Below are 57,311 nucleotides of genomic sequence, written 5' to 3' on the forward strand. Positions count from 1 at the left end.
CAGACCCATTCATAAACAAACAGTTAATAAAAGAATAGAAGCTGCAAAAATGTATGATGTACGGGTAGATAATAATGAGCTCTTATAAGCAAAAAAAGACTTCCGCCGTGGAAGTCTTTTTTGTAGATTGCCGATAAACTATTCCACCTTGTATATCCATACATGATATGATCTCGCATATTTTTAAATTCTTATATGAACAGAAGAAAAACAAACAGGAGTGACTCCAGCAGAACAGCCATAGAAGAAGCTAAAGAGGCGTTCTTTTCCTCTTTAGCTGAGGCATGGCCTGCGGAAAGCACTCCTGTAAGGGTTTTGTATAAAAATACCTATTTTTTGTCTTTCTCAACACTCTAAAAAAGAGACTTCCATAGAGGAAGTCTCTTTTTGCATTAAATTAGCTGTTATCTACAGGGTATACACCATTTTCATCGTGTACTTCACGTCCGGTAAGCGGAGGATTAAACACGCATACCATTCTCATATCAGAAGTTGCACGAAGCAGATGTTCATCGTTTTTATCTAGAACATATAGCGTATCTGCTTTGATAGGGTGAACTTTACCGTCAGCGATAGTTTCTACTTCGCCTTCGCCTTCGATGCAGTATACAGATTCGAGGTGATTCTGGTACCAGATGTGTGTCTCAGTGCCGGCACGAATAATCGTGTCGTTGATGGAATAGCCCATGTTATCATTTTTAAAAATGAGTCTGCGGCTGACCCAGTTGCCATCATCTACTTCTTGATCTGTTCCAAGAACGTCTTCTAGTTTTACTACTTTCATGTTTAGTGCCTCCATTAATATTGGTATTAGTTATGATGAAGCTGCAGGCTGTTTATTAAGAGGTAACAGCATCTTTCTCTGAAGATACCGTATCTTTAATAGATTGTTCAAGCAGCTTTAATCCTGTTTCAAGCCCTTCGTCGTCAATAGTAATAGGCGGGAAGAGTTTAAATACTTCATCGTTTGGTCCGGCTGTTTCCATAATCAAGCCATGTTCAAAGCACTTGTCCGTAATTTTATCAGCCAGTCCTTCTACGTTACAGAATACGCCCTGCATAAAGCCGCGTCCTCTATGGGAGCCTTTTAATTCAGGATATTCGCTTATCATTTTTTCCAGAAAAGCATGAATACGCTCTGCTTTTGTCTGAACATTTTTCTCCAGCGCATCGTCTTTCCAGTATTGGAACGACTGCGTAGCAGCTACAAATGCCAGGTTATTTCCGCGGAATGTTCCGTTATGCTCACCTGGAGCAAACTTATCGTATTCCGGCTTAATAAGAGTAAGAGCAAGCGGAGAACCGTTTCCTCCAATAGATTTGGAAAGGCAGATAATATCCGGCTTAATACCGGCAGGCTCAAAGCTGAAGAACGTACCGGTTCTTCCAACTCCTGCCTGAACGTCATCAATAATAAGAAGGATATCATGTGCTTTACAAATGCGGTCTACTTCTTTAATCCATTCCATGCGTGCAGCATTAAGGCCGCCTTCACCCTGGACAGTTTCCAGAATAACTGCTGCAGGCTTATCAAGCCCGCTTCCGCCGTCTTCGAGGAAACGCTCAAAATATTCAAGACCAAGGTCATTTGCACCAAGGTATTTATCATAAGGCATAGATACAGTATGATTTAACGGAATTCCTGCACCTTTACGCTTAAATGCATTACCTGTTACGGAAAGGGCACCGATTGTCATACCGTGGAAACCGTTAGTAAAGCTGACCACATTTGTTCTGCCGGTAACTTTGCGTGCAAGCTTCAGTGCCGCTTCCACTGTGTTTGTGCCGGTTGGTCCGGGAAACATTATTTTATAATCCAGGCTGCGTGGTTTAAGAATAATATCGTGAAAAGCTTCCAGAAATTCAGCCTTTGCTTTTGAAGCCATATCCAGCGAATGAATAACGCCGTCTTCCTGAATATATTCAATAACCTTCTGTTTCATTTTTTCGTCATTATGGCCATAATTTAAAGCACCTGCACCGGAGAAAAAGTCTACATACTCTTTTCCATCCATATCCCAGAGCTTGTAGCCTTTTGCTTTGTGAAACACAGTAGGAAATCCTCTAACATAGCTTCTTACTTCAGATTCATAATTATTAAAACTGCTCAAGTCATTTGTATTCATGCTTTTTATTACTCCTCCTTAAAAGGGTATCAATTAGATTAGTATTAACTTATTATTCTGAAACATCTATATATGCTGCCTTCTGCATTCAAGGAATGACAGAAGGAAAAACCTATTATTTAAGCGGTCCTACTTTAAATGTAAGCTCAGCTTCATGTTCATCATCCGGAAATAAATCTTCAGCGAATGTTTCAAAAACCTCACACTCAGTTTCGTGTGTTCTGGCTACTTTTTTGAACAATCCTTTAGATGCTTCATTGGAAGGAGTTACTGTAGCTTCCATGTATTTCACGTCTTTACATGCTTCTCTTTCAAGCACAGCATCAAGAAGTCTGACAGCAAGACCCTTTCCTCTTTGGGAAGGATCAACGCCAACCTGCCATACAAAAACTGTATCTTGCTTTTCAGGCGGGATAAAAGCAGTTACAAACCCAACTAATTCATCATTTTCTTTTGCCACCACGCAGGTTTCAGCGAAAAACTCGCACATCATAATGTATTTATAAGAAGAGTTTAGATCAAGTGTAGAGTTTTTAACTAATTCCCACATGTCTGCTCCGTCTTCGACCATGGGTTTATCAAAAGTTAATGAATCAATCACATTAGCCGTCTCCGTCATTTTAGCTTCCATCTCGTATACCACCCTTATTAAAGTTAGTAGTTGCCTTGTATTCCTATACCTTGATTATTTCAAACATAAACCTCGTTTTAAATGGTTATTTTTGGAGGTGTTCAGCAGGAAATCTCACAAAATATGACTTGGCGGGGCCAAGCCACAATGCGATATTAACCGTCTCTATTAGTATATTTTCATCATACGGATGTTTTCTGCAAAGATCAAACGCCAATGGATGCGATTAAACGGTATTAATCCGGCTTATAAGGGATAGAAGAGTATAGGACGTACTGCGCTTATAGATTCCTTCAGTATAGTATGCCTTACAGAGGAATATACGGAGAAATGGATAAATTAAAAAGCCTCTCTTAAAAGAGAAGCTTTCTTATCTTATTTATTAACGAGATCTTCGAGAGCTGGTTTTAATTTGGAGTAGGAGAAGGTATAGCCGGCTTCCAAAGCTTTTTCCGGAAGGGCTTTCTGTCCGTTTACGATAAGCACGCTCATTTCACCAAGCGTTTTCTGAAGAGCGGTGCCCGGTACCGGGAGCCAATGGGGTCTTTTCATAACGGTTCCGAGAGTCCGGCCGAATTCATCCATGCGCATAGGCTCTGGCGCAGTCACGTTCATAGGCCCTGTGACTTTCTTTGTTTCAAGAGCAAACGCCGTCATTTCCACTACATCTCGCAGATGTATCCAGGAATACCACTGCCGGCCGTTGCCAATCGGTCCGCCTGCAAATAGTTTATAAGGAAGCATCATCATGGGAAATGCTCCTTCTTCCCCGTCTAGAATGAGTCCGAATCTTGCCAGCACCAGACGAACTCCGTGTTTTTTCGACGCTGCGTGCTTTTTCTTCCCACTGCTCGGAGACTTCCTGCAGAAAGTTCCGTTCGGCCGGCTGGCTTGATTCTGTAAATACAGCTTCTTCAGATATACCGTAATAGCCAACAGCAGAAGCGTTTATGAGTACTTCAGGCTTGGAAGATACCGCGCCGATGATACGTTCGATTTCTTCGGTAGCGGACAGCCTGCTTTGAAGAATAGCCTTTTTGTGATCATCCGTCCAGCGTTTTTGAATGGAAGCACCTGCCAGGTTAATGACAGCATCAAGGTCAGGCAGCTCTTTTTCAGGAGCACTCGAGGAGCCGAGCCATTCTACGAAAGTAATACGCTCTTTATTTTGTTTGTTTTCAGTATTTCTTGTTAAGATATATACATGGTGTCCCTGGGCGGTGAAGTAGCCGATCAAAGCAGATCCGACTAATCCGGTTCCGCCGCTTATCGCAATATTCATGTGGAACCCTCATTTCTTGTTCGTTTATAGTAAATGAAAAGGATATTACACAACAGTTACCCTTTAATGAAATAGATTAATCACTATACAGGCAGTGGAGGTGGAAAATGAAAGTTGCAAAAATTACTACCCAGCAGAAAAACAGCCAGCGGTACAATATCTTTTCGGAAGAACAGGGAAAAGATAAATATGCCTTCAGCGTGGATGAATCGGCTATTGTCGAATTTGGTCTGAAAAAAGGACTGGAGCTCAGTGATACAGAGCTTGAAGCGATCGAAGCGTTTGATCAAAAGCGCAGGGCCTGGAACGCGGTTCTTCATTATCTGTCGTTTTCCATGCGGACCAAATGGCAGGTGGAGCAGTATCTGCTTGAAAAAGAATATGCACCGGCTGCGGTGGAAGAAGCAGTAAATCGCGCACTGGACTACAAGTTTCTGGATGATGCCGCTTTTGCGGAAGCATTCGTACGCACTAAAATAAACACAACGGATAAAGGGCCGAAAATTATTACCGGTGATCTGCGACAAAAAGGAATCGGCCCGGATCTTGCTGAAAAGGCACTGCTGCAATTTACGAAAGAAAGGCAGATTGATAAAGGCGTAAAAATTATTCAAAAAAAAGCAGACCGCCAAAAGGATGCTCATACTATTTTTAAAAAGAAGATGATGGATGCTCTCCGCCAAAAAGGCTATGATACGGAGATTTTCACTATAGCCTGGGAAGAAGCAGCTATCGTTCCCAATGAAGAGGAAGAGTGGGAAAGACTCGAAGCACATGGAGATAAGATTCTGCGTAAGTGGGAAAAGAAAGCAGAAGAACGAACCCTGCAGCAGAAAGTAAAAGAACAGCTGTATAGAAAAGGCTTTAACATGCAGCTTATTCAGCGGTTTCTGGACGAAAAAGTGTCCGGGGAATAGGAGAATGAATAGTGGAAAAACGATACAGCCAAATGACAGAGCATGAAATTAGAACGGCGATAGCCGAGTTGAATGAAAAAGCAAAAAAAGCAGAGCAGATGGGGATGGTCAGTGAACTTGCCGTGTACGAACGCAAAAAAACACTGGCAGAAGCGTATATGGTGAATCCGGAGACATTTTCCAAAGGAAGTGTTTATGAAGTAAAGAATGAGGACACGACGTTTTATATCGATTACTTTAACGGGGTGTTTGCGTGGGGCTTCCGTAAAGGCAGTGAGGAATTAGAGGCGCTTCCTTTGTCTCTTCTTGGAAGCGAGGTGGAACAAAATGGATGATCACATCATGAGACTGACAAATGTGCTGTTAAGCAGAAACGATAAGTTATCGACTGCAAAAGCAAAAATGTGGGTGGAGTATTTGTGGGAAGATTTTGAAGCAACGCGTGCGAAGTCCGGCAGAGAATACCAGGGAAAAGAAATGACGGAAAAAATCGTGCTGCAGTGGATCAGCCAATACGGCCCTCATCTTCATAACTATAATCCGACAAACGAGAAGTTTTCCGGAATGATGAATGAACCCGACGAGCCAAAACATTAAAAAAGAGCGGCGTGCTAGTGCAGCCGCTCTCCCTGCTTTAATTTTTTTTCAAGTGTTTCTGTAGAGAAAATCCAGCCGGTGTAAGACGTATAAGGTGTTAAATCTTTGTTCATCCGTACTACGGCTACAAAAGGATAGAACCCTTTACTCCGGTACCTCAGATCAATAAATTTTACTTCCCACCCATTATCAAGTTCTCTGACCAGCCATCTATAGGTTGGTGAAAAAGATAAGAAGGAAGACAAGTTGCGGTCGTGAAGCGCCGCATCAATGACAGGGTCAGAAGGAATCGGCTCAAATGGATAGCTTTCCAGGTAACGGACGACTTTATTTTTTGATTCAGTCACGTGCAGTTTTTCTTTTGTCCGCACAACCAAATGGAAATTTTTCCAATTATAGGTAGGGGAGATGAAAAAGTGTGTAGCGTCCGGATGAAAATAGGCAGCTTTTTTCAGCACATCATTTCGTACTTTAAAGCGCCAAATGTAATAAATAATTAAAATGACGTAAACGGTTAGAAAGGTCCATCCAGGGTCCAGGCCGTAGCTCCAGGCGATAAATCCGAAAATATGGGCAAAGAAAATAAATGGATCGAATATGTTGATAACGCCAAGCCCTATCCACTTTTTGTTAAAAGGGGAGAGTGCCTGTGTGCCGTAGGCATTAAAAATATCCACAAACACATGCAGAAATACTGCTAAAAACGTCCACAGCCATAAATGCAAAAAGGAAATCTCCGGATTGAACATGTAAAAGAATCCGGATATAAGAAGCGGCCAGGTTAAAACGGCCGGAATAGAATGAGTAGGCCCGCGGTGGTATCTAATATAAACCGCGTTATTTTTCAGCTTAAGTATGGTGTCGAAATCAGGAGCCTGCGACCCTATAATGACGGCTGCCATTACGGTTTGAAGAGCAGCTGGATTTTCAGCAATTACAGGATCCATGGTAGCGAGCCCGCCGATCCCCACACCCATAACAACGTGCGTTGCAGTATCCAAGGGTACCTCCTTCAGGAACGGTTCCTTCTAGAACGTTCATTGTAATATAAAAAAGTCTATTTAGAATTATAACATGATCTTTTATAGATAACATGCCTCAGCATGCAGAAAGGACAGGGGTTTATGCAGAAACCTATCGTAATTTTCATGGAGTACAAAGTAAAGGAAGAAAGCACCGAAACCTACCTGACTGAAATGAAAAAAGTGATAGAAGAAATGGAGGCTTTGGAGACCGGATCTGTTGAATGGTATGAAGCCGCTGATCAGAAGGGGCTTTATGTGGAAATGGTAGAAGTTTCTTCCATGAAGGAGTATGAATACATAAAAGAAAGGCGGAGGGATCCAGCTGATGCAGCATTTGGCGGGCTTCTGCCTTTACTTGAAAAAGGGACAGCGGGAATGAACTGCTGGGCATTTTCCCGGCTTAATAAAAAGTAACGGCAACAGCAGGAGGATATAATGACAGAGAAATGGAATAGTACAGATATAGAAAATTTTCAGGAGCAGCTGCTCGAGTGGTACAGTCACAATCAAAGAATCCTTCCCTGGCGGGAAAACCAGGATCCTTATCGAATATGGGTCTCTGAAGTGATGCTTCAGCAGACGAAAGTAGACACGGTTATCCCTTATTTTAATAACTTCATGGAGAAATTTCCTTCTATTAAAGATCTGGCGGAAGCGGAAGAAGAAAAGGTGCTTAAAGCCTGGGAAGGACTCGGTTATTATTCGAGGGTGCGGAATCTACAGCATGCGGTAAAAGAAGTACATGAGAAATACGAAGGCAGAGTACCTGCAGACCCGAAGTTATTTTCTTCATTAAAAGGAGTAGGTCCCTATACTTCAGGAGCCGTGATGAGTATAGCCTACGAACTGCCGGAACCGGCGGTGGACGGTAATGTAATGAGGGTATTTTCCAGGCTTTTATGTATTGAAGAGGATATCGGCAAAGCGAAAACAAGAAAAACATTCGAAGCTGCTCTTCCTCCATTTTTGGAAAATGTTCCGCCTTCCCAGTTTAATCAGGCTGTTATGGAACTTGGTGCGATGGTTTGTACGCCAAGGTCACCCGGATGTCTCCTCTGCCCGGTGCAGGAATTCTGTGAAGCTCGTATGCAGGGAAAAGAGCAGATTCTTCCGATCAAAGAAAAAAGAAAGCTGCTAAAGCCCGTGAAATGGCGGCTGTGGTGCTGAAGTCCCCGGATGGACGTTTTCTTTTTCATCAAAGAGAAGAAAAGGGACTTCTCGCTAAAATGTGGGAATTTCCAAATGCAGGAACAAAACAGGAAGAATCGCAGGCAGAACAAGTGCAGGTATTTATTCATGAACACATAGGAGAAAAGACAGTTAATGTAGAACCTGTTCAATATGTGGAGCACGCATTTTCCCACTTGATCTGGAATATTACCGTATATGAAGCAGAGACCGTAAATACCGATGTATCAACCCCTCAGGAGGGCGTCTGGAAATGGATGACGCTTGAAGAGGCGGAAAGTTACGCATTTCCAGTATCACATCAAAAAATACTGCACCAGCAAAAAGGAGAGGGGAAGTAATATGGACCTGGAACTAACAGGAAAAAAGTACTCGTCACTGGAGCGTCCAAAGGAATCGGGCGCGGGATTGCAGAGGCATTTGCCGCAGAGGGAGCCATAGTCGGCGCAGCCGCCCGGTCAACGGACATCCTAACTGAAATGGCAGCAAAGCAGGAGACTATTATTCCTTTAGCTGGCGACTTAACGGATGAGAAGCAGCGGGAAACTGTATTTCAGACTTTTCTCGACGAGGCCGGAGACATCGATATTCTCGTAAACAATCTGGGGGGCAGTAACGGCACTTCTGTTCTGGAGACCGATATGGAGGATTTCTATCATGCGATGGAATGGAATTATTTTTCAGCTGTGCATTTAAGCAAGCTTGCCTACGAGCAGATGATAAAAAAGCAGGAAGGGGTCATTCTGCAGATTACTTCCATTTTCGGAAGAGAATCAGGCGGAAAGCCTACATACAATAACGCAAAGGCGGCTTTAATAAGTTTTACAAAATCCTTAGCAGATGAAGCGGTGAAAAAGGGGATCCGCGTTAATTCCATTGCTCCCGGATCGATCCTCCATCCAAGCGGAAACTGGCAGAAGCGGATAGACGCGGACCCGGAAAAAATGAAGGCATTTGTAAAGCAGGAAATACCTGCCGGCCGCTTCGGCACGGTTGAAGAAATTGCCAACACGGCGTTATTTCTTGCTTCACCAAAAAGCTCCTGGATCATAGGGGCAAGTATTAATGTAGACGGCGGGCAGTCCAATATGAATATGTAAAAGGAGACTTATATGCTTACTTTTGATGCAGCCTATAATCCATATGCTTCTAAACGTTCTACTGTTTATGCTAAAAACGGCGTAGTAGCCACCTCCCAGCCGCTTGCTTCCCAGGCCGGCCTGGATATTTTAAAAAAAGGCGGAAATGCAGTTGATGCTGCGATTGCCACAGCCGCATGCCTTACTGTTGTGGAGCCGACTTCAAACGGGATCGGCGGGGATGCTTTTGCGCTGGTTTGGATAAAAGACAAGCTGCACGGTTTGAATGCAAGCGGACCGGCGCCTGCTTCTTTATCAATTGACGCATTGAAAAAAAGAGGGCTGTCGGAAATTCCTGTACACGGCCTGATTCCGGTTACCGTTCCCGGCGCCCCTTCTGCCTGGGGAGAACTTTCCCGGCGCTTTGGCAGGCTGCCGTTTTCTGATCTGCTGCAGCAGCCGGCAATCGATTATGCTGAAAACGGATATCCACTATCACCGGTGCTGGCAGAATTTTGGAATAAAGGAGCTGCCGCTTTTGAGCAAAAGCTGGAAGGCAAAGTGTTCGAAGAGTGGTTCCGTGTTTTTATGCCGGGAGGAAAAGCTCCCCGGGCCGGGGAAATATGGAAATCGCCGGGGCATGCCAGGACGCTGAGACGCCTGGCTGAAGAAGGGAGACCGTTCTTTTTATGAAGGCAGTATTGCCGAAGAGATAGCGGAATTTTCTGCTTCACATGACGGTTTTCTTTCAAAAGAAGATCTCGCCTCTTTCCGGGCGGAGTGGGTGGAGCCGATTCACGTTTCCTATAAAGGATATGAAGTATGGGAAATTCCGCCAAACGGCCAGGGACTCGTTGCGCTGCAGGCTTTAAAAATGATCGAAAGCCATTCCCTGAAAGAAAGAGACAATGAAGAGACCCTGCACAAACAAATAGAAGCGTTAAAATTGGCATTTGCTGATGGTCTCGAATATATTACAGACGCTGCCAAAATGAAACAAAGCACTGCTTCTCTTTTGTCTGAAGAATATGTAAAAGAAAGAACGAGCCTTATTGGAGAAAAAGCTATGGATCCTCAGGCCGGGACTCCTCCAAAAGGAGGTACGGTTTATCTGGCAGCCGCTGATAATGAGGGAAACATGGTATCGTTTATCCAAAGTAACTATATGGGATTCGGTTCGGGGGTGGTTGTTCCTGATACAGGAATTGCCCTGCAGAATAGAGGGCATAATTTTTCTATGGATCCTGGTCATGATAACGCGCTGGAAGGCGGCAGGAAAACATTTCATACGATTATTCCCGGTTTTCTCACAAAGGAAAATGAAGCCGTTGGTCCCTTTGGAGTAATGGGAGGATTCATGCAGCCGCAGGGGCATATGCAGGTCGTAATGAATACAATAGACTTTAATATGAATCCGCAGGCCGCACTCGATGCCCCGAGATGGCAGTGGATAAGTGGAAAAAAGGTAAGTATAGAGCATGCTTTTCCGTCTTCAACCATTCAACAGCTCGCAGCCCGCGGGCATCAAATGGAAACCGCTCATCATTCCGGCAGTTTTGGACGCGGTCAGATTATCTGGAAGGATAAAGCCTCAGGAGTTTATGCCGCTGGAACTGAATCAAGAACCGACGGCAGCATATCAGCCTGGTAGCAGAAAGCTGCCGATTTAAAAACGGCTCCCTTTAAAATAAAGGGGCCGTTTTTATTGGAAATATATCCGCTGATCAAATAGCATTTATTTTATTTTGAAAACCAAATCAGACAAGGTCGCTTCTAATTTCGCGGATGAAGTCTTTTGTTTCCGGTGTGCCTACTTCAAAGATTTTTTTATATAGATTATCCATTTTTACCTGCATTTTATCTTTGGCTGCATCGGCATTTCTTTCATCAACTGCCCTGGCTAAAATTTCTCCGCCGGAAGCATCTTCGTGTTTTACTTCATCGATTTGTTTTTCGAGCTCTTCTTTTTCTTCCGGTGTAACGTCCACCGCGTATTGGATAGTGTTTTCGCCGGTCTGTACTTCAGAAATACCCATACCCGCTTGTTCCATGTCCACGTAATAGCGTTTCTTCTGCATTCATCTCTCTCCTTTAAGTAAAGCGCTTTATTCTCTCTTTACCCATTGCAGCAAAGAAATACACTAAGAAATAATAGACGCAAGACGCCCGGCGGCTTCCTTAAGCCTTTCTTCCTCCTGTACCAGGGCAATCCGGACATAGCCTTCTCCTTCCAGGCCAAAAGCATGGCCGGGAGTCACGACGACTCCAGCCTCAAGTGCTTTCAATGCAAAATCCATCGACGTATAGGAAGGAGGCAGTTTCGCCCATACAAACATTCCCCCGTCCGGGATGGTAACGTGCCATCCTTTTTCATGAAGTGCCTGGCAGAACACGTCGCGCCGGTTTCGAAAGGTCTGCTTTTGTTTAGACAGAAAAGGCTGCTCGTAAGCGAGGGCATGGATGGCTGCTTTTTGAATAGGGTAAAAAACACCATAATCGATATTGGATTTAATATCGGCAAGCGGTTTTAACAGCTCTTCTCTGCCGGTAACAAAACCTATGCGTGCTCCAGCCATGTTAAAGCTTTTTGAAAGAGAATGAAATTCAAGCGCCGTTTCTTTTGCCCCGTCTATATGAAAAATACTGAGCGGTTTATCTTCAGTAAAATCCAGCTCTGCATAGGCAAAATCATGGACTATAAGAATGGAATGTTCCAGTGCAAGCGCGACGACTTTTTCAAAATAATCTTTCGTTGCCCGGGCTGAGGCAGGGTTGCCGGGATAATTCATAATAAGAATTTTTGCCCGTTCCAGCACATGGGAGGGTACTGCGGTTACATCAGGCATAAACTGGTTTTCTTCATTAAGGGACACAGGATATGTATAAGCACCGGCAAGATCAGCGCAGGCAGAATAAATTGGATAACCGGGATCGGGAATAATAATATAATCCTCCGGATTCAAGTAGGCCAGCGCCAGGTGGGATAAGCCATCCTGGGAGCCCAGCAGCTGGAGGACTTCAGAAGAATCGAGGGAAATATTAAAGCGTTCGCTGCAATAGCTGGAAGCTGCTTCATTAAAGGCTTCCATACCCTGCAGCGCATATCCGTAATTGTCTTTTTCCAGCGTTTCTTCCGACAAAATGGCACGCACTTCGGACGGTGGCGGCAGATCCGGGCTTCCTACGCTTAAATCAATCATATCCATCCCTTTAGAGGCTGCTTTTTTCTTATGGCGGGCCATTTCAGTGAAAACGCTGGCTCCAAGCGATTTTGTTCGTTCAGCTGGTTGAATCATAATAGATGTCCTCCTTTTGCATACTGAATTAAGTATAAAAGAAAACGGTAAAAAGAGGAAAGGCAAAAAGACGGGTGTTTTTGCTTGAAGAGGAAATACGTTATACTGTGTAAGGATAAAGTGTTATTGTAAAATGGAGGAGAAAAGATGAACAGTCATAAGGTAGCATTAGTAACAGGAAGCAGTAGAGGAATTGGAAAGCACATTGCCCATAAGCTGGCAGATAAAGGATATAATATTGTCATCAATTATGCGCGCAGCAAGAAGGCCGCAGAGGAAACGGCAGAAGAGCTGCGTGCGAAAGGCGTCGAAGTACTTGTCGTTAAAGCAAACGTCGGTAAAGTGGAGAAAATAAAAGAATTGTTTGCGGAAATTGATCAGCATTTCGGAAGGCTGGACGTATTTGTAAATAACGCAGCTTCCGGCGTACTAAAGCCGCTTATGGAGCTTGAAGAAAATCACTGGGACTGGACCATGGGAATTAACAGCAAAGCTCTTTTGTTCTGCGGCCAGGAAGCAGCAAAGCTGATGGAAAAAAAGGATGGCGGATCCATTGTCAGTCTCAGTTCTCTGGGAGCGCAGAGAGTGCTCGATAACTATACGGCGGTCGGTGTATCCAAGGCAGCGGTCGAATCACTTACCCGTTACCTGGCAGTCGAGCTTGCTCCAAAAAACATCGTAGTTAATGCTGTATCCGGCGGCGTAGTCGATACAGATGCATTAAATCATTTTCCCAATCAGGAGAAAATGCTTGAAGATGCCAAAAAAAGAACACCTGCCGGACGGATGGTAGATAAGGAAGACCTTGCAAACGGAGTCATGTTCCTGCTTTCACCAGAGGCTTCAATGATCCGCGGGCAGACCATTATTGTTGATGGAGGTATATCGCTGCTCACATAAAGTCCTTAGGCCATCAATTAACAAAGGACAAATATATTTATGGAAGCTATAGGAAGGAGAAATGCATGGAATTCCCCGCAACCGGAAGAACAATTGAAATACAAAGCTATAAGCATAATGGAACGCTTCATCGTGTCTGGGAAGAGACCCTTATTTTAAAAGGCACATCTAAAGAAATTATCGGCGGTAACGATAGAATTCTAGTGCATGAGTCAGACGGCAGGGTCTGGCGGACGAGAGAGCCTGCCATCTGTTACTTCCACTGGGAAAAATGGTTTAATGTGATTGGAATGATCCGCTCGGACGGTATTCATTATTACTGCAATGTCGGCACGCCCTTTGTGTGGGATGAAGAGGCATTAAAGTATATTGATTACGACCTGGATATTAAAGTCCTTCCGGACATGACCTATAATTTACTCGATGAAGAAGAATATAAAGAACACAGCAGAATAATGAATTATCCCGCTATGGTTGATGAAAAAGTCTGGAATGGGGTAAGAGAGCTGCAGTCCTGGATTTACCAGGGAAAAGGGCCATTTGCCCCGCAGTTTGTGGAGCAGTGGTATGAAAGGTATCTATTCTTTCGATGAAAACCGGAACACGCAGAAGGGACATACCAAAAAAGCAAAAAGTCAAAGGAAGCATCAGCCGTTATTTAACTTTCGTTAAGCCATACAAATGGATCATCGTGTTTACTATATTAATTGGAGTACTGAAATTTGGCATCCCTCTTCTAACCCCTCTGATTATGGCTTATGTTATTGATGATTTAATTCTGGCAGAAGGCATAAGCAGCGCGGAAAAAACGAATACGCTCTTATGGCTTCTCGGCGGAGCTATTGTTGTCTTTCTGATTATACGTCCTCCCGTTGAGTACTACCGCCAGTATTTTGCCCAATGGACCGGCAGTAAGGTGCTTTATGATATAAGAGACCAGCTGTTTGCACATATTCAAAAGCTCAGTCTCCGCTTTTATTCCAATAGAAAAGCAGGCGAAGTGATTTCAAGAGTAATCAATGATGTGGAGCAGACAAAAAACTTTGTAATCACCGGGCTGATGAACGTGTGGCTGGATCTGGTTACGATTATTATCGTTATCATTATTATGCTTACGATGAACGGGTGGCTGACGCTTGTTGCCATATCGCTTTTTCCGCTTTATGGTATTTCCATTAAATATTTTTACTCCAGGCTCCGCCATTTGACAAAAGTCAGGTCCCAGGCGCTCGCGGACGTGCAGGGACACCTTCACGAACGGGTCCAGGGCATGAACGTAATCAGAAGTTTTGGGCTGGAAGATTATGAGCAGGGCCAGTTCAACAGACGAAACTCAAATTTTCTTGATAAAGCGATTGATCATTCCAAATGGAATGCAAAAACGTTTGCAGTCGTTAATACAATTACTGACATAGCTCCATTAATCGTTATCCTGGCAGCAGGTTATCTCGTTATAAACGGGGGGCTGCAGGTAGGAGAAATGGTAGCTTTTATCGCCTATATTGAAAGGCTTTACGGCCCGCTTCGAAGACTCGTAAACTCCTCAACGACTATTACGCAGTCTATTGCTTCCATGGATAGAGTATTTGAATTTGTAGATGAAAAATATGATATAAAAGATAAAAAGGATGCTGAAATCCTCCACAGAACAGATGGGAAAATTCAATTTGACCATGTAACCTTCGCTTATGAAGAAGGTGGAAGAAGAAGTATTAAAAGATATCAATCTTCAGGTGAAAATGGGAGAAACGATCGCTCTGGTAGGAATGAGCGGCGGCGGCAAAAGCACGCTGGTCAGCCTGCTGCCAAGATTTTACGATGTGAGCGGAGGATCGATTAAGCTGGATGGCACCGATATCCGCGACTATACGATACATTCGCTCCGCGATAAAATCGGCATCGTGCTTCAGGATAATATTTTATTCAGCGACTCTGTCAAATTAAATATTCTGATGGGAAATCCGGATGCGGGAGATGAAGAAGTGATAGCTGCGGCAAAAGCAGCAAACGCTCATGAATTCATCATGAATCTGCCGCAGGGGTATGACACACCGGTAGGAGAACGTGGTGTTAAACTCTCCGGGGGCCAAAAACAGAGAGTGGCTATTGCACGTGTTTTTCTTAAAGATCCCCCAATGCTTATATTTGATGAGGCAACGTCAGCTCTTGATCTGGAAAGCGAACACCTTATCCAGGAAGCGATGGGGCTTTTATCCAAAGATAGAACAACGTTTATTGTAGCGCACCGCTTATCTACGATTACCCATGCAGACAGAATTGTCGTTATTGAAAATGGAAAAGTGAGCGAAAGCGGTTCTCATGTGGAGCTCATGAATGCCCATGGAGCCTACCACAAACTGTATAATGTACAGCATACGTAAAAAGCACGCCTCTAAGAGAGCGTGCTTTTTCCTATTCTTCCGGATCCTTGATAGCTACTGTGTTTTCTTTCTGGTGAAAATTAAAGAAACTCTCTACTAATGTAGCCAGGTGATCGAGCTGTTCGTTGTATTCTACAATGTGGGAGACGACCGGCAGCAGATGAAGCCATTCATCTCTTGTTACATACTGCTGGTCATACAAATCCATAAAGGAGTCGGTCAGACGGCTTTCCCCTGATTCGACTTCTTCTTCCATGCGGTCTGTCAGCTGCACATTCACTTTGCCTACGTACCGCATTAAAATACGGTCATGGTACTCTGTTAAATGATCAAGCTGCCTTTGAATGAAAGTCTGCATATCCTCAGGCATTCCCTGGAGCTGGTGTTCATGTTTATCCAGCGCTTTTAATATGGAAAGAGCCTTTCGATGGGCGGAGATCATTTCTTTAAATAAGACAATTTTTCGTGCTTTGCTCCATTTATTTTTTAAGAAGTATGTCCGTTCCTCTTTATAAAGTGCAAATAAGTTATCTATTTTTAATGACGTTTCGTTCATGACCGGCAGATCTTTTTTTAAGGAATAGTGATTCGTCTCAAATCTTGTTTTTAAACGAATCCAGCGTATTATATCAACAGTATGGTCTGATATTTTATGATAAAGCTTGGTTTCATACTTAGGCGGCAGAAAAATTAAATTCACAAGAAAGGCCGACAGTACTCCAATTAATATAAGCAGAAACCGCTCCCCGGCAAAGATAAGAAAGTTCGTCTGCGAAGCCGGATTTCCCATAATGATAATAACAGTAACTAAAGCTATAGGAATAGAAGAAGCATCGAGTTTTATCTTTAGAATGATGGCGATTGTAACCATTACCGTAACGCCGATGATAACCGGTTCAAACCCAAACGTAAGTGCAAAAATGATGGCGAGCCCGGCACCAATAATATTAGCCTGAATCTGTTCGAGAATAGTCTGGTAGGATCGGAAAACAGAAGGCTGTATAGCAAAAGTAGCCGAAATGGCTGCAAAAAATGTAGGCTCAATACCGGCCCATGTAGCAATGTAAATGGCAATAACGATGGCGAGCCCGGTTTTAAAAATACGTGCTCCTAATTTCATGGAAATGAATAATTCCTTTCTCTATAGAACTGTATTTGATGACTTATCTTTCAGCCATTCGATACTATACACAATAATCGGGGCTTCATCAAGGGGCAAGTGAAGCAAGAACCTCTTTGGCAGCTTTTATAGTATCCTCAATATCAGCCTCCGTATGGGCTGTTGTTAAAAACCAGGCTTCATATTTAGAGGGTGCCAGGTGGATGCCTTTATCGAGCATACCTTTAAAGAAGGCTGAGAATAAAATATCATTTCCTTTTTTTGCATCCTGATAATTTTTCACTTTATCGGGGGTGAAGTAAAGCGTAAGAGCGCCTTTGATTCTATTGATGGAAGCTGGAATATTGTATTGATCGACAGCTTCCTGAAGTCCCTTTTCAAGTTTTTCACCAAGACGGTCAAGATTATCATATAGACCCGGCTGTTTCAGCAGCTCCAGGCAGGCAATACCTGAACTCATGGAAGCGGGATTACCGGACATCGTTCCTGCCTGATAAGCGGGTCCCATTGGAGCTACCTCTTCCATAATGTCCTGTCTGCCTCCGTATGCGCCGATTGGCAGACCGCCGCCGATAATTTTTCCGAGCGCTGTCATATCGGGGGTGACACCCAGCAGGTTTTGGGCTCCGCCGTACATAAAGCGAAATGCTGTAATCACTTCATCATAAATAACGAGAGCACCGGCCTTATGGGTTAGGTCATTAACGCCCTCCAAAAATCCTGGTTCCGGCATAACCATGCCGAAGTTTCCTACAATAGGTTCCACCATTACAGCAGCAATTTCATCTTTCCAATAATCCAAAGCGGCCTGGAGGCTCTCCAGATCGTTGAAAGGCACGGTAACGACTTCTTCTGCGATATTTTTAGTGACGCCGGCGGAGTCAGGAGAACCAAGGGTGGAGGGCCCGGATCCGGCAGCCACCAGCACAAGGTCAGAGTGTCCGTGATAGCAGCCTTCAAATTTTATGATTTTATTTCTTCCGGTATAGGCGCGAGCTACCCGGATAGTGGTCATGACCGCTTCGGTGCCGGAATTAACAAAACGCACTCTTTCCAGGGAAGGGATGGCATAGCGAAGAAGGTTTCCAAACTGGTTTTCCAGCTTTGTTGGTGTACCGATAAGCGTGCCGTTTTCAGCAGCCTCTGTAATAGCCTGCGTAATCGCTGGATGCCCGTGGCCGGTAATAATGGGACCATAGGCTGCTAGATAATCGATGTATTTGTTTCCGTCCTCATCGTATAAATAGGCGCCTTTCCCGTTTTTCATAAAAACGGGTGTACCTCCTCCCACACCTTTAAAAGAGCGGGACGGGCTGTTTACTCCGCCCAGTATAATGTTTTTTGCTTCATTGTATAAAGCTTCAGATTCTATGCGTTCTTTCATTTTTACTCATCCTTTTGATAAATGGTTTTAGTGTGCAGTCATACGGTTCAACTTTCTATTTTATCTTACTTTTCCTCTTTTTATCTATATAATAAGTGAAAAAGGATGTATAAATGAAAATTTTTCCATATTCCTTTTCCTGATGTTGCGAAAAACGGAGGTTGCTGTAATAATTTACATACAAAGACTTAAGAGGAGGAACACTATTGACTATACATATTGGAGAAAAAGTGCCATCCATTACGCTTCCTGCAAGCAGTGGAAATGAAATATCCCTGGAGGACTATAAAGGAAAAAACATTGTGCTCTACTTTTATCCAAAAGACATGACGCCCGGCTGCACAACAGAAGCCTGCGATTTCAGGGATTTGTCGGAAGAATGGGAGAAAGCTGATGCTGTCGTGCTGGGGATCAGCCCGGATCCGATAAAAAAACATCAGGCTTTTATTGAGAAATACGGTCTTCCGTTTCCTCTGCTGTCCGACGAAGATAAAACTGCAGCTGAAGCATTTGATGTCTGGCAGCTGAAAAAAACATTCGGTAAGGAATACATGGGAATTGTACGTTCTACTTTTCTTATTAATAAAGAAGGCGTCTTAATAAAAGAGTGGAGAAATGTCCGTGTGAAAAATCACGCAGATCAGGTGCTGCACTCATTAAAGGAGTCATCCGATCATGAATGATAAACCAGTTATCGTTTCCACAACTAAAATGAAATCAGCTATTAAAGAACATTTAAACCAATCGTTCCCGGAAGCTGTATTTATCTGGTCCAAGTCAATCGAAGAGGCGAGGAGGTACCTTCATGAGGCAGATATACTGCTTACTTATGGAGAGGACTTGACTGAAGAAGATATAGACGCTGCTCCCCAGCTGCAGTGGATCATGGTGATATCAGCAGGAATGGATAAAATGCCGTTTAAAGCAATAGAGCAAAAGGGAATAAAAGTAACTAACGTCAAAGGAATCCATGGGAAGCCAATGGCAGAATACACCATTTTTGCAATACTCCAGCATGCAAGGCAGGGAAAGCATTACTACAAGCAGGAACAGCAGAAGATATGGAGCCGCCGGGCTGTGCCTGTTGAAGTAGAAGGCAGAAACGTAACCATTCTTGGAGCGGGATCTATTGGGACGGAAACGGCAAAAGCGGTTAAGCGGTTTGATATGCATACAACAGGAGTTAACACAAAAGGAGAAGCAGCCTCTTTTTTTGATGAGATGTACAATGCCTCTCAGCTTAAAGAAGCAGTAGCTTCAGCGGATTACGTAGTAAACATTCTGCCTTTAACAGAAGAAACGGAAAACGTAATAGATAAATATATATTTGAAGCAATGAAAGAAGAATCAGTGTTTATTAATATAGGACGAGGTGCCACTGTGCAGGAGCAGGATCTTATAGATGCACTGAAACAGGGAGCCATTCATCATGCGGTTCTGGATGTATTTAATCAGGAGCCGCTCGGTGAGAGCCATCCATTCTGGGAAATGGAGAATGTTACCGTAACTCCTCATATTTCAGGTATTTCTTCAGGATACGTACCAAGAGCTATGGATATATTTGAAAAAAATCTAAAAGCATTTCTGCGTCACCCGGAATCTATGATTAATGCAGTAGACGTTAAAAAAGGATATTAGGGGGCGGCTGTATGAAATTAATGATATGTATTGCAGATGATTTTTATGCGGATGAAATTGAGAACCGCACCAAAAGATTAGGCTACCGGATGACAAAACTGTCCAGCAGCGGAAGCTTTCTTCGAAAAGGAAGTACTACATTTTTATTTGGAATACCTGAAAAAGAAGTAGATGTGCTTACTGAATCCTTAAAAAGTATATGTTTGGACTATGAAAAGAAAAAAGGAAAAAAGGAAGAACGCACGCATCGATTTATCAGTTTCCTGATAGATGCGAAAAATGCTTCCGGACTGCCGGTACTGTAAAACCTTAAAGGGACAATGTTTGACAACCAATCTATAATTCGGATAATATTTAATTATAAGAATTATAATTAAAGAATTGTTTTATAAAAGAAAGTGGGGTGCATGACGATGGCGAATGAACGTCTTCAGGAAGTAGTGCATTCTTTGAAGAGTACGAAGATTCGCATGACTCCGCAACGTCATGCTATTTTGGAGTTTTTATATGATTCGATGAGCCATCCGACCGCAGATGATATATATAAGGCCCTCGAAGGAAAATTCCCGAATATGAGCGTTGCTACTGTCTATAATAATCTTCGTGTTTTCAAAGAAGTAGGTATTGTAAGAGAGTTGTCCTACGGGGACTCATCAAGCCGTTTTGACTGCGTTACGTCTGATCATTACCATGTCGTCTGCTCAGACTGCGGAAAGATCGTTGATTTTCACTATCCCGGTCTTGATGAAGTAGAGTCATTGGCAGAACATGTTACCGGTTTTCAGATTAACACCCACCGTATGGAGATTTACGGTAAGTGTCCTGACTGTGCGCCGATTTCAAGACATTAATAAATCACAAAAAGCTGACCCAATAATGGGTCAGCTTTTTGTATGTTTTCTATTATAAGCCGAATCGAATTCTTTTCCTTCCAGGGTTTTATCAAGAGTCAGTGGTTCATCGCAGTACATGCATGCGTCCACTCTACCGAGAATCTTTGTCGCCTTATTGCAGTTGGGGCAGGTTACCTGAACAGTACTAGTGGAAATCATTCCAATCCAGAAATAAACTACGCTGCTGGAAATCACAAAAATAAAGCCTAATATCATAGCAATCGTCATTATAATAGGAGAAGTTCTGAAAAAGATACCAATATACATAATAAAAATACCAACGAAAACTAGGGATAAAGCAAACGTTCTAATACGGTTGATTTTATTTGAAGCCTTCAGCGCCATGTTATTACCTCCCGGATATAATGATTATATCACATGAAAGTGCTTGCAAAAACTGTCTTCTCACATGATAATAGAAGCTGTGTTATAGAAATAGATAGTGAATCAAATAGAAGTGGATTATTCAGAATCATTTTTCTATAATAATTTTATTGATATCTGTTGACTATCTATTTTATATAATGGTATATTACACATTGTCGCCAAACGGCTTCCTGCTCTAAAGAAACACAGCAGATTAATTTTATAAATATCATTGACATTAACAATTGAAAATGGTATCTTATAAAAGTCGCCAAAACACGACAGCATCAAAAAAAGTGTCCTTTGAAAATGGAATGAAAACAACGCGCGAACAACAAGTCGCGGCAGGCAAGGCCTGCTGCGCAACGTAAGACCAGCAAGAACTAAGCATCAACTTTCATGGAGAGTTTGATCTTGGCTCAGGACGAACGCTGGCGGCGTGCCTAATACATGCAAGTCGAGCGCATGCACCCGGCGGACCTCTTCGGAGGGAAACCGGGGAATTGAGCGGCGGACGGGTGAGTAACACGTGGGCAACCTGCCCTCTAGACGGGGATAACTCCGGGAAACCGGAGCTAATACCCGATAATCAAGCAGATCACCTGATCTGCTTGTAAAAGCATGGCCTTCGGGCCATGCACTGGAGGATGGGCCCGCGGCGTATTAGCTAGTTGGAGAGGTAAGGGCTCCCCAAGGCGACGATACGTAGCCGACCTGAGAGGGTGATCGGCCACACTGGGACTGAGACACGGCCCAGACTCCTACGGGAGGCAGCAGTAGGGAATCATCCGCAATGGACGAAAGTCTGACGGTGCAACGCCGCGTGAGTGATGAAGGTTTTCGGATCGTAAAGCTCTGTTGTGAGGGAAGAACAAGGGCGGTTCTAACAGGGCCGCCCCCTGACGGTACCTCACCAGAAAGCCCCGGCTAACTACGTGCCAGCAGCCGCGGTAATACGTAGGGGGCAAGCGTTGTCCGGAATTATTGGGCGTAAAGCGCGCGCAGGCGGTTCCTTAAGTCTGATGTGAAAGCCCACGGCTCAACCGTGGAGGGTCATTGGAAACTGGGGAACTGGAATGCAGAAGAGGAGAGTGGAATTCCACGTGTAGCGGTGAAATGCGTAGATATGTGGAGGAACACCAGTGGCGAAGGCGGCTCTCAGGTCTGTTATTGACGCTGAGGCGCGAAAGCGTGGGGAGCAAACAGGATTAGATACCCTGGTAGTCCACGCCGTAAACGATGAGTGCTAGGTGTTAGGGGTTTCGATGCCCTTAGTGCCGAAGCTAACGCATTAAGCACTCCGCCTGGGGAGTACGGCCGCAAGGCTGAAACTCAAAAGAATTGACGGGGGCCCGCACAAGCGGTGGAGCATGTGGTTTAATTCGACGCAACGCGAAGAACCTTACCAGGTCTTGACATCTTTTGCTACTTCTGGAGACAGAAGGTTCCCCTTCGGGGGACAAAATGACAGGTGGTGCATGGTTGTCGTCAGCTCGTGTCGTGAGATGTTGGGTTAAGTCCCGCAACGAGCGCAACCCTTAATCTTAGTTGCCAGCATTTAGTTGGGCACTCTAAGGTGACTGCCGGTGACAAACCGGAGGAAGGTGGGGACGACGTCAAATCATCATGCCCCTTATGACCTGGGCTACACACGTGCTACAATGGATGGTACAGAGGGATGCGAAACCGCGAGGTGGAGCCAATCTCGCAAAGCCATTCTCAGTTCGGATTGCAGGCTGCAACTCGCCTGCATGAAGCCGGAATCGCTAGTAATCGTGGATCAGCATGCCACGGTGAATACGTTCCCGGGCCTTGTACACACCGCCCGTCACACCACGAGAGTTTGCAACACCCGAAGTCGGTGAGGTAACCCTTTGGGAGCCAGCCGCCGAAGGTGGGGCAGATGATTGGGGTGAAGTCGTAACAAGGTATCCCTACCGGAAGGTGGGGATGGATCACCTCCTTTCTACGGAGCATTGATTCGTGGATCGACCCCCGGACCACCGGTCCGAGGTGCGCGCAGTTGTTTTCATTCCATTTTGAGAGGATACCCTCTCGCAAGACGATCCCTGGTTCTTTGAAAACTGGATAGCGACAACGAAACAAAAAAGACCAAGCAAGCCCTGCGTAAGCAGGCGCCAGCTGTTTTTTTACGGAAAAACGGTTAAGTAAGAAAGGGCGCACGGTGGATGCCTTGGCACTAGGAGCCGATGAAGGACGCGACGAACGGCGATACGCCCCGCGGAGCTGTAAGTGAGCTGTGAGGCGGGGATGTCCGAATGGGGGAACCCACTATCGTTAATCCGATAGTATTTCTACCTGAACACATAGGGTAGATAAAGGCAGACCTGGGGAACTGAAACATCTTAGTACCCAGAGGAAGAGAAAGCAAATGCGATTTCCTGAGTAGCGGCGAGCGAAACGGAATCAGCCCAAACCAGGATGCTTGCATCCTGGGGTTGTAGGACACTCCATCGGAGTTATCAAGATCAGCGATAGGCGAAGCGGCCTGGAAAGGCCCGCAGGATACGGTAACAGCCCGGTAGCCGAAATCGCTGATCCTCCGGAGTGGATCCTGAGTACGGCGGGACACGAGAAATCCCGTCGGAATCCGGGAGGACCATCTCCCAAGGCTAAATACTCCCTAGTGACCGATAGTGAACCAGTACCGTGAGGGAAAGGTGAAAAGCACCCCGGAAGGGGAGTGAAACAGATCCTGAAACCGTGTGCCTACAAGTAGTCGAAGCCCGTTTATGGGTGACGGCGTGCCTTTTGTAGAATGAACCGGCGAGTTACGATCGTATGCCAGGTTAAGCCGAAGAGGCGGAGCCGCAGCGAAAGCGAGTCTTCAACGGCGTATTAGTATGCGGTCGTAGACCCGAAACCGGGTGATCTACCCATGTCCAGGGTGAAGGTAGGGTAACACCTACTGGAGGCCCGAACCCACGCAAGTTGAAAATTGCGGGGATGAGGTGTGGGTAGCGGTGAAATGCCAATCGAACTCGGAGATAGCTGGTTCTCCCCGAAATAGCTTTAGGGCTAGCCTCGGATTAGAGTCCTGGAGGTAGAGCACTGATTGGACGAGGGGCCCTTCCCGGGTTACCGAATTCAGTCAAACTCCGAATGCCAGAGACTTGTTGTCCGGGAGTCAGACTGCGAGTGCTAAGATCCGTAGTCGAGAGGGAAACAGCCCAGACCACCAGCTAAGGTCCCTAAATCCGCATTAAGTGGAAAAGGATGTGGAGTTGCTTAGACAACTAGGATGTTGGCTTAGAAGCAGCCACCATTGAAAGAGTGCGTAATAGCTCACTAGTCGAGTGACTCTGCGCCGAAAATGTACCGGGGCTAAATGCGGTACCGAAGCTGTGGAGGATCCCCCTGGGGGATCGTGGTAGGGGAGCGTTCCAGGGGCCGTAAAGCCAGACCGTGAGGACTGGTGGAGCGCCTGGAAGTGAGAATGCCGGTATGAGTAACGAAAAGAAGGGTGAGAATCCCTTCCGTCGAAAACCCAAGGTTTCCTGAGGAAGGTTCGTCCGCTCAGGGTTAGTCGGGTCCTAAGCCGAGGCCGAAAGGCGTAGGCGATGGAAAACAGGTTTAAATTCCTGTACCACCTCCTTTCCATTTGAGCAATGGGGGGACGCAGGAAGGTAGGGCAAGCGTGCTGCTGGATATGCACGTCCAAGCCGTTAGGCCGAAGAGCAGGCAAATCCGCTCTTCATCAAGGCTGAGCGGCGATGGCGAGGGAAATTAAGTACCGAAGTTCCCGATCCTACACTGCCAAGAAAAGCCTCTAGCGAGGAAAAAGGTGCCCGTACCGCAAACCGACACAGGTGGGTGGGATGAGAATTCTAAGACGCGCGGGAGAACTCTCGTTAAGGAACTCGGCAAAATGACCCCGTAACTTCGGGAGAAGGGGTGCTCTTTCGGGTGAATAGCCCAGGAGAGCCGCAGTGAAAAGGCCCAAGCGACTGTTTATCAAAAACACAGGTCTCTGCGAAGCCGCAAGGCGAAGTATAGGGGCTGACACCTGCCCGGTGCTGGAAGGTTAAGAGGAGAGGTTATCCCCTTCGGGGAGAAGCTTTGAATTGAAGCCCCAGTAAACGGCGGCCGTAACTATAACGGTCCTAAGGTAGCGAAATTCCTTGTCGGGTAAGTTCCGACCCGCACGAAAGGTGCAACGACTTGGGCACTGTCTCAACGAGAGACCCGGTGAAATTATATTACCTGTGAAGATGCAGGTTACCCGCGACAGGACGGAAAGACCCCATGGAGCTTTACTGTAGCTTGATATTGGATGGTTGTACTGCTTGTACAGGATAGGTAGGAGCCTTGGAAACCGGACCGCTAGGTTCGGTGGAGGCGTTGGTGGGATACTACCCTGGCTGTACGACTATTCTAACCTCGGTCCGTGATCCGGATCAGGACAGTGTCAGGTGGGCAGTTTGACTGGGGCGGTCGCCTCCTAAACAGTAACGGAGGCGCCCAAAGGTTCCCTCAGAATGGTTGGAAATCATTCGCAGAGTGCAAAGGCAAAAGGGAGCTTGACTGCGAGACCTACAAGTCGAGCAGAGACGAAAGTCGGGCTTAGTGATCCGGCGGTCCCGTATGGAAGGGCCGTCGCTCAACGGATAAAAGCTACCCTGGGGATAACAGGCTTATCTCCCCCAAGAGTCCACATCGACGGGGAGGTTTGGCACCTCGATGTCGGCTCATCGCATCCTGGGGCTGAAGTAGGTCCCAAGGGTTGGGCTGTTCGCCCATTAAAGCGGTACGCGAGCTGGGTTCAGAACGTCGTGAGACAGTTCGGTCCCTATCCGTCGCGGGCGTTGGAAATTTGAGAGGAGCTGTCCTTAGTACGAGAGGACCGGGATGGACACACCGCTGGTGTACCAGTTGTTCCGCCAGGAGCATCGCTGGGTAGCTACGTGTGGACGGGATAAGTGCTGAAAGCATCTAAGCATGAAGCCCCCCTCGAGATGAGATTTCCCATCACGCAAGTGAGTAAGATCCCTTGGAGATGACAAGGTAGATAGGTCTGAGGTGGACGTGCGGCGACGCATGCAGCTGACAGATACTAATCGATCGAGGACTTATCCAAACACTTTTTCCATTCGGATGTCGCTATCCAGTTTTGAAGGAACCACCGGTTCCGATGTTGTCCGGTGACAACGGCCAAGAGGTCCCACCCGTTCCCATGCCGAACACGGAAGTTAAGCTCTTGTGCGCCGATGATAATTGGGGGGCGACCCCCTGTGAAAGTAGGACGTTGCCGGGCTTTATAATATTCCACAGTAGCTCAGTGGTAGAGCTATCGGCTGTTAACCGATCGGTCGCAGGTTCGAATCCTGCCTGTGGAGCCAATGGAGAGCTGTCCGAGTGGCCGAAGGAGCACGATTGGAAATCGTGTAGGCGGTGTTAACCCGTCTCGAGGGTTCGAATCCCTCGCTCTCCGCCATTACATATAGTTTTAGGCCCGTTGGTCAAGTGGTTAAGACACCGCCCTTTCACGGCGGTATCACGGGTTCGAATCCCGTACGGGTCACCAAATAATGGAGGATTAGCTCAGCTGGGAGAGCACCTGCCTTACAAGCAGGGGGTCGGCAGTTCGATCCTGTCATCCTCCACCATTTTTTATACATCGCGGGGTAGAGCAGCCTGGTAGCTCGTCGGGCTCATAACCCGGAGGTCGGAGGTTCAAATCCTCCCCCCGCAACCAAAATGGTCCGGTAGTTCAGTTGGTTAGAATGCCTGCCTGTCACGCAGGAGGTCGCGGGTTCGAGTCCCGTCCGGACCGCCATTTTATTTTTAAAGAAGTAGTTGTATTTTTCTAGTGACAGTATAAACTGTTCATAGAGAAAATATAAGCATGGCTCGATAGCTCAGTCGGTAGAGCAGTGGACTGAAAATCCACGTGTCGGCGGTTCGATTCCGTCTCGAGCCACCACTTTTTTTGCCGGTCTAGCTCAATTGGTAGAGCAACTGACTTGTAATCAGTAGGTTGAGGGTTCAAGTCCTTTGGCCGGCACCATGTGGAGGGGTAGCGAAGTTGGCCAAACGCGGCAGACTGTAAATCTGCTCCCTCTGGGTTCGGCGGTTCGAGTCCGTCCCCCTCCACCATTTTTATTCATATAGGGGTATAGTTTAACGGCTAGAACGGCGGTCTCCAAAACCGCAGATGTGGGTTCGATTCCTACTACCCCTGCCAATATTAATTATGGCGGTTGTGGCGAAGTGGTTAACGCACCGGATTGTGGTTCCGGCATTCGTGGGTTCGATTCCCATCAGCCGCCCCATTTTTATGTTGGGCTATGGCCAAGCGGTAAGGCATCGGACTTTGACTCCGTGATGCGCTGGTTCGAATCCAGCTAGCCCAGCCATTTATGCGGAAATAGCTCAGTGGTAGAGCACCACCTTGCCAAGGTGGGGGTCGCGGGTTCGAATCCCGTTTTCCGCTCCATTTTTAACGCGAGTCACACATAAAAGACCGCATTTCATAAATGGCGGCATAGCCAAGTGGTAAGGCAGGGGTCTGCAAAACCCCTATTCCCCGGTTCAAATCCGGGTGTCGCCTCCATACATCATTTTTCCTTTTAAACCTGCCGGGGTGGTGGAATTGGCAGACACACAGGACTTAAAATCCTGCGGAGGGTGTACCTCCGTGCCGGTTCGAGTCCGGCCCTCGGCACCAACTTCATTAATTTACTGACTTGGCGGTGTGGCGGAATTGGCAGACGCGCACGACTCAAAATCGTGTTCCAGAGTGCCGGTTCGATCCCGGCCACCGCTACCACTCATTTAATTATACGTAAACAGGTCCCGCTGCCGGGAGCTGTTTTTTTTTCTGTTGGTGGAAATAATGCAAAATACTAGATGATTTCATGATATAATAAAGAAATCATATATATTCATAATAGTAAGAATTTTCTAAATAATTTCCTTTTACATAAAAAGGGGGAATGCATATGAAACCTATAAAACCAGTTAAATCAAAAACATCTATAAAAACAAAAGATCTGCATGAAGACCTCCACATTAACTATACGTTAACACATACTATTCATTCGACGGTATTTGTGACATTTTTTTTCGAACAGAATGAGATTGAAGATTTTAAAACGATTATTTTAGAACGTCTTCCTGCAAATCACCAGACTTACATTGAAGAGAATATGAGAAAGTGGTTTGAAATTGCTGAGGAAATCAACCTGCATATTCATCACAAATATTAAACAATAAAACACACCCAGAGATGGATGTGTTTTGTTGTGTATATCGTTTTTAAAAAGAGAAAGCCGGCTGTTCTGCATCTAGAATGATAGTGGAAGCTTCTCCACTGTGTATTTGATGAAACATTTTTGAGGAGGCTGCCAAAAGCTTTACCGCTTCTTCTTTTGGAAGAGAGGGAGGAAGATAGAAAAGCTGGAGTGCTTCTTTACTTTCTATTGTTGTTTTTGTCCGGTGGGAATCAACAATAGGGCTTCCAAATGCTCCTTTATCATCAGCAGAAACAATTTTTCCTTCAAAATTATTGTCTCTTCCATTTAGTCCTTCATATGTATCGCTTTCCCCGCCGACTTTTATCGTTACGGTTCCATGTAATGCAGAAGCATCGTAAATTCCAACAGGAAGCATATACTGGATGGAAAAAAAGTTGTTTAAATCAACGGCAGAATGAACAAAAGAAAGAGCTCCGGTTTTTTTCACTGTTCGTGCCAGTGATTCATGGGAAGGGCGGTATCTGGAAGGATCGGTGCCAATCGCCTTGAAAATTTTCCTCCATTCTAAAATACCTTCTTTTTCTGTCAGAGGCAGCTCCTGCAGTTCCGTATGCATGGTTTCCTGATAAAACTGCAGCCGGCCTTTAATCATTTTAGGGGAGTCCCCAACTATGATATCCTTATAGTGAATCACTCCAATTTTTAGTCCGGGAGCTGTATCGAGTAAAGATTTATCGAGCAGGATTTGTTTAATCATATAAAAACTCCTTTGTCTCTTAATAAAATGAGTTTACTATAGTATGGAATGAAGAAAAAGGGGAGACGGCGATTGCCTGAAGAAACGCTGAAAGAAAAATCATATCCTACGCCAAAGAGATCGGTATTGATAAGGTTGGATTCGCTTCCGCCGATCCATTTCTAACGTTAAAAGATAGACTGATTACGCAGCAGCAGCTTCAGTATCAGTCTGGATTTGAAGAAAAAGATATAGAAAAAAGAACCCATCCCTCGCTGCTTATGGAAGAGGGAAGAACGATCATTTCTATTGCTCTTGCCTATCCGTCTAAATTAAAAAATGCACCCAAAAGTATAAAAGGAGACAGGCGGGGTATATTCTGTCGTGCTTCCTGGGGAGAAGACTATCATAACGTATTACGTAAGCGCCTCAGCAAGCTGGAAGAGTACGTGAAAGAATTAGATCCACAGGCACAGTGCCGGTCCATGGTGGACACAGGAGAGCTCTCAGACAGAGCGGTAGCTGAAAGAGCAGGTATCGGCTGGAGTGCTAAAAAACTGTGCAGTTATTACCCCGGAGTTTGGTTCCTATGTGTACCTGGGTGAAATGCTCACTACGCTTGCCATCGAGCCGGATGTTCCGTTGACTGATCAATGCGGATCGTGCAATATATGCGTCGATGCCTGTCCGACAGATGCCCTGATCCAGGGAGGACAGCTTGATGCCAATAAATGCATTGCGTTTTTTAACGCAGACAAAAATATGCTGCCGGAAAGATACCGCAAAAAAATCGGTAACCGTATATACGGGTGTGACACCTGCCAGCAGGTATGTCCAAAAAAACAAAGGGGTGGACTTTCACACCAAAAAGAATTCGAACCGGATCCGGAAACGGTTAAGCCTAATTTAAATTCCCTTCTGCATATGAGCAATAAAGAATTTAAAGAACGATTTGGTTCCATCGCTGGTTCATGGAGAGGCAAAAAGCCGATCCAACGTAACGCCGTTATGTGCATTAGGAAACTTTAAGAGGAATCTGCTGTGCCGGAACTTAATGAATTAATTAAAAATGATCCAAGACCAGTGATCCGCTCGTCCTGTGCATGGACTCTGGGACAAATTGGCACCCATGAAGCAATTGTAGGATTGGAAGAAGCTTATATGCTTGAACAGGAGTCCGAGGTTCTGGCGGAGCTGGAAACGGCTCTTGGTCTTCCAGTGAAATAGAAAAGGGGATGCTTGAATGACAAATATACTGTATTATACAGAAGTGACAAGCCCTATCGGTCCACTTACCCTATTTTCTTCCCGCAAAGGGCTGATGTCTATTAAATTTGCAGGCACCGCAGAATCCGTACCGTCCTTTAAGGTCTGGGCTGTGAGATACAAAGGCACCGATATTGAATTAGAAGAAAACGCGTCTGTTTTTAAAGAAGAAATCCAGCAGCTCAGAGAATATTTTGAAGGACACGTACAGATTTCGATGTAGCGTATGACTTGGAAGGAACGTCTTTTCAACAGGCGGTCTGGAAAGCGCTTATTGAAGTTCCTTACGGAAAAAACAGCTTCGTATAAAGAAATTGCTGCTGCTGCCGGTTCAGAAAAAGCTGTCAGGGCAGTCGGGAATGCCAACAATAAAAATCCTATTCCTATTATGATACCCTGTCATCGTATAATAGGAAGCAATGGAGCGCTCGTCGGATACGGCGGGGGACTTGATAAAAAACCTATCTCCTGGAAATAGAAAAAGAACAGACAGCTCAAGAACGGAAAGTCAGGTAGAGCGTTACAGAAAGGAAACATGCAATGAGCAACCATATCGTATTGTACCAGCCGGAAATCCCGGCTAACACCGGAAACATAGCGAGAACGTGCGCAGGAACCGGTACACATCTTCATCTGATCCGGCCGCTTGGATTTTCAACAGAGGATAAAATGCTGAAGAGAGCGGGCTGCGATTACTGGCCGGACGTTAAGATCCATTATTATGATTCTTTGAGGAACTGGCTGAGACCTTTCCGGACGGCATATTCTATTTTATAGAAACCGTAGGAAGCAGAACTTATTCCTCTATTGATTACAGCAGCAGAGAAGAAGACCTCTTTTTTGTATTTGGAAAAGAGACAAAAGGTATACCTCAGGAACTTATCGACCGCTATGCGGATCAATGCCTGAAAATACCGCAGAATGATTTGATTCGTTCCCCTGAATCTATCTAACACAGCGGCCATTATTATTTATGAAGTTCTGCGCCAGCGAGAATTTCCAGCAGCTCACATAAAACCACAGGCTCTTCTAAAGAGCCTGTGGTTTTATAAGATACGTTATCATTTTACTTTTTGTGCGCCTTTTCGTCAACGCCGGCAGTGAAAATAGAAGCTAGAAACATGACACAGATGCCAAGCAGCAGCAGAAGTTTCATCTTCATCGTCCTTTCTATGTATCAGTCTATGCTAATAGTATAACCTACTGATACCAGTGTGTGAAATGGTATCTGGATTACAGGTCTTTAAGTTGGTATAATGAATACAGAATCATTCGAAAAAACAGGAGGCATTAAATTATGTATGTAGTAATGAACGAATTAAATGTGCCGGCACCTGCGCGCGGCCAAATGAAAGAACGATTTGGAAAAAGCGCTGGAAATATGAAAGAGGTGGAAGGCTGCCTGGATTTCATGTTTTTAGAACAGGAAAAAGAAGATGCGCCGCTTGTCGTATTCACGAAGTGGGAATCTAAAGAAGCTTACCAGAACTGGCTTCACAGCGACCAGTTTAAGAACGCTCATAAAGAAAAGCGGGAATCCAAAGAGAAGAGCCCGGCTTCTGGAAGCGAATTAAAAGAATTTGAAGTCGTTCATCATTTATAATATAAAAGCCTGCAGCTCTGCTGCGGGCTTTTTAAAAGAAAAGGTTGCACTGCTATGAAAAATACATATTTAACAAGTCATTTTCCATTATTCGCCATTCTGCTTTTCAGTCTGTCTTTCGCTGTGTATACAGAGCGTCAGGTAAGCAGCTTTCTTCAGGATATTGGATTATATCAGGGCATGATGGAAGTTATGTCTGAAGCAGGTATCAAAATAAGTATTCTGCTGTTCTGCATGCTTTTTTATTTTATGCTGTTCGCTGCGTTTAAGCTGATAGCCGGAACCATTCTGGAGCTCTCCCTGCTGTTTTTTTCCAAAGATCAGGAGGGGGAGGCCCTGCAGAAAATCAGGGGAGGCAGCTGGATTTATCTGGGGGCCGGACTGATTTCGCTTCTGCTTGTTTCTTCTGCAGCGGCGCTTGGCGGTCTTTTTTTGACAGCAGCCATTGTTTATTTTACGTATTTTTTATTTCGGACAAAAGATTTCATTTCAGCTTCGGGTTTAATCGGGGTGTTGTTTCTACATGGAAGCTTTTGGACCGCTTTGTTTTTATCGATAGGCTATACCGGACTGCGCCTGTACAAACAGTTTTATAGAAAGTCTGCCTGTCTTGTAATGGATAAAAAATCAGGCGTCTCTGCTGCAGACTGCAGAGAGAGTCTGCCTGAATAACATATAAATCAAAAGATCATTCCATCACCTTTTTCCACCATACCAGGGCAGGCTTTTCGTTTTCGATTGCAGCAAGAGAGGCAGGCTGATCTTCGCCAATCCAGACTGCGGTGGTGTAACGTTCATTATACCCTGCAAACCACAAGTCTTTTTCCTCATTCGTTGTGCCCGTTTTTCCTCCGAACGATTCAGCATCTATTTTTGCTGCGGTTCCTGTACCGGATACTATAACTTCCTCCAGAAGAATCCGCATTTCCTGATTTGTTTCCTCCGACCAGACTATCTTTTCTTTATCTTCCCATTCGTAAAGCACTCTTCCTTCCTCGTCCTGGACGCTTGAAATAGCCCGTGCCGGCGTATAACTTCCATTATTGGAAAACGCAGTGTAGGCGTTCGTTAATTCCAGCGGGCTGACTCCCCGGCTGAATCCTCCCAAAGCAGAAGCGGGAGTATGGTCGGTCGAAGTTACGTTATCAAATGCAAAACCTTCCAAATAGGAAAAGGATTCGCTGATGCCGGTTTGTTCAAACAGGCGGAGGGCGGAGGTGTTGTAGGAAGCGGCAAGCGCTCTTTTCAATGATACCGGCTGGTTAAGGCCGTCTTGAGATACACAATACTCTTTAATACATATATCTTTTGTTTCCACCATTGATATAGAGGAGACGTCAAACGTTTCTATATAGGGCGCATAGACAAGAAGCGGTTTAATCGTGGACCCCGGCTGACGGTATGCCTGAAATGCCCGGTGAAATTCTCCATTTTGATAATTTTTCCCTCCAATGGCTGCAACTATTTCATGATTCAAATGATCAATTGTAACAGAGGCTCCTTCAGCAGCATCATTTGACAGAACAGAAGCGGCCGCCTCATTCTGGGCCGCTTGAAGGCCGCTGTCAAAATGCGTGTAGATATGAAGGCCGCTGTTCATCAGCTCTTCTATCCGCTTATCCAATTCTTCAGACACTGCCTGTTTATCATCTTCCGATGCTGTTTCCGCTTGTTTGGAGTATCCTTCTTTATCCGCAACAAGTTCACGGAATTCGTTTTTTACGAGATCTTCGTAATCCGGCGACAGCGAGGCTCTTGACGTTGGTTCTATTACATTAATAGGAGCATCCAGCGCCGTTTGATAGTCTTCTTCGGTGATCTTCTCTGTATCGAGCAGTTTCTGTAGAATCCAGCCCTGGCGTTCCAGCGTGTGATCCTTATTATCAATTGGATCGTAGTACGTGGGATTAGCGGGAACCGCCGCTAAAAAGGCTGTTTCTGCCAACGTAAGGTCGCTGCTCGATTTAGAGAAGTATGCCTGGCTGGCAGTTTCAAAGCCGTAAATACCACGGTTAAAATAAATAGTATTAATATACATTTCCAGTATTTCCGTTTTGGAATAGGTATTCTCCAATTCAACAGCATAAAGCACTTCTGCTATTTTACGCTCGTAGGTCTGGCCATGGTGAAGAAATAGGTTTCTGGCCAGCTGCTGCGTAATAGTACTGGCCCCTTCTTCAATAGAGCCCGCCTGAGCGTTAGCAAGTACCGCACGAAGGACCGCAGAGGCATCGAGACCTTTGTGTTCAAAAAACTGCTGATCTTCTGTCGAAAGAAATGCCTGCTTAACTACTTCCGGGGTTTTTGTCTGCTTTGTATACAGACGATTCTGTTCGTTATGCCATTCAGCAAGAACGTCATTTTGGGATGTATAAACAAAGCTGTTGGTCGGTATATGAAAAGTTTCTTTATCTATAAGATGATCCAGGGTTTGGGAAGGGGAAGTATAATCGTTACTCCCGCAACAGCTGCTGCCAGAAAAACAGTAAGCGCAAGAAGCATAACGATAAAAAGCGTACCTGCTTTTTTATTCAAAGGAGTTCCTACTTTCTTTCCAGCTTTCTTTATATTTATATCGGCATCAATTCGAAAATAAAAAGCTAAACTCTCCTTTTTTGGAGAGTTTAGCTGTCTGCTGGTGAAAGAGGGGAACGTATAGGAGAAAAAGAAGTGTTTTCTTCAATTCGGCGTATCATAAAGGGCTGGTTATTTTCATCAATTTCAATCGGGAAAACGTTAATTTCTTCTTCCGTTTCCGAGGTTTCTTCCGTACCGGCCCCCTGGAAAGACAGGTCAAGTTCCTGATTGGCAATAACAGGCTGCATAGTCACAGGTGCATCTTTTCTCCACGATACGGATTCTCCGTTATCAATGTAGAAAGATTGTTTATAGCCGCCTAAAAGAGAGTTGCCGGCTGAAGACTGCAGCTCTTTTTCTACATATAAAGTGTAAATGCTGCCCCGCTCCATTTCTTCATCGGGAGGGATGATTTTGATTTCCTGATCGGTCGTGAGCACAAGTACAGAGGTTAATTTTTCATCGTTCTCATCGGTAATATAAATATTTGCGTCTGTTAAAGAATCTGAGTTAACCGCCTGGTTTAGAGTAAGCGTCCATATATCGCCTCTGGCTATTTTTACAGGAGTATTTATATCTTTAAATGTGCTGCTGTTTTTTACTTCATACATTTCTACATTCTCAATTTCGTCGGCGCTTCCATCAATGGAAGCCTGATCTTCCGGATAAACAGGATGGGCGATATTGAATTCCTCCGGATCCGGATAGCGCAGAGAATAGTAAATCTGCAGTGTGTTCTCGCTTATATTCGTTTGTTCAATATTTATTCTATAGCCTGTTGAGTTTTTTTCCCCCCATGCCATAGTCAGCTCCTCATCATGTAAAGAATAAGATAATCCCGGCGGGGAGGTATTTACTTCATCAGCCACGGAGTCCAGGGTAAGCATGGAAGCATGCCCTGGAAAAATAGAGAACGCGAGAACTATGGAAAAGAGAACCCATAGTATCTTCATAAAATATCCCCTTATTGTTACGTGTCCGTTATAGTCTGGAAACCATTCTTTAGTCATTGTTACACATTTGTCACATACTTTTTCATTTTAGGCTATAGTATTGATTTTATCCTATATGACCGCCAACTAGCAACTTCTATTTAACAGAAGACAATGATTGTCCTTGTAAATCAATAATGATACATTATAATAGATATGAAACGGAGGAAAAGAAATGAATAATATCGCCCGTGAAATATGGGATTGGGTCAAAACATTTATTATCGTTATATTGGTCGTACTAATCGTAAGACAATTTTTATTTGCAAACTACATGGTGCACGGTGAATCCATGATGCCTACAATAGAAAATGGAGAGCGTCTGATTATTAATAAAATTGGATATGAATTTGGAGAACCGGATCGTTCGGATATGATCGTTTTTCACGCTGATGAGCAGAGCGACTATATTAAAAGAGTGATCGGAGTACCTGGAGATCATATTGCATTTGAAAATGATGTTTTGTACGTCAACGGAGAAGCGCAGGATGAAGCCTATCTGGAGCCGTTTAAAGAACAGTCATCCGGAACAGGATTGTTTACGCAGGACTTCACGCTGGAGGAAATAACCGGTCAGAGCACTGTGCCGGAAGGCTCGGTATTTGTAATGGGGGACAATCGTTTAAATAGTATGGACAGCCGTCAGCTTGGCTTTATTGAAACAGAACAAATTGTCGGTAAAGCAAACCTGCGCTATTGGCCGATTGAGGAATTCAAGTTAATAGGATAAGCGAAAAAGCATCTTTCTTCCGGGAAGGTGCTTTTTTATTATTCCGACTATGTTAAGAGCCCGTTTTCTATAAGCGGGAGTAATTGACGGGCTGCTGCCAAAAAAGATACAATGGCTACCGTTCGTTAGTTTCGGGAGGCAGATCAAATGATGAAGATAAAAGTAAAACAGGAGGCACTAAAGCTGTTTGCTGATAAGGGATATGATGGAATGAGTTTATCAGCGCTTGCTGAAAAGCTTGGGATGAAAAAGCCCTCCCTTTATAATCACATCGAAAGCAAGGAATCTTTGTTTCTTGAAATTGTGGATGAGGTGTTCTGTTCATACGTGGAGTATGTAAAAGAGTCTATATTGTTAAAAAGTGAAAGCAACGTAGAATACCGTTTAAAGGAAGTATTAACATCAACAGCGCGCTTTTTAAGCTTGAAAGATCAAGGCATGCTCTATATGAGAGTGCTGACATTCCCTCCCAGACACCTGCAGCAGAGTATACTGGGGAAATTCTCAGCCTATGAAGGAGAAACCGACAGCATGCTGGCAGAACTCATGGAAGAGGGGATCGCCCAGCAGGAAATAGAGCCGGGAGATACCACAGTGTATCTGCAGGCGTTTTACGTAATTTTAGACGGAATATCGACAGAAATGCATATTTATGATGCAGCAGCAGTAGAAAAGAAAACAGAAGCGGCATGGTTTGTTTTCTGGAAGGGTATCCGCAGTCGCGGTCAGGTGGAAAAGTAATGGAATGGATTGGATGGTATTTAGGGCTGTTTGTTATGGCTGCAACTCCCTGGCTTGAGCTTGTCATTGTTATTCCAATTGGGATTGGCGCGGGGCTGCATCCGGTTCCTGTAGCTATTGTTTCCTTTATAGGAAACGCGCTGCCCGTACTGCTTATTATTTACGGTATGGACTGGCTAAGGAAAAAACGGTGGTATCAGCGCCTAATACAGAAACGAAAAGAGAAAACCGATACCAAAGAGGAACATGCGGACCCGAAGAAACTGGCTAAAAAAGAAAAACGCCAGCAGAGAATGAAACGTATTTTTGATAAATACGGGATTCCGGGTATTGCCCTCGCCGGGCCGGGCATCACGGGCATACATCTGGCTACTGCTTTAGCCATGGGATTTCAGGGAGAAAGAAAGCAGATCGTTGTATGGATGAACGTTAGTCTGGCAGTGTGGACTATTGCCATGACTATTGCTTCTGTAACAGGAATGGACTGGCTGATGGGCTGGTTTGGATAAAAAGAAAAGCTGTACTGCCTGAGGCAGTATAGCTTTTTGAGCATTTACCGGAAATTACTGCCAGTGGGACTGGATAAATTCATCCCGTCCTGACTGCTTCCGGTCTTCTTTATATTCTTTTTCGTGTGTTTTATAAAAGTTCTGGTGATAATCTTCCGCAGGATAAAACGCGGAGGCGGGTTTAATTTCCGTAACGACAGGCTGTGAAAATTTTCCGCTCTGTTCCATGTCTTTTTTAGACTGCTGTGCAGATGTTTCCTGTTCTGCATTATGATAAAAAACAGCGGTACGGTATTGTGGACCGCGATCCTGAAACTGCCCGCCGTCGTCGGTAGGATCAATCTGCGGCCAGTACAGTCTCAGCAGTTTCTCATAAGGAAATAAAGAAGGGTTAAATTGAATCTGCACGGCTTCGTAGTGGCCGGTTTCTCCTGTTTTTACTTCTTCATAGGACGGATTATCCACGTGACCGCCCGTATAGCCGGAGGTAATGCTGATAATGCCTTCAAGCTCATCAAAAGGCTGTACCATGCACCAGAAGCATCCTCCTGCAAATGTAGCTTTTTCATAATTCCCAGTCTTAGTCATTCGTATCGTCTCCTTTTCAGCCAAATTGTAGCATAGTTGGGAAATAATTTTACAGTAGAAGGCTCGTACCTGCGTTAAAGGGTTGAAGGATAAGCTATAGAGGAGTAAAATGACAAAATATTACTATAATTTTGTACATACTATTGGAGGACGAAAAAATGGATCAGGTAACTTTGTTTGTGAACAAATATTTTGCTGTATTTGTGCTGGCCGCCGCTGGTGCAGCTTTTCTTCTGCCGGATGTATTTGTTGGTATTACAGCTTACATTACATTGCTGCTCGGTATTATTATGTTTGGCATGGGAATGACTCTTAAGGGAGCGGATTTTGGAATTATCGCTAAAAAACCATTTCCGGTAATTGTAGGCGTAATCGCTCAATTTGTTATCATGCCGGCCGCTGCCTTTTTAATTGCGCTGCTTATGCAGCTGCCGCCTGAGATCGCCGCCGGTCTCGTTCTGGTCGGTGCTTCACCGGGAGGAACCGCTTCTAACGTTATGGTTTATTTAGCTAAAGGGGACGTAGCGCTCTCTGTAGCAATGACTTCGGTTTCCACTATACTGGCTGTTGTGATGACGCCGCTGCTTCTCTTACTGTTTGCAAATACGTGGCTTCCTGTGGATGCAGGAGCGATGCTTCTTTCGATTGTACAGGTCATTTTAATTCCGATTACGCTTGGGATTGTGGTAAGAAAACTGCTGCCGGCTGTAGTAGATAAAGGAACAAAGATACTTCCTGTCGTTTCAATGGCAGCAATTGTAGCTATTGTGGCAGGAGTATTAGCTGCCAACAGAGAAAATGTTATAGAGACAGGAGCGCTGGTTATCGCAGCTGTGATTCTTCATAATGGTTTCGGTCTGCTGCTTGGCTATGCGGCAGCAATGTTTATGGGGCTGAACCAGGCACAGCGGCGCGCGGTTTCGCTCGAAGTCGGGATGCAGAATTCCGCATTAGCCAGCCAGCTGGCGACTGTTCATTTCACACCGCTTGCTGCGCTTCCGGCCGCCGTATTTTCCGTTTGGCATAATATATCGGGACCGCTTCTTGTCTCATGGTGGGGAAGAAAAAACCGCGCATAAAAAGAAGGGGGAGGAGCATACTTGTCCGCTAAATTGGGAATACTTTTATTATGGGCTCTCGCCGTCGTGTATTTAATTTTTTATGCACCGGCCGGAGAGCAGTATACAATGGAGCAGATGCAGGCTCTTTTTACATTCGAACAAACCAGTATGAATCCGCTCGTTATCGCTTTATTCAACTCGCTGGGAGTCTGGCCGCTGCTTTTCACTGCTTTCCTATTTACCGATCCGGGCAGGGGACGCCTTAAAGCATGGCCTTTTGTGCTTCTCTCTTTTGGAGCAGGGGCCTTTGCACTGATGCCCTACATCGCTCTTCGAAAAGAATCAACGCACCTTATCAAACCGGGTACAGTTGGGAAAGTAACCGGTTCAAAAGTATTTGCAGGCCTGCTTGTGCTCCTGACAGGAGCACTGATTATTTTTGCCATCGGCAGCTTTCAGCCGGGTGGATTATGGGAAGCCTTCTGGTCTTATCATTTAGTACACACGATGGTCATTGATTTTCTATTATTTGCAGTGCTGGCTGTATACATGATTAAAAAAGATGCTGCAAAACGAAAGCGGACGCTGACTTCTAAACAATGGCTTCTGTTTAGTATTCCGCTGCTCGGAACAGCGCTTTATCTGCTGTATCGTCCGGGCTGGAAAAAAAGCAGATATTCTTATAAAAAGAGATAGGAGAAAAAAATGACAACGTTAAAATGGGGCATTTTAGGACCAGGTACGATATCCATTAATTTTTCCAAAGCGATCAAAGCAGTAAACGGACATGTTCACGCCGTGGCATCGAGAAGTCCGGATCGGGCACAGGCTTTCGCAGATACGTATGGAATAGATCATGCCTACGGAAGTTACGAAGAACTGCTTGAAGACGATGATGTGGACGTGGTTTATATAGCAACCCCGCATTCGCACCACTTTGAATGGGTCATGAAAAGTCTTGAAAAAAACCGCCACGTATTTTGCGAAAAAGCGATCACGGTAAACGACAGGCAGCTGCAGATTCTAAAAGAAGAAGCGGAGAAACGCGAGCTTATTTTAGCGGAGGCAATGACGATTTATCATAATCCTCTTCATAAAAAAGTAAAATCCTTTATTGAAGAAGGCGGCATCGGTAAAGTCAGCATGGTTAACGTCACATTTGGCATGTTTAAAGACTTTGATAAAAACGATCGTTTTTTCAACAAAGACCTGGCTGGTGGAGCCCTGCTTGATATTGGCACCTACGCTTTAACATTCGCCAGATATTATTTAACTGCTGCACCCAATGAAATTGTGACGCTTGGCACTACAGCCTCAACGGGTGTAGACGAACAATCAGGAATTGTATTAAAAAATGAGCATCAGGAAGTAGCCGTGGTATCATTGGCACTGCGGGGGAATATGCCTAAAAAAGGGTTGATTACCGGCTCGCAGGGTTATATTGAAATGGACGATTTTAACCGGGCTTCCCGTGCAGATATTGTTTATAATGATGGCACAGCTGAGACGCTGGAAGCGGGAGAAACAGCCAGAGCCCTCGAATATGAGGTGGAGGCAATGAATCAGATGGTTATCGGCCGCAGCAATGATGGGACCCTGAAGCTTACTTCGGACGTAATGAAGATTATGGATGAAGTACGCAAACAGTGGGGCCTTCAGTTTCCTGGAGAATAAAAAAGATGAGCCAAAAACGGCTCATCTTTTTTTTGGATTTAATATGTGTGTCTGCAGCTTTATTTTTTTGCAGGCGCAGGAATATAAGGAGAGATATTCCAAATTTCAGATGCGTACTGCATAATGGTGCGGTCACTGGAAAACTTGCCGGAATGGGCAATGTTGGTAATACTCATTTCCTGCCATTTATTCCACTGCTGGTATGTCTGATCGATCATTTCCTGTGCTTCCACGTAGCTTTCAAAATCTTTCAAAACGAAATATTCATCATTATCGCGAAGCAGATGGTAGTAAATATCTTTAAAGGCGAGCTCGTCCCGGCCAAAGAAACCATCATGAAGCTGATTAATCATGTGGTGAAGCCGCTTGTCGCTTTGATAAATAGACTTCGCGCTGTAGCCGCCTGTACGGTGGAGTTCTTCAATTTCAGATTCTTCCATACCAAACAGGAACATGTTCTGCGAACCTACCATGTCTTTAATTTCAACATTGGCGCCGTCAAGTGTACCCAGCGTTAGAGCACCATTCATCATGAGCTTCATATTACCGGTACCGGAGGCTTCTTTTCCGGCGGTGGAAATCTGCTGGCTTACTTCAGATGCCGGAATAATCATTTCGGCAAGACTGACGTTGTAATTTTCGAGAAAAACGATTTTAATTTTATCGTTAATCGAAGCATCATTGTTAATCTGATCGGCTGCTGAAACGATCAGCCGGATTACCTGTTTGGCAAAATGATAGCTTGGTGCTGCTTTTGCACCAAAGATAAACGTCCGTGCCGGTATGTCCGCATTCGGATGGTCTTTTAGGTATAAATAGCGGTTAATGACGTAAAGAATATTAAGAAGCTGGCGCTTGTAGCCGTGCAGCCTTTTAATCTGTACATCAAATATCGAACGATCATCAATAATAAGCCCTGTTTTTTCTTTAATATACCGGGCCAGATTTTGCTTGTTAAACTGCTTGACTTCAAACAGCTTCTCCTGAAACGAAGCATCTGTACTATAGCGGAGCAGTTTAATCAGATCTTTCGGGCGTTCCTTCCATTCCTCTCCAATAGATGAGTTAATCAGTGAGGTTAACTCCGGGTTTGCCTGCATCAGCCAGCGCCGGTGGGTAATGCCGTTTGTTTTATTATTGAATTTCCCTGGAAACAGACCGTAGAACTGTTTCATCTCTGATCTTTTGAGGATTTCTGTATGCATTTTAGCGACGCCATTTACGCTGTAGCTGCCTACAACGGCCAAATGCGCCATACGAACCTGGCCGTAGCTGATAACCGCCAGTTCATGAATAACCGACCGGTACTCCGGGTGATCGTGATAAACCATCTGGCAGAAGCGTTCATTTATTTCTTCAGTAATCATGTATACACGCGGCAGCAGCTGGGAAAATAAAGGTACAGGCCACTTTTCGAGCGCTTCGCTTAAAATGGTATGGTTCGTGTAGGCTACCGTATTAGTGGTAACATGCCAGGCTTCATCCCATCCAAGTTCTTCTTCATCCATAAGCAGACGCATTAATTCCGGGACAACTAATGACGGATGAGTATCGTTAATCTGAATGCTGATGTATTCGTGAAGTTTTAAGCAGGAATGACCGGTGCGCTGCTTAAAAAGCTTAACAATTGTCTGAAGTCCGGAGGAAACGAGAAAATACTGCTGCTTCAGACGAAGCATTTTTCCATCCATATTGGAATCATCAGGATATAAAAACTCAGAAATTCTTTCAATGGAGCGCTTGGATTCTAAATGATCATAATAGCTCTGCTTGTCTCCGGCATAGAAACCATCTTCACTCTCAAGAGGCTCTGCGCTCCAGAGCCGGAGCGTATTGATCGTTTCATTGTTATAGCCTTTAATAGGCACATCATAGGGGACAGCGGCAACTTTTTCAGTATCCAGAAGAGAAACCTTCATTTTCCCATTCTCTTCGTATGTTTCTACGCGTCCGCCAAAACAGATCACCGCAGTAAGATCCGGACGTTTTGTTTCCCAGACGTAAGGTTCGCGCAGCCAGTAATCAGGAAGTTCCACCTGGTTGCCGTCTACGATTTTCTGCTCAAACAGACCGTACTTATAGCGGATCCCGTAACCGTGGCCGGGAATCTGCAGCGATGCCATAGAATCCAGAAAGCACGCAGCCAGCCGTCCCAGGCCGCCGTTTCCAAGTCCTGCGTCCTGTTCACACGCGAATATGTCCTCCGGAACAAACCCAAGGTTGGTAAGAGCTGCTTTCATTGGTTCGAGCCAATGCATATTCAAAAGATTGGATTCCAGTAAGCGTCCCATCAAAAATTCCATAGAAAAATAATAAACAGTGCGGGGATTCTGCTCTTTGTAGCGTTTTGTCGTTTGAAGCCATTCGCTGTTAAGATTTTCTTTTACGATAGAACTTACCGCAATATATATTTCTCTGGAAGTAGCTTCGTTGATAGTCGTCCCCAGTTTTTTTTCGAGGGTCTGGCAGATGGAATCCTGAAGCTGTTGTTCATTCATTATGACTCACTTCTCCTTTTATCATGAAAGCTGCTGATACAAATCCTGATAGACACGGGCAGAAGTTTTCCAGTCTACTTCCGCTTTATAAATATTCTCCAGCAGAGCGGACCACTGGCTCTCGTCTGCGTAAACTGTAAGAGCATGATCGATGCAGCCGAGCATTTCGTATGCATCGGACTGATGAAAAGTAAATCCATTTCCCGTGCCGGTTTCGGGATTAAATGGGTGAATAGTATCTTTTAATCCACCGGTTTCTCTTACAATAGAAGCCGTTTCATAACGCAGCGCTATCAGCTGGCTCAGACCGCACGGTTCAAAGCGGGACGGAATAAGTAGAAAATCCGCACCTGCATACATTCTCCGGGCCAGTCCCTCATCAAAATAAGTCCGAATCGAAGCCTGCTCCGGATAATGGGAGGAAATATCCCGGAAATACTGCTCCAGGCCGGGATCTCCGGTACCAAGCAGCACAAATTGAACAGGGCGTTCCATCAATTCAGGAAATACATCAGCTACCAACGGCAGCCCCTTTTGGTCAGCAAGCCTTGTTACCATGGCGATGAGAGGGATATCTCCGTTTACCGGAAGTCCCAATTCAGCCTGCAGGCTTTCTTTGTTGCTGCGCTTTTTTTCCGGTGAGTGGTGATAGGGATGGGGAATATAAGAATCATTTGCCGGATCGTATGACGCTGTATCAATTCCATTTAGAACACCGCGCAGAATGTCGGATTTATCGTTTAGAAGAGAATGCATTCCTTCTCCAAAAAATGGACTTTTAATTTCTTCAGCATAGGTCGGACTGACGGTCGTAATTAAATCGCTGTGATGCACAGCCGCCTTCAGGCAGTTGATAAGTCCGTTCCATTCCATGCCGAAATAATGCTCTCCACCTAAATTAATCAAATCATCAAATGCAGAATTCTGCAGAATACCCTGGTACTGCAGGTTATGAATTGTAAACACGGTTTTGTAATGCAGGCCGTATGCTTTCAAAAAAGCGGGTACGAGGCCGGTCTGCCAGTCATGGCAGTGAATAATATCGGGATCTTCCTCCAGATGGGGAAGAGCAGCAATAACAGCTTTGGAGAAAAAAACAAACCGTTCGCCGTCATCATAGTAGCTGTAAATATTAGCCCGGTCAAAATAGTAATTATTTTTAATGAAATAATACGTAATTCCTTTTTCCTTCAGTTTAAGTAAATCTGCACGCTGCCGGCGCCAGCCTAAATGAATCATTATGTCGGTTTTAACAAGCTCCAGCCTGTCCGCAAAATGGTCTTTCATAAATTGATTGTAATACGGAAGAATAACCTGTATATGATCGTCGCTGGTTTCCTTTAAAGCATGAGGGAGGGCACCCACCACATCGGCGAGGCCCCCTGTTTTAAAAAATGGCTGTGATTCAGATGCGGCAAATAAAAGATTCATTGGACATCTCTCCTTATATAACTGATCGTTTAGCTATGACATACGGACGATCTTCAATGCCCTTTAGTGTCGTCCCACTGGCAATCGTGCTGTCCTTATCAATAATAGAGTAATCTATCGTGGAATCCGCCTTAATATGACAACGCTGTAGAATAATAGAGTCTTTAACCACGGCTCCTTTTTCTACCGTTACGCCCCGGAAAAGAATACTGTTTGATACTTCTCCTTCAATGGTACATCCATTGGCAACCAAAGAGTGGGTAACCTCGGCACTGTCGCCGTATTTGGTAGGCGGCTCATCTTTTACTTTCGTATAAATCCGCTGGTTTTCAAAAAACAAAGTCTGGTAATGATCTGTATTAAGAAGCCGCATGTTCTGCTTGTAGTAGCTTTTCAGTGATTGGATAAACGCCGTATATCCTTCGTGATGATACGTCTGCACAGATAATTTATGCAGGTTATCTTTAATACCGTTTAAGAAAAAGTTTCTTTTTCATTGTTGATACCACTCATCTACCAGTTCCATAAAAGACTTTTCTTGATAATGTACATCCCGGTAAAAATAGAAGGGAGGCTTCTATCATGGGAAAAAGCAGTAACCGCTCCGTTTTCATCCGTCTGTAATTTAAGGTAGCTGTTATCCTCGCGGTCCTCATCGGATAAGCTGGCAGAGATTTAACGTGACATCTGCATTAGATGATATGTGCTTATCAAGTGCCTCAGAAATAGGCAGATTCATGATGCACTGACTTCCGCTGAGAAAAACATATTCCGCTGAGCTTCTTTCAAAAAAATCACGGTTATTATGAAAATGCTGAAGGTCACCGCGCGAAATATCAGACGGGTCGTTCCAGTCCGGCGGCAGAATAAAGAGCCCGCCGCGCTTTCTGTCTAGATCCCAGTCGGAACCTGTGCCTAGATGGTCCATGAGAGAGCGATATTTTTCACGTGCGAAAATTGCAATATCATGAATGTTGGCATTACTCATATTGGAAAGCGTAAAGTCAATCAGCCGGTACCTTCCGGCAAAGGGGACGGCAGCCCCGCTTCTAAAATATGTTAACTCATTAAGGTTGCTGTACTCGGAATCTAAATTTATAACACCCATCATTTTAGCCATAGTCTAGCCTCCTATTATTATCGTTGATTGCTTGGCAGATATTGTTTGAACGAAGTATCGTTGTCGACAACCATGGAGTCTTCTGCCTTGTCGAATGTAATAACGCAGTTGTCGGGTATAACGGTTCCGGCCGGACGATAACTTTTTCAAGCGTGACATTGCTGCCGATTTTTACTTCCGGCATAATAACTGAATCCTTTATAGTAGATCCGGCTTCCACACGTACTCCCTGGAAAAGAACGGAGCGCTTTATATGACCAAGTACATGGCAGCCCTCATTGATAAGGGAATTGGAAACGGTTGCTTCCTGCCCCATATAGTGAGGAGGCTGATTAGGGTTTACGGTATAGATTCTCCAGCTTCTATCATGAAGACGCAGACCTGAATTATGATCCAGCAGGTCCATGTTGGCTTCCCAGTAGCTTTTAATCGTTCCAACGTCCTTCCAGTAGCCGTGGAAGGAGAAAGCTTTTAATTTCCGTTCATCCTCAAGCATCATTGGAATAATATCTTTACCGAAATCATGGCTGGATTCAGAATTTTCTGCGTCTTTAATCAAGTAATCGCGAAGGGAGGCCCAGGTGAATATATAAATACCCATGGAAGCCAGATTGTTTTTAGGTTCACTTGGCTTTTCCTGGAATTCAATAACTTCCATTTGATCATTTGTATTCATAATGCCAAAACGCGAAGCGTCTTCCCATGGAACTTCAAGAACTGAGATGGTAGCATCCGCATTTTCTTTTTGTGCTGTTCGAGCATGGCATCGTAGTTCATTTTATATATATGGTCACCTGAAATGACAAGAATATATTCAGGATCATATTGGTCAATAAACTGCATATTCTGGTAAATAGCGTCAGCTGTCCCTGAGTACCAGCCTCCGCCTTCCTGAACGGTAAAAGGAGGCAGGATGGAAATTCCTCCATATTTTCTATCCAGCTCCCATGGAGTTCCGGAGCCGAGATGACGGTTTAAATCCATTGGCTGATACTGCGTCAGCACCCCGACTGTATCAATGTTGGAGTGTGTGCAGTTGCTTAAAGTGAAATCAATAATTCTATATTTTCCCCCAAATGGGACAGCGGGTTTTGCGGTGTCTTTTGTCAACTGGCCGAGACGCTTTCCTTCGCCGCCTGCAAGCAGCATTCCAATAATTTCTTTACCCATTATGATTCCTCCTTTTAGTTGCCTTTCTTTTCTTAAAGTACAGCGTAGAAAACGGCGGTACTACTGTATCAATAGAGTGGGGCCTGCCGTGAAGAGGGCTTGGGGAAGAGGGGAGGTATAATCTGTTTGTATAACCACTGCCCCCGAACTCCTCTTCATCGCTGTTAAATACTTCCTGGTACAAACCGGGTTCAGAAACGCCTATCCGAAAGTGAGGAAATTTCATTCCGGAGAAATTACACAATATCAGCAGCTCCTCTTCCTCACTCTGACGGGTAAAAAGAAGAATACTCTGCTCGCTGTTATCAGCGTCGACCCAGGTAAATCCTTCAGGCTGATGATCCTGTGCATACAAAGCCGGATGGTTTTTAACAAATTTCTGAAGAGAAGCGACGTAACGCTGAAGAGCATGGTGAATCGGATACGTTAAGAGATTCCATGCCAGTTCTTCTTTATCGCGCCATTCGTCGTAAGCACCGAGCTCGCCTCCCATAAAAAGAAGTGTTTTCCCTGGATGGGATGCCATATAGCCGTAAAGAAGACGAAGCTGTGAAAACTGTTCTTCCTGGCTCCCGGGCATTTTATCAAGAAGGGATTTCTTTTCATGGACGACTTCATCATGGGATAGCGGAAGAATAAAACGTTCGGAAAATGCATACACACCGGAAAATGTCAGCAGGTGATGAAAGTCTTTTCTCTGCGTCCAGTGCATCTTCATATATGTTAATGTATCATTCATCCATCCCATATTCCATTTGAAATCAAATCCCAGGCCGCCGTCCTTCACAGGATGGGTGATCATAGGCCAGGCCGTGCTTTCTTCTGCGATCATCAGGGTGTCGGGCAGTCTATCGGAAACAGCGGTATTAAGCTGCTTCAGGAAATCCACTGCTTCTAAATTTATACCTTCTCCATGTATATTATAAACCTTGGCATCCATTTCCGTTTTTTCGAGATTGTAATAAATCATACTGGCAACCGCATCAACGCGAATACCGTCCAGATGGAGATCCTCCAGCCAGAATACCGCATTGGAGATTAAAAAAGATCTGACTTCAGGTTTGGTATAATCAAATACCAATGTTCCCCAGTTTGTTTTTTCAGCAATCATTGGATCATCATATTCATAAAGTGGTTTTCCGTCGAACTGCCTGAGGCCGTGGGAGTCTTTACAGAAATGTCCCGGCACCCAGTCCATAATAACTCCTATGCCCGATGCATGGCAGGCGTCAACGAAATACTTAAAGTCATCAGGAGTTCCGTAGCGGCTTGTAATAGAGAAATAGCCTGTAACCTGATAACCCCAGGATTGATCAAAGGGATGCTCGGAGATAGGAAGCAGCTCCACATGAGTGTATTCCATTTCCAGAAGGTAAGGTATAATGTGGGTGGCAAGCTCCCGGTAAGAATAAAACGTACCGTCCGGATGCTGCTTCCATGTGCCGGCGTGCATTTCATAAACGGCGATCTTTGATTCATAAAAGTTGGTGCGTGCACGTTCAGCGAGATACTTCTCATCGTTCCAGTGATGGGTTGATTTCAGCATCGAAACGGAAGCCGTATTAGGCCTGATTTCAGAAAAAACAGCATAGGGATCAGCTTTCAAAAGGACGCTGCCTTCTTCTGCTGTAATGGAGTATTTGTATGTAGCCTGTGCTTTCCATTCCGGGAAAAAACCGGTCCATACTCCTAAATCATCAATACGGTGCAGTTCGAAGCCTTCTCCTGTCCAGGCATTATCTTCACATGCGATGTGGATTTTTTCCGCATGGGGGGCCCAGACGGTAAAGCGCCAGCCTTTTTTTCCTTTATAAGTAATGTGGTGGCACCCAAACACGTGATGGCTGTGATAAAATGTTCCTTCATGAAAAAGATAAAGTTGCTCTTCTGTAATCCCGTACATATCCATTTGTATAACTCACCTAAATTCGTTTGACGTAAAAGTTTCGTTCCAGCAGTGCTGTCCTATTAATACTTATTCGCTGCATACAAAGGTATTCCCTTTTTTATAAGAAATTATTTATTTTTTCCCAACTTTAATACAAAAATATAAAATTAATGAAAGAAAGGAGCAGAATATATGTTTTTTGGAAAAGAAACGGTGCTTCCGGCTGCCCGTACAGCAAAAGAATTTGATGGTCTGTTAAAGAAAGAAGGGACTCACATAGTACTGCTCAATACCCACATTGCGCAGCTGAAAAGCATGATCCAGCTGGCCAAATCTGAAAATAAGAAAGTTATCCTGCACGCTGACCTTGTGCAGGGACTTGCCCATGATGAATATGCAGCCCAGTTTCTCTGCCAGCATATTAAGCCATATGGTTTAATTTCGACAAGAAAACAAATGCTTATCACGGCAAAAAAACATAAAGTTTTAGCCATGCAGCGATTGTTTCTGCTGGATTCACTGGCACTCGACACGAGTTTTCGATTAATAGATGACGTCAAACCGGACATTATTGAAGTACTGCCGGGTGTCATCCCGGGTATGATAACAGAAGTACTGGAAAGGTCCGGCATTCCCGTCGTAGCAGGCGGGCTTATCCGCAGCCGGGAAGAAGTAAATAGTGCTCTTCAAGCTGGTGCAACAGCAGTAACAACCAACCGGAAAGAACTCTGGAATCCTGATTTATAAAAAGAAAAGCTTTTCTCTTTACAATAATTCCACACGGGGTGTACAATAGCTGTAAGTTAAAATCAGGTCGGAGCCGCAGGAGAGACCGCAATATTTCTATACAGGACAACTGTATGGTCATATTGCGGTTTTTTTTACCTGATAAAATGGCGGTCCGACACTACAGGAGGGCGTAACTTTGAATAATCAAGCATTTTCAGCTGTATCCAGAGAGAGCAGATTAGAACAAATGAGCCGGGAAACGCTGGACGTTCTAGTAATCGGCGGAGGTATCACAGGAGCAGGAATTTCCCTGGATGCTGCCGCAAGAGGTATGAAAACAGGACTGGTGGAAATGCAGGATTTTGCAGCAGGAACTTCCAGTCGTTCAACCAAGCTTGTCCACGGTGGATTAAGATACCTTAAGCAGTACGAAGTAGGACTTGTAGCTGAGGTTGGAACGGAAAGAGCAATCGTATATGAAAATGCTCCACACGTGACGGAACCACAGTGGATGCTTCTTCCTTTAGTGGAAAACGGTTCTTTCGGTAAAACTTCAATGTCCTTTGGACTTAAAGTGTACGACAGGCTTGCTAAAGTAAAAAAAGAAGAACAGCGCTTTATGCTGAATAAAGAAAAAACGCTGGAAAAAGAACCGCTTCTTAGAAATGAAGGGCTCAAAGGCGGCGGTGTATACGTAGAATACCGGACAGATGATGCCAGACTGACCCTGGAAACAATAAAGCGTTCCATAGAGTTTGGAGCAAATCCGGTTAACTATGCCAGAGTGGAAGATTTTGTGTATGAAAATGGAAAAGCCGTGGCAGTAAAAGTAAAAGATACAGTAAACAATAAAGAGTATACCATTTATGCCAATCATATTATTAATGCTGCAGGACCGTGGGTTGATACGCTGCGTAAAAAAGACGGCTCCAACTTCGGCAAGCATCTTCGTCTGACTAAGGGAATTCACTTAGTATTCGATAGAACACGCTTCCCGCTGCGCCAGGCAACTTATTTTGATACGCCGGACGGCCGCATGGCTTTCGCTATCCCAAGGGACAACAAAACGTATGTTGGAACAACAGACACCGTTTATGAAGCAGATATCGCTTCCCCGAGAATGACGGAAGAAGACAGAAGCTATGTTCTTGAAATCTCCAACTACATGTTTCCTGAGCTCAAGCTCACCAAAGAGGACGTGGAATCAAGCTGGGCCGGACTGCGTCCGCTTATCTACGAAGAAGGAAAATCAGCTTCCGAGATTTCCAGAAAAGATGAAGTATTTCTTTCTGAAACCGGTCTAATCTCCATTGCAGGAGGCAAGCTGACAGGGTATCGCAAAATGGCTGAAAAAGCCGTTGATATTGTGGCAGAACGAATGAATATCCATGCTCCATGTCCGACTGAGCACATTCATCTTTCCGGCGGAGCAGTAGATGGATCTTCCGGATTTGATACGTACGTAAAAACACAGGCGTACCTCGGCGAGCAGGCAGGTCTGTCCAAAGATGAAGCCGAGCAGGTTATTGAATTCTACGGATCTAACGCACCGAACGTATTTGCTCATATTAAGAAACAGAAAAAAGACATTGAACAGGCAGGTCTTCCGTTAAAACTAGGCGGTCAGATTCTTTACGCGCTTGAAGAAGAAATGGCAGTTACACCGCTTGACTTCTTTAATAGACGTGCCGCTCTTCTGTTTTTCGGAATGAACGAAGTAGATAAATGGAAAGAGCCGGTCCTTGCTTTTATGAAGAAAAAAGCAGGCTGGAATGAAACACAGGCAGCTTCATTTGTGGAAGAGCTGGAAACGGAAATCCGTTATGCCAAGCATACAGAAGAAGAAGTAGAAACAGAAAGCGCCGTGCTTTCCTAATAATTTATGAACAGCAGAAGCGATCCGGCTTCTGCTGTTTTTTTATGGGATAAATGAGAGGAAATAAGGGTATACATACAACAACGCCGTCGGCAGAAAAGCCATTTTTTAATAATCATGGTAGAACGTGTATATGTTTACTATAATAAGAATATACAAACAGAAAAGAGGTCATGCGTAATGGACTGGAAAAAGAATTGGGAAAGATGGACATCTTTTTCATCTCTGGAAAAAGAACTTGATGAGGAGCTGAACGTTCTTTCCGAAGAAGAAACGCAGCTTGAGGACAGTTTTTACAAGTATCTGGAGTTTGGCACAGGCGGTATGCGCGGTGAAATGGGACCGGGTACAAATAGAATGAATATATATACGATCCGCCGTGCAGCAGAAGGACTGGCACGGTTTATAGAAAGCAGGGGAGAGGAAGCAAAAGCACGAGGAGTCGCGATAGCTTATGATTCCAGGCACCGATCCGGCTTATTTGCGATGGAAACGGCACGCACGCTGGGTGCACACGGCATTCAGGCATACATATTTGAGAACCTGAGGCCGACACCGGAGCTTTCCTTTGCGGTTAGGTATCTGCATGCTTTGCGGGCGTTGTCATTACGGCAAGCCACAATCCTCCTATATATAACGGGTTTAAAGTGTACGGCAAAGACGGCGGCCAGTTTCCTCCGGAGCCGGCAGAAGAGCTGGTAGACTTTGTAAACAGTGTCGAAAATGAACTGGAAATTGAAACAGCGGAGCAGAGTACATTGGAACAGGAAGGCCTGCTGAAAGTAATCGGGGAAGAAATAGATCTTCCGTACAATCAGCATTTAGAAACCATCCTGCTGGATCCGGAAACCGTAAAAAAGAGGGCGGAGATCTTTCCATCGTTTTCTCGCCGCTTCACGGAACCGCTCACCTGCCGGTAACGCGTATTTTTGAATCGAGCGGCTTCTCCAATGTGCATGTCGTAGCCGAGCAGGCAGAGCCTGACCCGGAGTTTTCCACGGTGAAAAGCCCGAATCCTGAAGAAAAAGCAGCTTTTGAGCTGGCTATTGAGCAGGGAGATAACTGGGAGCCGATCTGCTGGTAGCAACAGATCCGGATGCGGACCGGATTGGTATTGCAGTTAAAGCTAAAGACAACCATTACCAGGTTCTGTCCGGAAATCAGACAGGAGCGCTTATTCTGGATTTTCTTCTTTCCCAGCGTAAAGAAAAAGGGATCCTTCCTGAAAATGGAATCGTCATGAAAACAATTGTGACGTCGGAACTAGGACGCGTCATTGCTTCCCACTACGGTCTGGAAACGATGGACACGCTGACCGGATTTAAATTTATCGGGGAGAAAATCAAAGAATTTGAAGAAAGCGGCGAATACGTGTTTCAGTTTGGCTATGAAGAATCCTTTGGTTACTTGATTGCCGATTTTGTCAGAGACAAGGATGCCGTACAGTCTGCTTTGATTATTGCAGAAATGGCGCTTTGGCATAAAAAGAATGGCCGTACAATCTATGAAGCTCTTCAGGAGCTTTACGAAAAATACGGATGCTATCTCGAAGACCTGGATTCACTGACTTTAAAAGGAAAAGCAGGGGTCGAAAAAATCGAGGAAATTATGCATCATTTCCGCTCCAATCCGCCGGAAATCATCAGCGGTCAGAAAGTAACCTCGATGGAAGATTATCATACCGGGGAAAGAACATTTTTAACAGATGGTAAAAAGAAAAAATCGAGCTTCCGGTGTCCAATGTGCTTAAATTCAAGTTTGAAGACGACTCCTGGTTTTGTGCCAGGCCGTCCGGAACAGAACCAAAAGTTAAATTTTATTTCGGCGTAGTAAAAGACGATGTTAAAGAAGCAGAAGAGTCTCTGCTGCAGCGTAAAATGGACGTTATGTCCATCGTTCACCAGATGATTCAATAATATAAAAAAGAGCTGCCCCAAATAGCATTTGGGTCAGCTCTTTTATTTTACTTTAAAGCTTTGTTTATGATCAACTTCATCGATTGGGTTGACCTCGATTTTATCCACTTTCGAAAAACGCGGCCCTTTTTCCACAGAAGTCAAAAAAGACCTCATCGCTTTGTCATCGCCTTCCGCTGCGATTTCCACGGTATTGTCTGTTTTGTTATGAACCCATCCGTAAATGGAAAGTTTATCTGCTTCCATTTTTGTGAACTGCCGGAAACCAACGCCCTGAACGAGGCCATGTACGATTATATGCTGTTTCACTGCCGCATTCCTCCTTTATCCATTTCTATACCTTAATGAAATGAACTTCAAACCATGGGTCTGACTCCAGGGACTCTTCTGTTTCTGAAATAACATGAGGGACCCCTTCTTCGTCTGTAGACAGCCAGGTGCCGGAACTGTCCTGAAAAACCGGATATACGTAACCTTCCTGAAACAGGATAGTTCCGTTCTGAGGTTCTATATAATCATGGTGCAGTGCTTTCCATACGGTACGTCTGCATTTTACTAATTCCATCTTTTTCTCCTTTGTATCTTTATATCTTTAGCATTATAGCATGAGTGAGCCGGCAGAAGAAAATATTCAGGCAGCTTCATTAATAACAACGAAAGAAATCCCCCTCATCAAAACCGTGTGGCTTTGACGGGGGGAGGGGATGTTTATAATTTATTATTTTTTTGCCGAATGGTGGCGGTAGGCCGTGTGGTTAACGGGGCCGATATAGCTGTTGAGAGGAAATGAATCTGTAATGGCTGCATGAACAAACTGTTTTGCCAGAGCGATTGCCTCTCTAACCGGTACTCCTTTTGCAATTTCGGCTGTAATGGCTGCGGAAAAAGTGCAGCCGGCTCCATGGGTATACGCGGTATCTACTTTAGGCGATTCCAGCAGTTCAAATGTTTTTCCATCATAAAAAACATCCGTAGAACTGTTTCCGCCAATTTCACCACCGCCTTTGATGATAACAAAAGCCGGGCCTTTTTCATGAATAAGTGCTGCTGCCTGTTTCATATCGTCAATAGTTTTCAACGGGACGGTTCCGGCAATCGAAGACGCTTCAAATAAGTTAGGCGTCACGACAAGAGCCTTAGGAACAAGTGTGTCGCGCAAGTACTGATCCAGTTCAGGATTCAGCGCTTCATCGGTGCCTTTGCATACCATCACCGGATCAACTACTAATTTTTCTACTTTAAATTCTTCTACCTTTTCTGCAACCAGTTCAATTACTTCTTTTGATCCGAGCATTCCCGTTTTGGCTGCGTCTACGCCTATTCCTTTGAGTACGGTCTGCAGCTGGGCTTCCAGGGCGCGGATATCCTGAGGATAAACGGCGTGGAACCAGTCCCGGTCGGGGTCCTGTGCCACAATGGTTGTCAGTGCAGTCATTCCGTATACTTCAAGCTCCTGAAATGTTTTCAGGTCCGCCTGAATGCCGGCACCGCCGCTCGTGTCAGAGCCTGCGATACTGAGTACTTTATTTAAGCTCATATCTATCATCCTTTCTTATATGGCCCATTCGCCATTTTGAAATACAGATTCTTTTGTACCGTCCGGCAGAATGCCTTCAATATTCATTTTATTGCTTCCTACCATGAAGTCAACATGGGTCAGGCTGGTGTTTAAACCGGCCTCCTGCTTTTCCTGTTCGTTCATTGTAGTGCCGCCTTCTACACAGAAAGCATAGGCGCTTCCTATTGCTAAATGATTCGAAGCGTTCTCATCGAAAAGCGTATTGTAAAAAAGGATGCCGCTTTGGGAAATAGGGGAGCTGTGGGGAACCAAAGCCACTTCTCCGAGCCGGTGGGACCCTTCATCGGTATCGATAAGATTGCGGAGAGTGGATTCTCCTTCACCGGCAGAAAAATCAACAATTTTTCCATCTTTAAAATGAATAGTAAAATCATCAATGACATTGCCGCTGTAATTTAAAGGCTTTGTGTTTTTAACATAGCCGTTTACGCCGTCTTTATGCGGAACGGTAAACACTTCCTCGGTAGGCATATTGGCGATAAAATGAACACCTTCCGTATTCGGTCCGCCGCCGCCTGCCCAAATATGATGATCCGGCAGGTCAATTTTTAAATCCGTGCCGGGAGCTGTATAATGCAGCTGCTTGTATTTTTTGCTGTTAAGAATAGCAGATTTGGCCTGAAGCTTTTTGTCATGCTCTTCCCAGGCAAGCACGGGATTCTCAAGGTCGGCGCGGACGGCTTTGAAAATAGCTTCCCACAGCTGCTGCACGGCCTCTGTTTCAGATGCTTCCGGGAAGACTTTTTTAGCCCATCCGGCGGAGGGGGCAGCCGTAACGAGCCAGCTTACTTTATCAGACTGAATATAATTACGGAAATTCTTCATAGCTTCTCCGGCGGCTTTATTGGCAGCGGCCACTTTTCCTGCGTCTGCATCTTTCAGCAGATCCGGATCGGATGATTTCACAGTAATAAAGCGGCGCCTCTTTCTGCCAGCTCTTCGCGTGCTTTGGAATGCCACCACGGATATTCCTGAATAGCCTCCATCGGCGCGTGATCGAGCTTCAGCTTGGCAAGTTGTTCATCGGACCACTCCACGTGGACATTGTGAGCTCCTGCTTCATACGCTTTTTCAGCAAGCACTCTTACAAACTCATATGAATGAATGGGAGCGGCGATGACCAGAATCTGCCCCTTTTGAAGATTGACTCCCTTTTTAATGGACAACGATGCATAATTTTCTAGTTTTGTATTAAAATCTGTCATGATGCTGTCTCCTTTGCGGCTGGATTGGTTGTAATGAAAGTCTGTCAAAATTGTATCATAATATGGACAAAAAAAAGAACGATTGGAACAGCTCCAATCGCTAAAAGGTATTGTACGTATTTAAAAACAAAGAAAACCGGGAGCGGATAGACGAAAACCGGTCCCTTCCCAATGCAGGTACTATCGTATCAAAAGGTAAAATAATACGTAAACCGGGTATGAGTGATGAGCCGTATTCTACTGATATATGCTTGCTCCAGCGGCTGTTTTTATTAAAAATATAACACTAGGAATATTTTGTTCGTTTTATAGAATTAAATGACAAAAAAAGAGCACTGCGGACAGTGTCTTTTTAATGGATATGCACGGTTTCCCTGGAATGGAAATTATGTGCGTCCGCTACAAACCGGGTAGGAACGGACTGGATTTTACTGTTGTATTTTGTAACGGTATTATTATACACACGCTTTGCTTTATCAAGCTTTGCTTCCGATTCTATAAAGAGAGCTTCCAGTCTTTCAAAATCTTTATTTCCCTGTAAGCCTTCATTTTCCTGTTTTTTATCAAATACACTGCGCAGGGATGCAGATAGTGCTTCGTCAGCTCCACAAGCTCTGCTCTTGACTGTTTTCTGGAATCAAGTCCGCTGCGGAGTTCCAGAAGCTTTTCAAGAAGCGCCTGTTCATGACGCATATAGGGCTGGGCAGTGTCTACAAGCTCAGGAATGAGATCGAATTGGCGCTTGACCTGCACTTCCACCTGTTCCCATGACTCTTCCACCAGTTTAAGTATTTGATTAACGCATTAATATCCAATTATCCAGCTTGCTAAAGCAATAACGATAACTATTCCGAGAACGGTCCAAAAAAGGTCACATTCCATCAACCTCCTTTATAGCATGCGGCAGTATTCTGCCTGCAAAAGCATTAGTCTATTATACCACGAGTGCCGGGTGAAAAACACACCTGCCATATAATAGAAAATGCTTTTCCTTTTTAATACGTAATGCCTACCCGTTTTTCTTTCATAGGCGGGATGAAGGAAAGGTGAACGGTGAAAAGCAGCTGTATCGGCTGTAGTGATTTTATAGCCATCTTTAGGAAAAATCTTCTTCGGCACGGATTTTTTCCGTGCTCTTCGCCATCAGGCAGGTAAGTAGGACAGATAATCGTCCAGACGAGGCCGGTTGCTTGCAGCATTTCATATACTTTGGCATGATCCTCTGCGGCCGTCGTACTGCGGCGCTTTGATTCAGAGGAAGCGAAGCGGTACGTTCCCGGTTCTGAGCGTGCATCGAGTATACCTGCTGTACCTATTGTCAGAAGCCTGTTTATATTGTGCGTTTCCATAGCCTCAATAATATGAGGCATACTCTGCTGAAG

At 44.7% G+C, this 57,311-nt stretch carries 50 protein-coding genes, 16 tRNA genes, 3 rRNA genes and 9 pseudogenes (2 of these 78 only partly in view); 50 read left to right on the top strand and 28 right to left on the bottom strand.

The window, feature by feature from the left end; translation table 11 throughout:
- Positions 1-15, top strand: partial view of an alanine dehydrogenase gene (gene ald, locus MMY81_RS18760; RefSeq protein WP_252314067.1) — the 3' portion only. The gene continues 1,116 nt to the left of window position 1, outside the view; the window shows 15 of its 1,131 coding nt (coding positions 1,117-1,131); its start codon lies off the left edge, out of view; its stop codon occupies positions 13-15.
- Positions 16-397: 382 nt separating this feature from the next.
- Here ald and MMY81_RS18765 read toward each other — a convergent pair whose 3' ends face one another.
- From MMY81_RS18765 to MMY81_RS18780, 4 genes and pseudogenes are all read right to left on the bottom strand, one after another.
- Positions 398-784 (bottom strand): ectoine synthase, encoded by a 387-nt coding sequence (locus MMY81_RS18765; RefSeq protein WP_120193619.1) that lies wholly within the window; start codon positions 782-784, stop codon positions 398-400.
- 55 nt (positions 785-839) lie between these two features.
- On the bottom strand, positions 840-2,126 hold the full coding sequence (ectB, locus tag MMY81_RS18770) for a diaminobutyrate--2-oxoglutarate transaminase (RefSeq protein WP_120193618.1): 1,287 nt from the start codon (positions 2,124-2,126) through the stop codon (positions 840-842).
- 115 nt (positions 2,127-2,241) lie between these two features.
- Entirely contained in the window at positions 2,242-2,757 is a 516-nt protein-coding gene (gene ectA / locus MMY81_RS18775) for a diaminobutyrate acetyltransferase (protein WP_252314068.1), read from the bottom strand.
- A 375-nt stretch (positions 2,758-3,132) separates the two neighbouring features.
- Positions 3,133-4,039, bottom strand: a pseudogene (locus MMY81_RS18780) (TIGR01777 family oxidoreductase).
- A 107-nt stretch (positions 4,040-4,146) separates the two neighbouring features.
- On the opposite strand from MMY81_RS18780, the gene recX reads away from it, so the two are divergent.
- Genes recX through MMY81_RS18795 form a run of 3 tightly spaced genes read left to right on the top strand, consistent with a single transcriptional unit; the run spans position 4,147 to position 5,553 of the window.
- Positions 4,147-4,956: a recombination regulator RecX gene (gene recX / locus MMY81_RS18785; RefSeq protein WP_252314069.1), complete on the top strand. Its 810-nt coding sequence runs from the start codon at positions 4,147-4,149 to the stop codon at positions 4,954-4,956.
- An 11-nt stretch (positions 4,957-4,967) separates the two neighbouring features.
- A complete protein-coding gene (locus MMY81_RS18790) occupies positions 4,968-5,291 on the top strand; it encodes a YfhH family protein (RefSeq protein WP_252314070.1) in 324 nt (107 codons plus the stop codon).
- A complete protein-coding gene (locus MMY81_RS18795) occupies positions 5,284-5,553 on the top strand; it encodes a YfhJ family protein (protein WP_120193614.1) in 270 nt (89 codons plus the stop codon). The genes MMY81_RS18790 and MMY81_RS18795 overlap by 8 nt, the downstream gene beginning before the upstream one ends.
- 14 nt (positions 5,554-5,567) lie before the next feature.
- Here MMY81_RS18795 and MMY81_RS18800 read toward each other — a convergent pair whose 3' ends face one another.
- Positions 5,568-6,554 (bottom strand): metal-dependent hydrolase, encoded by a 987-nt coding sequence (locus MMY81_RS18800; RefSeq protein WP_252314071.1) that lies wholly within the window; start codon positions 6,552-6,554, stop codon positions 5,568-5,570.
- Positions 6,555-6,677: 123 nt separating this feature from the next.
- On the opposite strand from MMY81_RS18800, the gene MMY81_RS18805 reads away from it, so the two are divergent.
- The 4 genes and pseudogenes from MMY81_RS18805 to MMY81_RS18820 all read left to right on the top strand — a co-directional run bounded on the left by MMY81_RS18805 (position 6,678) and on the right by MMY81_RS18820 (position 10,496).
- The gene (locus MMY81_RS18805) at positions 6,678-6,992 is read left to right on the top strand and encodes a hypothetical protein (RefSeq protein ID WP_252314072.1); all 315 of its coding nucleotides are present in this window, start codon (positions 6,678-6,680) and stop codon (positions 6,990-6,992) included.
- Between the two features lie 21 nt (positions 6,993-7,013).
- Positions 7,014-8,107, top strand: a pseudogene (mutY, locus tag MMY81_RS18810) (A/G-specific adenine glycosylase).
- 54 nt (positions 8,108-8,161) lie between these two features.
- A complete protein-coding gene (locus MMY81_RS18815; RefSeq protein WP_252314109.1) occupies positions 8,162-8,866 on the top strand; it encodes an SDR family NAD(P)-dependent oxidoreductase in 705 nt (234 codons plus the stop codon).
- A gap of 12 nt (positions 8,867-8,878) precedes the next feature.
- Positions 8,879-10,496 (top strand): annotated as a pseudogene (locus tag MMY81_RS18820) (gamma-glutamyltransferase family protein).
- A 106-nt stretch (positions 10,497-10,602) separates the two neighbouring features.
- Here the strand turns inward: MMY81_RS18820 and MMY81_RS18825 are convergent.
- Positions 10,603-10,923, bottom strand: coding sequence for a hypothetical protein (locus tag MMY81_RS18825; RefSeq protein ID WP_252314073.1), 321 nt, complete (start codon positions 10,921-10,923; stop codon positions 10,603-10,605).
- A 63-nt stretch (positions 10,924-10,986) separates the two neighbouring features.
- A complete protein-coding gene (locus MMY81_RS18830) occupies positions 10,987-12,141 on the bottom strand; it encodes an aminotransferase class I/II-fold pyridoxal phosphate-dependent enzyme (RefSeq protein ID WP_252314074.1) in 1,155 nt (384 codons plus the stop codon).
- 147 nt (positions 12,142-12,288) lie between these two features.
- Between MMY81_RS18830 and fabL the strand changes: the two genes are divergently transcribed.
- The 3 genes and pseudogenes from fabL to MMY81_RS18845 all read left to right on the top strand — a co-directional run bounded on the left by fabL (position 12,289) and on the right by MMY81_RS18845 (position 15,422).
- Positions 12,289-13,041 (top strand): enoyl-[acyl-carrier-protein] reductase FabL, encoded by a 753-nt coding sequence (gene fabL / locus MMY81_RS18835; RefSeq protein ID WP_252314075.1) that lies wholly within the window; start codon positions 12,289-12,291, stop codon positions 13,039-13,041.
- A gap of 65 nt (positions 13,042-13,106) precedes the next feature.
- The gene (gene ntdP, locus MMY81_RS18840) at positions 13,107-13,634 is read left to right on the top strand and encodes a nucleoside tri-diphosphate phosphatase (protein ID WP_120193605.1); all 528 of its coding nucleotides are present in this window, start codon (positions 13,107-13,109) and stop codon (positions 13,632-13,634) included.
- Positions 13,631-15,422: pseudogene (locus tag MMY81_RS18845) on the top strand (ABC transporter ATP-binding protein). The gene ntdP and the pseudogene MMY81_RS18845 overlap by 4 nt, the downstream one beginning before the upstream one ends.
- A gap of 31 nt (positions 15,423-15,453) precedes the next feature.
- Here MMY81_RS18845 and MMY81_RS18850 read toward each other — a convergent pair.
- Positions 15,454-16,542: an FUSC family protein gene (locus tag MMY81_RS18850; RefSeq protein WP_252314076.1), complete on the bottom strand. Its 1,089-nt coding sequence runs from the start codon at positions 16,540-16,542 to the stop codon at positions 15,454-15,456.
- An 88-nt stretch (positions 16,543-16,630) separates the two neighbouring features.
- Entirely contained in the window at positions 16,631-17,926 is a 1,296-nt protein-coding gene (locus MMY81_RS18855) for a glutamate-1-semialdehyde 2,1-aminomutase (protein WP_252314077.1), read from the bottom strand.
- Positions 17,927-18,132: 206 nt separating this feature from the next.
- Between MMY81_RS18855 and bcp the strand changes: the two genes are divergently transcribed.
- The 4 genes from bcp to perR all read left to right on the top strand — a co-directional run bounded on the left by bcp (position 18,133) and on the right by perR (position 20,415).
- Positions 18,133-18,609: a thioredoxin-dependent thiol peroxidase gene (gene bcp, locus MMY81_RS18860; protein WP_252314078.1), complete on the top strand. Its 477-nt coding sequence runs from the start codon at positions 18,133-18,135 to the stop codon at positions 18,607-18,609.
- Positions 18,602-19,564 carry a D-2-hydroxyacid dehydrogenase gene (locus MMY81_RS18865; RefSeq protein WP_252314079.1) on the top strand — a complete coding sequence of 321 codons (963 nt, stop codon included), beginning with the start codon at positions 18,602-18,604 and terminating at the stop codon, positions 19,562-19,564. Before bcp ends, MMY81_RS18865 begins: the two co-directional genes overlap by 8 nt.
- A gap of 11 nt (positions 19,565-19,575) precedes the next feature.
- Positions 19,576-19,869 (top strand): cyclic-di-AMP receptor, encoded by a 294-nt coding sequence (locus tag MMY81_RS18870; RefSeq protein ID WP_120193599.1) that lies wholly within the window; start codon positions 19,576-19,578, stop codon positions 19,867-19,869.
- 108 nt (positions 19,870-19,977) lie between these two features.
- Positions 19,978-20,415 (top strand): peroxide-responsive transcriptional repressor PerR, encoded by a 438-nt coding sequence (gene perR / locus MMY81_RS18875; RefSeq protein ID WP_120193967.1) that lies wholly within the window; start codon positions 19,978-19,980, stop codon positions 20,413-20,415.
- Positions 20,416-20,445: 30 nt separating this feature from the next.
- Here the strand turns inward: perR and MMY81_RS18880 are convergent, their stop codons facing one another.
- The gene (locus MMY81_RS18880; protein WP_252314080.1) at positions 20,446-20,802 is read right to left on the bottom strand and encodes a YgzB family protein; all 357 of its coding nucleotides are present in this window, start codon (positions 20,800-20,802) and stop codon (positions 20,446-20,448) included.
- Between the two features lie 417 nt (positions 20,803-21,219).
- On the opposite strand from MMY81_RS18880, the gene MMY81_RS18885 reads away from it, so the two are divergent.
- The 20 genes from MMY81_RS18885 (at position 21,220) to MMY81_RS18980 (ending at position 28,052) form a co-directional block, all read left to right on the top strand.
- Positions 21,220-22,789: ribosomal RNA gene (locus MMY81_RS18885) — 16S ribosomal RNA — on the top strand.
- 196 nt (positions 22,790-22,985) lie between these two features.
- Positions 22,986-25,921, top strand: a 23S ribosomal RNA gene (locus tag MMY81_RS18890).
- Positions 25,922-25,981: 60 nt separating this feature from the next.
- Positions 25,982-26,098, top strand: a 5S ribosomal RNA gene (gene rrf, locus MMY81_RS18895).
- The 16S, 23S and 5S rRNA genes sit together here with 16 tRNA genes alongside, the layout of an rRNA operon.
- A gap of 10 nt (positions 26,099-26,108) precedes the next feature.
- Positions 26,109-26,183 (top strand) — tRNA-Asn (locus tag MMY81_RS18900).
- A 2-nt stretch (positions 26,184-26,185) separates the two neighbouring features.
- Positions 26,186-26,278: transfer RNA gene (locus MMY81_RS18905), tRNA-Ser, on the top strand.
- 15 nt (positions 26,279-26,293) lie between these two features.
- A tRNA-Glu gene (locus MMY81_RS18910) sits at positions 26,294-26,368 on the top strand.
- Between the two features lie 6 nt (positions 26,369-26,374).
- Positions 26,375-26,450 (top strand) — tRNA-Val (locus MMY81_RS18915).
- Positions 26,451-26,462: 12 nt separating this feature from the next.
- Positions 26,463-26,539, top strand: a tRNA-Met gene (locus tag MMY81_RS18920).
- 4 nt (positions 26,540-26,543) lie between these two features.
- Positions 26,544-26,620, top strand: a tRNA-Asp gene (locus MMY81_RS18925).
- 71 nt (positions 26,621-26,691) lie between these two features.
- Positions 26,692-26,767, top strand: a tRNA-Phe gene (locus MMY81_RS18930).
- An 8-nt stretch (positions 26,768-26,775) separates the two neighbouring features.
- A tRNA-Thr gene (locus tag MMY81_RS18935) sits at positions 26,776-26,851 on the top strand.
- A gap of 3 nt (positions 26,852-26,854) precedes the next feature.
- A tRNA-Tyr gene (locus MMY81_RS18940) sits at positions 26,855-26,940 on the top strand.
- 13 nt (positions 26,941-26,953) lie between these two features.
- Positions 26,954-27,028, top strand: a tRNA-Trp gene (locus MMY81_RS18945).
- 12 nt (positions 27,029-27,040) lie between these two features.
- A tRNA-His gene (locus MMY81_RS18950) sits at positions 27,041-27,116 on the top strand.
- A 9-nt stretch (positions 27,117-27,125) separates the two neighbouring features.
- Positions 27,126-27,200, top strand: a tRNA-Gln gene (locus MMY81_RS18955).
- Positions 27,201-27,205: 5 nt separating this feature from the next.
- Positions 27,206-27,280 (top strand) — tRNA-Gly (locus tag MMY81_RS18960).
- A gap of 42 nt (positions 27,281-27,322) precedes the next feature.
- Positions 27,323-27,397: transfer RNA gene (locus tag MMY81_RS18965), tRNA-Cys, on the top strand.
- 24 nt (positions 27,398-27,421) lie between these two features.
- Positions 27,422-27,511, top strand: a tRNA-Leu gene (locus tag MMY81_RS18970).
- Positions 27,512-27,532: 21 nt separating this feature from the next.
- Positions 27,533-27,613: transfer RNA gene (locus MMY81_RS18975), tRNA-Leu, on the top strand.
- Positions 27,614-27,785: 172 nt separating this feature from the next.
- Entirely contained in the window at positions 27,786-28,052 is a 267-nt protein-coding gene (locus MMY81_RS18980) for a hypothetical protein (protein WP_252314081.1), read from the top strand.
- A 49-nt stretch (positions 28,053-28,101) separates the two neighbouring features.
- Here MMY81_RS18980 and MMY81_RS18985 read toward each other — a convergent pair whose 3' ends face one another.
- The gene (locus MMY81_RS18985; protein ID WP_252314082.1) at positions 28,102-28,797 is read right to left on the bottom strand and encodes a B3/B4 domain-containing protein; all 696 of its coding nucleotides are present in this window, start codon (positions 28,795-28,797) and stop codon (positions 28,102-28,104) included.
- 98 nt (positions 28,798-28,895) lie between these two features.
- Here MMY81_RS18985 and queG point away from each other — a divergent pair.
- The 6 genes and pseudogenes from queG to MMY81_RS19010 all read left to right on the top strand — a co-directional run bounded on the left by queG (position 28,896) and on the right by MMY81_RS19010 (position 32,317).
- Positions 28,896-30,003: pseudogene (gene queG / locus MMY81_RS18990) on the top strand (tRNA epoxyqueuosine(34) reductase QueG).
- A 16-nt stretch (positions 30,004-30,019) separates the two neighbouring features.
- Positions 30,020-30,265 (top strand): hypothetical protein, encoded by a 246-nt coding sequence (locus tag MMY81_RS34305; protein ID WP_308215399.1) that lies wholly within the window; start codon positions 30,020-30,022, stop codon positions 30,263-30,265.
- 51 nt (positions 30,266-30,316) lie between these two features.
- Positions 30,317-30,520 (top strand): methylated-DNA--[protein]-cysteine S-methyltransferase, encoded by a 204-nt coding sequence (locus tag MMY81_RS34310; protein ID WP_308215400.1) that lies wholly within the window; start codon positions 30,317-30,319, stop codon positions 30,518-30,520.
- A gap of 62 nt (positions 30,521-30,582) precedes the next feature.
- Positions 30,583-31,146: pseudogene (locus MMY81_RS19000) on the top strand (tRNA (cytidine(34)-2'-O)-methyltransferase).
- Positions 31,147-31,339: 193 nt separating this feature from the next.
- A complete protein-coding gene (locus tag MMY81_RS19005) occupies positions 31,340-31,645 on the top strand; it encodes an antibiotic biosynthesis monooxygenase family protein (protein WP_252314083.1) in 306 nt (101 codons plus the stop codon).
- A gap of 54 nt (positions 31,646-31,699) precedes the next feature.
- Positions 31,700-32,317 (top strand): DUF5366 family protein, encoded by a 618-nt coding sequence (locus MMY81_RS19010; RefSeq protein ID WP_252314084.1) that lies wholly within the window; start codon positions 31,700-31,702, stop codon positions 32,315-32,317.
- Between the two features lie 16 nt (positions 32,318-32,333).
- Here the strand turns inward: MMY81_RS19010 and MMY81_RS19015 are convergent, their stop codons facing one another.
- From MMY81_RS19015 to MMY81_RS19020, 3 genes are all read right to left on the bottom strand, one after another.
- Entirely contained in the window at positions 32,334-34,073 is a 1,740-nt protein-coding gene (locus MMY81_RS19015; RefSeq protein ID WP_256497963.1) for a transglycosylase domain-containing protein, read from the bottom strand.
- Positions 34,058-34,180: a hypothetical protein gene (locus MMY81_RS33435; RefSeq protein ID WP_256497962.1), complete on the bottom strand. Its 123-nt coding sequence runs from the start codon at positions 34,178-34,180 to the stop codon at positions 34,058-34,060. The genes MMY81_RS19015 and MMY81_RS33435 overlap by 16 nt, the downstream gene beginning before the upstream one ends.
- Positions 34,181-34,269: 89 nt before the next feature.
- On the bottom strand, positions 34,270-35,175 hold the full coding sequence (locus MMY81_RS19020) for an Ig-like domain-containing protein (RefSeq protein WP_252314085.1): 906 nt from the start codon (positions 35,173-35,175) through the stop codon (positions 34,270-34,272).
- A gap of 214 nt (positions 35,176-35,389) precedes the next feature.
- On the opposite strand from MMY81_RS19020, the gene lepB reads away from it, so the two are divergent.
- The 3 genes from lepB (at position 35,390) to MMY81_RS19035 (ending at position 37,194) form a co-directional block, all read left to right on the top strand.
- A complete protein-coding gene (gene lepB, locus MMY81_RS19025; protein ID WP_252314086.1) occupies positions 35,390-35,944 on the top strand; it encodes a signal peptidase I in 555 nt (184 codons plus the stop codon).
- Positions 35,945-36,091: 147 nt separating this feature from the next.
- A complete protein-coding gene (locus MMY81_RS19030) occupies positions 36,092-36,685 on the top strand; it encodes a TetR/AcrR family transcriptional regulator (protein ID WP_252314087.1) in 594 nt (197 codons plus the stop codon).
- Complete coding sequence (locus MMY81_RS19035) at positions 36,685-37,194, top strand: small multi-drug export protein (protein WP_252314088.1); 510 nt, start codon at positions 36,685-36,687, stop codon at positions 37,192-37,194. The genes MMY81_RS19030 and MMY81_RS19035 overlap by 1 nt, the downstream gene beginning before the upstream one ends.
- Positions 37,195-37,248: 54 nt before the next feature.
- On the opposite strand, the gene msrA is transcribed toward MMY81_RS19035, so the two are convergent.
- A complete protein-coding gene (gene msrA / locus MMY81_RS19040; RefSeq protein WP_252314089.1) occupies positions 37,249-37,782 on the bottom strand; it encodes a peptide-methionine (S)-S-oxide reductase MsrA in 534 nt (177 codons plus the stop codon).
- A gap of 158 nt (positions 37,783-37,940) precedes the next feature.
- Between msrA and MMY81_RS19045 the strand changes: the two genes are divergently transcribed.
- From MMY81_RS19045 to MMY81_RS19055, 3 genes are read left to right on the top strand one after another with little or no spacing between them, the layout of a single operon-like run.
- Positions 37,941-38,861: a bile acid:sodium symporter family protein gene (locus tag MMY81_RS19045; RefSeq protein ID WP_120193557.1), complete on the top strand. Its 921-nt coding sequence runs from the start codon at positions 37,941-37,943 to the stop codon at positions 38,859-38,861.
- A gap of 21 nt (positions 38,862-38,882) precedes the next feature.
- The gene (locus tag MMY81_RS19050; RefSeq protein ID WP_252314090.1) at positions 38,883-39,539 is read left to right on the top strand and encodes a hypothetical protein; all 657 of its coding nucleotides are present in this window, start codon (positions 38,883-38,885) and stop codon (positions 39,537-39,539) included.
- Between the two features lie 9 nt (positions 39,540-39,548).
- The gene (locus MMY81_RS19055) at positions 39,549-40,517 is read left to right on the top strand and encodes a Gfo/Idh/MocA family protein (protein WP_252314091.1); all 969 of its coding nucleotides are present in this window, start codon (positions 39,549-39,551) and stop codon (positions 40,515-40,517) included.
- A 59-nt stretch (positions 40,518-40,576) separates the two neighbouring features.
- On the opposite strand, the gene MMY81_RS19060 is transcribed toward MMY81_RS19055, so the two are convergent.
- The 6 genes and pseudogenes from MMY81_RS19060 to glgB all read right to left on the bottom strand — a co-directional run bounded on the left by MMY81_RS19060 (position 40,577) and on the right by glgB (position 48,645).
- Positions 40,577-43,015: a glycogen/starch/alpha-glucan phosphorylase gene (locus MMY81_RS19060; protein WP_252314092.1), complete on the bottom strand. Its 2,439-nt coding sequence runs from the start codon at positions 43,013-43,015 to the stop codon at positions 40,577-40,579.
- A 21-nt stretch (positions 43,016-43,036) separates the two neighbouring features.
- Positions 43,037-44,446 (bottom strand): glycogen synthase, encoded by a 1,410-nt coding sequence (locus MMY81_RS19065; protein ID WP_252314093.1) that lies wholly within the window; start codon positions 44,444-44,446, stop codon positions 43,037-43,039.
- Positions 44,447-44,459: 13 nt separating this feature from the next.
- Complete coding sequence (locus tag MMY81_RS34315) at positions 44,460-44,888, bottom strand: GlgC family sugar phosphate nucleotidyltransferase (protein WP_308215401.1); 429 nt, start codon at positions 44,886-44,888, stop codon at positions 44,460-44,462.
- Positions 44,889-45,098: 210 nt separating this feature from the next.
- Positions 45,099-45,566 (bottom strand): sugar phosphate nucleotidyltransferase, encoded by a 468-nt coding sequence (locus MMY81_RS34320; RefSeq protein ID WP_308215402.1) that lies wholly within the window; start codon positions 45,564-45,566, stop codon positions 45,099-45,101.
- A gap of 17 nt (positions 45,567-45,583) precedes the next feature.
- Positions 45,584-46,736 (bottom strand): annotated as a pseudogene (locus MMY81_RS19075) (glucose-1-phosphate adenylyltransferase).
- On the bottom strand, positions 46,729-48,645 hold the full coding sequence (gene glgB / locus MMY81_RS19080) for a 1,4-alpha-glucan branching protein GlgB (protein WP_252314094.1): 1,917 nt from the start codon (positions 48,643-48,645) through the stop codon (positions 46,729-46,731). The pseudogene MMY81_RS19075 and the gene glgB overlap by 8 nt, the downstream one beginning before the upstream one ends.
- Positions 48,646-48,816: 171 nt before the next feature.
- On the opposite strand from glgB, the gene MMY81_RS19085 reads away from it, so the two are divergent.
- From MMY81_RS19085 to MMY81_RS19095, 3 genes and pseudogenes are all read left to right on the top strand, one after another.
- Entirely contained in the window at positions 48,817-49,371 is a 555-nt protein-coding gene (locus MMY81_RS19085; protein ID WP_252314095.1) for a glycerol-3-phosphate responsive antiterminator, read from the top strand.
- Positions 49,372-49,600: 229 nt separating this feature from the next.
- On the top strand, positions 49,601-51,229 hold the full coding sequence (locus MMY81_RS19090; RefSeq protein WP_252314111.1) for a glycerol-3-phosphate dehydrogenase/oxidase: 1,629 nt from the start codon (positions 49,601-49,603) through the stop codon (positions 51,227-51,229).
- A gap of 180 nt (positions 51,230-51,409) precedes the next feature.
- Positions 51,410-53,145: pseudogene (locus tag MMY81_RS19095) on the top strand (phospho-sugar mutase).
- Between the two features lie 42 nt (positions 53,146-53,187).
- Here MMY81_RS19095 and MMY81_RS19100 read toward each other — a convergent pair.
- From MMY81_RS19100 to MMY81_RS19125, 7 genes and pseudogenes are all read right to left on the bottom strand, one after another.
- Positions 53,188-53,454, bottom strand: a complete 267-nt coding sequence (locus MMY81_RS19100; protein WP_120193547.1) for an acylphosphatase — start codon at positions 53,452-53,454, stop codon at positions 53,188-53,190.
- Between the two features lie 25 nt (positions 53,455-53,479).
- A complete protein-coding gene (locus MMY81_RS19105) occupies positions 53,480-53,710 on the bottom strand; it encodes a hypothetical protein (RefSeq protein WP_120193546.1) in 231 nt (76 codons plus the stop codon).
- 153 nt (positions 53,711-53,863) lie between these two features.
- The gene (gene pdxK, locus MMY81_RS19110; RefSeq protein WP_252314096.1) at positions 53,864-54,682 is read right to left on the bottom strand and encodes a pyridoxine/pyridoxal/pyridoxamine kinase; all 819 of its coding nucleotides are present in this window, start codon (positions 54,680-54,682) and stop codon (positions 53,864-53,866) included.
- 15 nt (positions 54,683-54,697) lie between these two features.
- A pseudogene (locus MMY81_RS19115) lies at positions 54,698-55,929 on the bottom strand (aminopeptidase).
- A gap of 352 nt (positions 55,930-56,281) precedes the next feature.
- Complete coding sequence (locus MMY81_RS35515; RefSeq protein WP_374562354.1) at positions 56,282-56,509, bottom strand: LemA family protein; 228 nt, start codon at positions 56,507-56,509, stop codon at positions 56,282-56,284.
- Positions 56,425-56,709 carry a LemA family protein gene (locus tag MMY81_RS19120; RefSeq protein WP_252314097.1) on the bottom strand — a complete coding sequence of 95 codons (285 nt, stop codon included), beginning with the start codon at positions 56,707-56,709 and terminating at the stop codon, positions 56,425-56,427. Before MMY81_RS19120 ends, MMY81_RS35515 begins: the two co-directional genes overlap by 85 nt.
- Positions 56,710-56,924: 215 nt before the next feature.
- Positions 56,925-57,311: the 3' portion of an NAD(P)-dependent oxidoreductase gene (locus tag MMY81_RS19125; protein WP_252314098.1), read on the bottom strand. Its footprint extends 234 nt past the window's final position; only the last 387 of its 621 coding nucleotides appear in the window; its start codon lies beyond the right edge, outside the window; its stop codon occupies positions 56,925-56,927.

The organism is Sinobaca sp. H24, from assembly GCF_023845525.1.

Coding starts and splice junctions, on each gene's coding strand:
- MMY81_RS34320 (WP_308215402.1), bottom strand. CDS start 45,566: ATGGCTAAAATGATGGGTGTTATAAATTTAGATTCCGAGTACAGCAAC.
- MMY81_RS19065 (WP_252314093.1), bottom strand. CDS start 44,446: ATGAATCTTTTATTTGCCGCATCTGAATCACAGCCATTTTTTAAAACA.
- MMY81_RS19060 (WP_252314092.1), bottom strand. CDS start 43,015: ATGAATGAACAACAGCTTCAGGATTCCATCTGCCAGACCCTCGAAAAA.
- MMY81_RS19020 (WP_252314085.1), bottom strand. CDS start 35,175: ATGAAGATACTATGGGTTCTCTTTTCCATAGTTCTCGCGTTCTCTATT.
- MMY81_RS19085 (WP_252314095.1), top strand. CDS start 48,817: ATGTTTTTTGGAAAAGAAACGGTGCTTCCGGCTGCCCGTACAGCAAAA.
- recX (WP_252314069.1), top strand. CDS start 4,147: ATGAAAGTTGCAAAAATTACTACCCAGCAGAAAAACAGCCAGCGGTAC.
- MMY81_RS19055 (WP_252314091.1), top strand. CDS start 39,549: ATGACAACGTTAAAATGGGGCATTTTAGGACCAGGTACGATATCCATT.
- MMY81_RS19090 (WP_252314111.1), top strand. CDS start 49,601: ATGAGCCGGGAAACGCTGGACGTTCTAGTAATCGGCGGAGGTATCACA.
- MMY81_RS19030 (WP_252314087.1), top strand. CDS start 36,092: ATGATGAAGATAAAAGTAAAACAGGAGGCACTAAAGCTGTTTGCTGAT.
- MMY81_RS18880 (WP_252314080.1), bottom strand. CDS start 20,802: ATGGCGCTGAAGGCTTCAAATAAAATCAACCGTATTAGAACGTTTGCT.
- ectB (WP_120193618.1), bottom strand. CDS start 2,126: ATGAATACAAATGACTTGAGCAGTTTTAATAATTATGAATCTGAAGTA.
- MMY81_RS18980 (WP_252314081.1), top strand. CDS start 27,786: ATGAAACCTATAAAACCAGTTAAATCAAAAACATCTATAAAAACAAAA.
- MMY81_RS34305 (WP_308215399.1), top strand. CDS start 30,020: ATGACAAATATACTGTATTATACAGAAGTGACAAGCCCTATCGGTCCA.
- pdxK (WP_252314096.1), bottom strand. CDS start 54,682: ATGAGCTTAAATAAAGTACTCAGTATCGCAGGCTCTGACACGAGCGGC.
- MMY81_RS19035 (WP_252314088.1), top strand. CDS start 36,685: ATGGAATGGATTGGATGGTATTTAGGGCTGTTTGTTATGGCTGCAACT.
- glgB (WP_252314094.1), bottom strand. CDS start 48,645: ATGGATATGTACGGGATTACAGAAGAGCAACTTTATCTTTTTCATGAA.
- ectA (WP_252314068.1), bottom strand. CDS start 2,757: ATGGAAGCTAAAATGACGGAGACGGCTAATGTGATTGATTCATTAACT.
- perR (WP_120193967.1), top strand. CDS start 19,978: ATGGCGAATGAACGTCTTCAGGAAGTAGTGCATTCTTTGAAGAGTACG.
- MMY81_RS18795 (WP_120193614.1), top strand. CDS start 5,284: ATGGATGATCACATCATGAGACTGACAAATGTGCTGTTAAGCAGAAAC.
- MMY81_RS18830 (WP_252314074.1), bottom strand. CDS start 12,141: ATGATTCAACCAGCTGAACGAACAAAATCGCTTGGAGCCAGCGTTTTC.
- MMY81_RS19045 (WP_120193557.1), top strand. CDS start 37,941: ATGGATCAGGTAACTTTGTTTGTGAACAAATATTTTGCTGTATTTGTG.
- MMY81_RS18870 (WP_120193599.1), top strand. CDS start 19,576: ATGAAATTAATGATATGTATTGCAGATGATTTTTATGCGGATGAAATT.
- lepB (WP_252314086.1), top strand. CDS start 35,390: ATGAATAATATCGCCCGTGAAATATGGGATTGGGTCAAAACATTTATT.
- MMY81_RS18855 (WP_252314077.1), bottom strand. CDS start 17,926: ATGAAAGAACGCATAGAATCTGAAGCTTTATACAATGAAGCAAAAAAC.
- MMY81_RS19105 (WP_120193546.1), bottom strand. CDS start 53,710: ATGGAATTAGTAAAATGCAGACGTACCGTATGGAAAGCACTGCACCAT.
- MMY81_RS18850 (WP_252314076.1), bottom strand. CDS start 16,542: ATGAAATTAGGAGCACGTATTTTTAAAACCGGGCTCGCCATCGTTATT.
- MMY81_RS18865 (WP_252314079.1), top strand. CDS start 18,602: ATGAATGATAAACCAGTTATCGTTTCCACAACTAAAATGAAATCAGCT.
- MMY81_RS18825 (WP_252314073.1), bottom strand. CDS start 10,923: ATGCAGAAGAAACGCTATTACGTGGACATGGAACAAGCGGGTATGGGT.
- MMY81_RS19005 (WP_252314083.1), top strand. CDS start 31,340: ATGTATGTAGTAATGAACGAATTAAATGTGCCGGCACCTGCGCGCGGC.
- MMY81_RS19010 (WP_252314084.1), top strand. CDS start 31,700: ATGAAAAATACATATTTAACAAGTCATTTTCCATTATTCGCCATTCTG.
- ntdP (WP_120193605.1), top strand. CDS start 13,107: ATGGAATTCCCCGCAACCGGAAGAACAATTGAAATACAAAGCTATAAG.
- MMY81_RS18765 (WP_120193619.1), bottom strand. CDS start 784: ATGAAAGTAGTAAAACTAGAAGACGTTCTTGGAACAGATCAAGAAGTA.
- fabL (WP_252314075.1), top strand. CDS start 12,289: ATGAACAGTCATAAGGTAGCATTAGTAACAGGAAGCAGTAGAGGAATT.
- msrA (WP_252314089.1), bottom strand. CDS start 37,782: ATGACTAAGACTGGGAATTATGAAAAAGCTACATTTGCAGGAGGATGC.
- MMY81_RS18985 (WP_252314082.1), bottom strand. CDS start 28,797: ATGATTAAACAAATCCTGCTCGATAAATCTTTACTCGATACAGCTCCC.
- MMY81_RS18805 (WP_252314072.1), top strand. CDS start 6,678: ATGCAGAAACCTATCGTAATTTTCATGGAGTACAAAGTAAAGGAAGAA.